The organism is Devosia ureilytica (assembly GCF_024273195.1).
Taxonomy (GTDB): Bacteria; Pseudomonadota; Alphaproteobacteria; order Rhizobiales; family Devosiaceae; genus Devosia; species Devosia ureilytica.
Genome location: NZ_JAMZCU010000006.1, coordinates 56372 through 113711 on the forward strand (window position 1 = coordinate 56372; position 57340 = coordinate 113711).

General features: G+C 63.8%; 52 protein-coding genes and 1 riboswitch (2 of these 53 cut by a window edge). Of the genes, 36 read left to right on the forward strand and 16 right to left on the reverse strand.

Features of this window, described 5'->3' with window-relative positions:
• From hisS to NIM87_RS15335, 6 genes are all read left to right on the forward strand, one after another.
• Positions 1 to 377: the end of a histidine--tRNA ligase gene (gene hisS, locus NIM87_RS15310; protein WP_254675570.1), read on the forward strand. The gene continues 1045 nt to the left of window position 1, outside the view; only the last 377 of its 1422 coding nucleotides appear in the window; the start codon falls outside the window, past its left edge; its stop codon occupies positions 375 to 377.
• A 154-nt stretch (positions 378 to 531) separates the two neighbouring features.
• On the forward strand, positions 532 to 1596 hold the full coding sequence (locus tag NIM87_RS15315; RefSeq protein ID WP_254675571.1) for an ATP phosphoribosyltransferase regulatory subunit: 1065 nt from the start codon (positions 532 to 534) through the stop codon (positions 1594 to 1596).
• Positions 1597 to 1768: 172 nt separating this feature from the next.
• The gene (gene hisG / locus NIM87_RS15320; RefSeq protein ID WP_254675572.1) at positions 1769 to 2461 is read left to right on the forward strand and encodes an ATP phosphoribosyltransferase; all 693 of its coding nucleotides are present in this window, start codon (positions 1769 to 1771) and stop codon (positions 2459 to 2461) included.
• A gap of 4 nt (positions 2462 to 2465) precedes the next feature.
• A complete protein-coding gene (locus NIM87_RS15325; protein WP_254675573.1) occupies positions 2466 to 2669 on the forward strand; it encodes a hypothetical protein in 204 nt (67 codons plus the stop codon).
• Positions 2670 to 2731: 62 nt separating this feature from the next.
• Positions 2732 to 3949: a glycosyltransferase family 2 protein gene (locus NIM87_RS15330; protein ID WP_254675574.1), complete on the forward strand. Its 1218-nt coding sequence runs from the start codon at positions 2732 to 2734 to the stop codon at positions 3947 to 3949.
• A gap of 10 nt (positions 3950 to 3959) precedes the next feature.
• Positions 3960 to 4709, forward strand: coding sequence for a TSUP family transporter (locus NIM87_RS15335; protein ID WP_254675575.1), 750 nt, complete (start codon positions 3960 to 3962; stop codon positions 4707 to 4709).
• On the opposite strand, the gene NIM87_RS15340 is transcribed toward NIM87_RS15335, so the two are convergent.
• The 3 genes from NIM87_RS15340 to NIM87_RS15350 form a co-directional block, all read right to left on the reverse strand.
• Positions 4710 to 4946: a BrnA antitoxin family protein gene (locus tag NIM87_RS15340; RefSeq protein ID WP_254675576.1), complete on the reverse strand. Its 237-nt coding sequence runs from the start codon at positions 4944 to 4946 to the stop codon at positions 4710 to 4712. It abuts the gene before it with no gap.
• A 250-nt stretch (positions 4947 to 5196) separates the two neighbouring features.
• Positions 5197 to 6837, reverse strand: coding sequence for a chaperonin GroEL (groL, locus tag NIM87_RS15345; RefSeq protein ID WP_254675577.1), 1641 nt, complete (start codon positions 6835 to 6837; stop codon positions 5197 to 5199).
• Positions 6838 to 6895: 58 nt separating this feature from the next.
• Positions 6896 to 7186 (reverse strand): co-chaperone GroES, encoded by a 291-nt coding sequence (locus NIM87_RS15350; protein ID WP_254675578.1) that lies wholly within the window; start codon positions 7184 to 7186, stop codon positions 6896 to 6898.
• 183 nt (positions 7187 to 7369) lie between these two features.
• Between NIM87_RS15350 and NIM87_RS15355 the strand changes: the two genes are divergently transcribed.
• The 3 genes from NIM87_RS15355 (at position 7370) to NIM87_RS18745 (ending at position 8992) form a co-directional block, all read left to right on the forward strand.
• Entirely contained in the window at positions 7370 to 7729 is a 360-nt protein-coding gene (locus tag NIM87_RS15355) for a DUF427 domain-containing protein (RefSeq protein WP_254675579.1), read from the forward strand.
• Positions 7730 to 7797: 68 nt separating this feature from the next.
• Positions 7798 to 7986 (forward strand): hypothetical protein, encoded by a 189-nt coding sequence (locus tag NIM87_RS15360; protein WP_254675580.1) that lies wholly within the window; start codon positions 7798 to 7800, stop codon positions 7984 to 7986.
• A gap of 49 nt (positions 7987 to 8035) precedes the next feature.
• Complete coding sequence (locus NIM87_RS18745) at positions 8036 to 8992, forward strand: DMT family transporter (RefSeq protein WP_254675581.1); 957 nt, start codon at positions 8036 to 8038, stop codon at positions 8990 to 8992.
• A 746-nt stretch (positions 8993 to 9738) separates the two neighbouring features.
• Here the strand turns inward: NIM87_RS18745 and NIM87_RS15370 are convergent.
• Positions 9739 to 11166: a sigma-54-dependent transcriptional regulator gene (locus NIM87_RS15370; protein WP_254675582.1), complete on the reverse strand. Its 1428-nt coding sequence runs from the start codon at positions 11164 to 11166 to the stop codon at positions 9739 to 9741.
• Positions 11167 to 11288: 122 nt separating this feature from the next.
• On the opposite strand from NIM87_RS15370, the gene NIM87_RS15375 reads away from it, so the two are divergent.
• Together NIM87_RS15375 and NIM87_RS15380 are read left to right on the forward strand one after the other, a co-directional pair.
• Positions 11289 to 12509: an ROK family transcriptional regulator gene (locus tag NIM87_RS15375; protein WP_254675583.1), complete on the forward strand. Its 1221-nt coding sequence runs from the start codon at positions 11289 to 11291 to the stop codon at positions 12507 to 12509.
• Between the two features lie 164 nt (positions 12510 to 12673).
• Positions 12674 to 13930 carry an EAL domain-containing protein gene (locus NIM87_RS15380; RefSeq protein ID WP_254675584.1) on the forward strand — a complete coding sequence of 419 codons (1257 nt, stop codon included), beginning with the start codon at positions 12674 to 12676 and terminating at the stop codon, positions 13928 to 13930.
• A 25-nt stretch (positions 13931 to 13955) separates the two neighbouring features.
• Here the strand turns inward: NIM87_RS15380 and NIM87_RS15385 are convergent, their stop codons facing one another.
• Positions 13956 to 16394, reverse strand: coding sequence for a methyl-accepting chemotaxis protein (locus tag NIM87_RS15385; RefSeq protein WP_254675585.1), 2439 nt, complete (start codon positions 16392 to 16394; stop codon positions 13956 to 13958).
• 225 nt (positions 16395 to 16619) lie between these two features.
• Between NIM87_RS15385 and NIM87_RS15390 the strand changes: the two genes are divergently transcribed.
• The 7 genes from NIM87_RS15390 (at position 16620) to rsmD (ending at position 25515) form a co-directional block, all read left to right on the forward strand.
• Entirely contained in the window at positions 16620 to 17486 is an 867-nt protein-coding gene (locus tag NIM87_RS15390; RefSeq protein WP_254675586.1) for a TIGR01459 family HAD-type hydrolase, read from the forward strand.
• Positions 17487 to 17492: 6 nt separating this feature from the next.
• Complete coding sequence (locus tag NIM87_RS15395) at positions 17493 to 18467, forward strand: bifunctional riboflavin kinase/FAD synthetase (protein ID WP_254675587.1); 975 nt, start codon at positions 17493 to 17495, stop codon at positions 18465 to 18467.
• Positions 18468 to 18692: 225 nt separating this feature from the next.
• Positions 18693 to 21665, forward strand: a complete 2973-nt coding sequence (gene ileS / locus NIM87_RS15400) for an isoleucine--tRNA ligase (protein WP_254675588.1) — start codon at positions 18693 to 18695, stop codon at positions 21663 to 21665.
• Between the two features lie 48 nt (positions 21666 to 21713).
• Positions 21714 to 22235 (forward strand): signal peptidase II, encoded by a 522-nt coding sequence (lspA, locus tag NIM87_RS15405; RefSeq protein ID WP_254675589.1) that lies wholly within the window; start codon positions 21714 to 21716, stop codon positions 22233 to 22235.
• An 84-nt stretch (positions 22236 to 22319) separates the two neighbouring features.
• Entirely contained in the window at positions 22320 to 23015 is a 696-nt protein-coding gene (locus tag NIM87_RS15410; RefSeq protein WP_254675590.1) for a hypothetical protein, read from the forward strand.
• 127 nt (positions 23016 to 23142) lie between these two features.
• Positions 23143 to 24957: a pseudouridine synthase gene (locus NIM87_RS15415; RefSeq protein ID WP_254675591.1), complete on the forward strand. Its 1815-nt coding sequence runs from the start codon at positions 23143 to 23145 to the stop codon at positions 24955 to 24957.
• A 3-nt stretch (positions 24958 to 24960) separates the two neighbouring features.
• A complete protein-coding gene (rsmD, locus tag NIM87_RS15420; protein WP_254675592.1) occupies positions 24961 to 25515 on the forward strand; it encodes a 16S rRNA (guanine(966)-N(2))-methyltransferase RsmD in 555 nt (184 codons plus the stop codon).
• 2 nt (positions 25516 to 25517) lie between these two features.
• Here the strand turns inward: rsmD and NIM87_RS15425 are convergent, their stop codons facing one another.
• The 3 genes from NIM87_RS15425 to NIM87_RS15435 are packed head-to-tail and all read right to left on the reverse strand — an operon-like array spanning position 25518 to position 27544.
• Positions 25518 to 25931 carry a Fur family transcriptional regulator gene (locus tag NIM87_RS15425; RefSeq protein ID WP_254675593.1) on the reverse strand — a complete coding sequence of 138 codons (414 nt, stop codon included), beginning with the start codon at positions 25929 to 25931 and terminating at the stop codon, positions 25518 to 25520.
• A complete protein-coding gene (locus NIM87_RS15430; protein ID WP_254675756.1) occupies positions 25921 to 26739 on the reverse strand; it encodes a metal ABC transporter permease in 819 nt (272 codons plus the stop codon). The genes NIM87_RS15425 and NIM87_RS15430 overlap by 11 nt, the downstream gene beginning before the upstream one ends.
• Positions 26729 to 27544: an ATP-binding cassette domain-containing protein gene (locus tag NIM87_RS15435; protein WP_254675594.1), complete on the reverse strand. Its 816-nt coding sequence runs from the start codon at positions 27542 to 27544 to the stop codon at positions 26729 to 26731. The genes NIM87_RS15430 and NIM87_RS15435 overlap by 11 nt, the downstream gene beginning before the upstream one ends.
• A 131-nt stretch (positions 27545 to 27675) precedes the next feature.
• Between NIM87_RS15435 and NIM87_RS15440 the strand changes: the two genes are divergently transcribed.
• On the forward strand, positions 27676 to 28626 hold the full coding sequence (locus NIM87_RS15440) for a zinc ABC transporter substrate-binding protein (protein WP_408640089.1): 951 nt from the start codon (positions 27676 to 27678) through the stop codon (positions 28624 to 28626).
• A 3-nt stretch (positions 28627 to 28629) separates the two neighbouring features.
• Here NIM87_RS15440 and NIM87_RS15445 read toward each other — a convergent pair whose 3' ends face one another.
• Together NIM87_RS15445 and NIM87_RS15450 are read right to left on the reverse strand one after the other, a co-directional pair.
• Entirely contained in the window at positions 28630 to 28986 is a 357-nt protein-coding gene (locus tag NIM87_RS15445) for a DMT family protein (protein ID WP_269468092.1), read from the reverse strand.
• 86 nt (positions 28987 to 29072) lie between these two features.
• A complete protein-coding gene (locus tag NIM87_RS15450) occupies positions 29073 to 29327 on the reverse strand; it encodes a DUF2164 domain-containing protein (RefSeq protein WP_254675596.1) in 255 nt (84 codons plus the stop codon).
• Positions 29328 to 29423: 96 nt separating this feature from the next.
• Between NIM87_RS15450 and NIM87_RS15455 the strand changes: the two genes are divergently transcribed.
• From NIM87_RS15455 to cobO, 6 genes are all read left to right on the forward strand, one after another.
• Positions 29424 to 30023 (forward strand): hypothetical protein, encoded by a 600-nt coding sequence (locus tag NIM87_RS15455; RefSeq protein ID WP_254675597.1) that lies wholly within the window; start codon positions 29424 to 29426, stop codon positions 30021 to 30023.
• 21 nt (positions 30024 to 30044) lie between these two features.
• A riboswitch (cobalamin riboswitch) is annotated at positions 30045 to 30310 on the forward strand.
• Positions 30311 to 30363: 53 nt separating this feature from the next.
• Positions 30364 to 30546 carry a CbtB domain-containing protein gene (locus NIM87_RS15460; protein ID WP_254675598.1) on the forward strand — a complete coding sequence of 61 codons (183 nt, stop codon included), beginning with the start codon at positions 30364 to 30366 and terminating at the stop codon, positions 30544 to 30546.
• Between the two features lie 69 nt (positions 30547 to 30615).
• Positions 30616 to 31359, forward strand: coding sequence for a CbtA family protein (locus NIM87_RS15465; RefSeq protein ID WP_254675599.1), 744 nt, complete (start codon positions 30616 to 30618; stop codon positions 31357 to 31359).
• Complete coding sequence (cobW, locus tag NIM87_RS15470; protein ID WP_254675600.1) at positions 31356 to 32414, forward strand: cobalamin biosynthesis protein CobW; 1059 nt, start codon at positions 31356 to 31358, stop codon at positions 32412 to 32414. The genes NIM87_RS15465 and cobW overlap by 4 nt, the downstream gene beginning before the upstream one ends.
• Positions 32415 to 32578: 164 nt before the next feature.
• A complete protein-coding gene (gene cobN / locus NIM87_RS15475) occupies positions 32579 to 37012 on the forward strand; it encodes a cobaltochelatase subunit CobN (protein WP_254675601.1) in 4434 nt (1477 codons plus the stop codon).
• A 34-nt stretch (positions 37013 to 37046) separates the two neighbouring features.
• Complete coding sequence (gene cobO, locus NIM87_RS15480; protein WP_254675758.1) at positions 37047 to 37655, forward strand: cob(I)yrinic acid a,c-diamide adenosyltransferase; 609 nt, start codon at positions 37047 to 37049, stop codon at positions 37653 to 37655.
• Here the strand turns inward: cobO and NIM87_RS15485 are convergent.
• On the reverse strand, positions 37652 to 38131 hold the full coding sequence (locus NIM87_RS15485; RefSeq protein WP_254675602.1) for a hypothetical protein: 480 nt from the start codon (positions 38129 to 38131) through the stop codon (positions 37652 to 37654). The two genes, cobO and NIM87_RS15485, sit on opposite strands and share 4 nt — an antisense overlap.
• 41 nt (positions 38132 to 38172) lie before the next feature.
• Positions 38173 to 39066, reverse strand: a complete 894-nt coding sequence (locus NIM87_RS15490; RefSeq protein WP_254675603.1) for a cation diffusion facilitator family transporter — start codon at positions 39064 to 39066, stop codon at positions 38173 to 38175.
• A 287-nt stretch (positions 39067 to 39353) separates the two neighbouring features.
• Between NIM87_RS15490 and NIM87_RS15495 the strand changes: the two genes are divergently transcribed.
• Positions 39354 to 39824 (forward strand): cobalamin biosynthesis protein, encoded by a 471-nt coding sequence (locus NIM87_RS15495; protein ID WP_254675604.1) that lies wholly within the window; start codon positions 39354 to 39356, stop codon positions 39822 to 39824.
• On the opposite strand, the gene NIM87_RS15500 is transcribed toward NIM87_RS15495, so the two are convergent.
• Positions 39755 to 40486, reverse strand: coding sequence for a cobalt-precorrin-6A reductase (locus NIM87_RS15500; RefSeq protein WP_254675605.1), 732 nt, complete (start codon positions 40484 to 40486; stop codon positions 39755 to 39757). The genes NIM87_RS15495 and NIM87_RS15500 overlap by 70 nt on opposite strands.
• A gap of 196 nt (positions 40487 to 40682) precedes the next feature.
• Between NIM87_RS15500 and cobA the strand changes: the two genes are divergently transcribed.
• From cobA to cbiB, 4 genes are read left to right on the forward strand one after another with little or no spacing between them, the layout of a single operon-like run.
• The gene (cobA, locus tag NIM87_RS15505; RefSeq protein ID WP_254675606.1) at positions 40683 to 41492 is read left to right on the forward strand and encodes a uroporphyrinogen-III C-methyltransferase; all 810 of its coding nucleotides are present in this window, start codon (positions 40683 to 40685) and stop codon (positions 41490 to 41492) included.
• Positions 41479 to 42774: a cobyrinate a,c-diamide synthase gene (locus tag NIM87_RS15510; protein ID WP_254675607.1), complete on the forward strand. Its 1296-nt coding sequence runs from the start codon at positions 41479 to 41481 to the stop codon at positions 42772 to 42774. Before cobA ends, NIM87_RS15510 begins: the two co-directional genes overlap by 14 nt.
• A 22-nt stretch (positions 42775 to 42796) precedes the next feature.
• Positions 42797 to 44239: a cobyric acid synthase gene (locus NIM87_RS15515; protein ID WP_408640088.1), complete on the forward strand. Its 1443-nt coding sequence runs from the start codon at positions 42797 to 42799 to the stop codon at positions 44237 to 44239.
• Between the two features lie 3 nt (positions 44240 to 44242).
• Entirely contained in the window at positions 44243 to 45205 is a 963-nt protein-coding gene (cbiB, locus tag NIM87_RS15520; protein WP_254675609.1) for an adenosylcobinamide-phosphate synthase CbiB, read from the forward strand.
• Here cbiB and cobU read toward each other — a convergent pair.
• Positions 45198 to 45734, reverse strand: coding sequence for a bifunctional adenosylcobinamide kinase/adenosylcobinamide-phosphate guanylyltransferase (cobU, locus tag NIM87_RS15525; protein ID WP_254675610.1), 537 nt, complete (start codon positions 45732 to 45734; stop codon positions 45198 to 45200). The two genes, cbiB and cobU, sit on opposite strands and share 8 nt — an antisense overlap.
• Before the next feature lie 280 nt (positions 45735 to 46014).
• Between cobU and NIM87_RS15530 the strand changes: the two genes are divergently transcribed.
• The 4 genes from NIM87_RS15530 (at position 46015) to edd (ending at position 51082) form a co-directional block, all read left to right on the forward strand.
• Positions 46015 to 46956: a glucosamine kinase nucleotide-binding domain-containing protein gene (locus tag NIM87_RS15530; protein WP_254675611.1), complete on the forward strand. Its 942-nt coding sequence runs from the start codon at positions 46015 to 46017 to the stop codon at positions 46954 to 46956.
• Positions 46957 to 46967: 11 nt separating this feature from the next.
• On the forward strand, positions 46968 to 48452 hold the full coding sequence (gene zwf / locus NIM87_RS15535) for a glucose-6-phosphate dehydrogenase (protein ID WP_254675612.1): 1485 nt from the start codon (positions 46968 to 46970) through the stop codon (positions 48450 to 48452).
• Positions 48449 to 49144, forward strand: a complete 696-nt coding sequence (gene pgl / locus NIM87_RS15540; RefSeq protein ID WP_254675613.1) for a 6-phosphogluconolactonase — start codon at positions 48449 to 48451, stop codon at positions 49142 to 49144. The genes zwf and pgl overlap by 4 nt, the downstream gene beginning before the upstream one ends.
• A 123-nt stretch (positions 49145 to 49267) precedes the next feature.
• The gene (edd, locus tag NIM87_RS15545) at positions 49268 to 51082 is read left to right on the forward strand and encodes a phosphogluconate dehydratase (protein ID WP_254675614.1); all 1815 of its coding nucleotides are present in this window, start codon (positions 49268 to 49270) and stop codon (positions 51080 to 51082) included.
• Here the strand turns inward: edd and NIM87_RS15550 are convergent.
• Positions 51075 to 52208: a citrate synthase gene (locus NIM87_RS15550; protein WP_254675615.1), complete on the reverse strand. Its 1134-nt coding sequence runs from the start codon at positions 52206 to 52208 to the stop codon at positions 51075 to 51077. The two genes, edd and NIM87_RS15550, sit on opposite strands and share 8 nt — an antisense overlap.
• A gap of 84 nt (positions 52209 to 52292) precedes the next feature.
• Here NIM87_RS15550 and NIM87_RS15555 point away from each other — a divergent pair, with 84 nt between their 5' ends.
• Positions 52293 to 53366, forward strand: coding sequence for a citrate synthase/methylcitrate synthase (locus tag NIM87_RS15555; RefSeq protein WP_254675616.1), 1074 nt, complete (start codon positions 52293 to 52295; stop codon positions 53364 to 53366).
• A 6-nt stretch (positions 53367 to 53372) separates the two neighbouring features.
• Here the strand turns inward: NIM87_RS15555 and mutL are convergent, their stop codons facing one another.
• Positions 53373 to 55169, reverse strand: a complete 1797-nt coding sequence (gene mutL, locus NIM87_RS15560) for a DNA mismatch repair endonuclease MutL (protein ID WP_254675617.1) — start codon at positions 55167 to 55169, stop codon at positions 53373 to 53375.
• Positions 55170 to 55688: 519 nt separating this feature from the next.
• Between mutL and NIM87_RS15565 the strand changes: the two genes are divergently transcribed.
• On the forward strand, positions 55689 to 57340 hold the 5' portion of the coding sequence (locus NIM87_RS15565; protein WP_254675618.1) for an alpha/beta hydrolase. 58 nt of this gene lie beyond the right edge of the window; the window shows 1652 of its 1710 coding nt (coding positions 1-1652); the start codon lies at positions 55689 to 55691; the stop codon falls past the right edge of the window.

Below are 57340 nucleotides of genomic sequence, written 5' to 3' on the forward strand. Positions count from 1 at the left end.
GCAATCTCGGCGCCGCCGAGCCTGCCGGTCCGGTCGTCGTTCTCGTCATGGACAAGGCCGAAACCGCCCGCTACCAGGCCATGGTGTCCGAGCTGCGCCAGTCCGGCATCCGCGCCGAAATGTTCCTCGGCAACACCAAGAATTTCGGCAAGCAGGTCGCCTATGCCGACAAGCGCAATTCCCCTGCCGTCATCATCGAGGGCAGCCAGGAACGCGAGCAGGGCATTTTGCAGATCAAGGACCTCGTCGCCGGCAAGCAGGCTGCCGCCGCGATCTCCGACCACGCCGAATGGCAGGCCGCGCGCCCCGGCCAGTTCGAAATCCAGCGCGAGGATCTGGTTTCAGCGATCCAGAAGCTGCTGAGCGAGCAGGGCTGATGACGTTGGGGGCCTCTGATTTTGTGGGAAGTACCCCCACCCTCGGCCCCTCCCCACAAGGGGGAGGGAGACGCAGGCGGCGGACTCTCGGTTCCCTCTCCCTCCCCCTTGTGGGGAGCGTGGGCACGAGTTCGGAATTCGGTGAGGCATTTACATGACCAACGCCGCCTATCGCCGCTCCCAGCTTGAATCGCTCGTTGAAGCCCAGGGCGGCTGCCGGGCTACCCCGCCGCTGCTGCTCAGGGCTGACCCCTATTTCGATCTTGCCGGTGAAGAGTTCGGCCGCCGCCTGCTGCTGACCACCGATCTCACCGGCGCCGAATATTGCCTTCGTCCCGATTTCACCCTGCCCATCGTCGCCGACTATATCGAGCAGGGGGCAGGGGCCCCGGCGGCGTTCTCCTATCTCGGACCGATCTTTCGCCAGCGCGACAATGGCCCCGCCGAGTTCGACCAGGCAGGCATCGAACTCCTGGCCCAGCCCGATGGCGATATCGCGCTCGATCAGGTTCTGACCTTCGCTCGAGCGGCGCTTTCGCTTTATGGGATCACACCGCAGGTGCAACTGGGCGGCGTTGGCCTGTTCGAGGCACTGTTGGCACAGGCCGATATGCCCGACGCCTGGCGCCCGCGCATCCGCCATCGTTTCGGCCACACCGAGGCCATGGACCGGCTTCTGACCCGCCTCGAACAGGCCCCCGGTCTTGAGCGCAGCGAACAACCCGCGCGCGAAACGCTGGTCGAAGATGTGACGGCCCGCATGGTTTCGGCTGGCCTGAGCCTGTCCGATGGCCGCTCGCCCGACGAGATTGCCGACCGCTTTCTCGAACAACAGGCGCTCGACGCCGCCCAGGTTCCCGCCGCAACGCTCAAGCTGTTGCGCGACTATCTCGCTATCAAGGGCGACGCCCTCTCGGCGCTCAAGCAGGTCGAGGCCCTGGGCGAAAAGCACAAGCTATTTCTCGGCGTGCCGTTGCGCGCCATTCGCCGCCACCTCGACGGGCTGGGCGAAGCCCGCGTCACCTTCGACGCCAGCTTCTCGCCGCGCCTCGATTATTACACCGGCATTGTCTTCGAGATGCGCGGGCAGGGCGGCACGGTTCTCGCCTCGGGCGGGCAGTATGATCGCCTGCTCGAACGCCTCGGCGCCACCGCCCCCATCGCCGCCTCCGGCTGCGCCCTCTGGGTAGACCGGCTCGAAGCGGAGGGCGTGAAGTGAGGGTTCACATCACACGGTCCACAAGGATCACCCCACCCTCGGTCCCTCCCCATCAAGGGGAGGGAGGCGCAGAGCTGATGAGCTGGTGTTCATCGTCTCCCTCCCCCTTGTGGGAAGGGATCATGGGTGGGGGTTCGGCGACCTCGATGACGTCTTTTGACAGGCCATCCCCATGACCATCACCCTTGCCGTTCCCTCAAAAGGCCGCCTGGAAGAACTGACCCGTGAGTGGTTCGCCCGTCATGGCCTGACCATCACCCGACCCGGCGGCGCGCGGTCCTATCTGGGCGCCATCGAGGGCATGCCGGACGTGACCGTGCGCTTCTTTCCGGCTTCCGAGATCGCTCGCGAACTCATTCGCGGCACCATTGATCTCGGTGTCACGGGCCGCGACCTGATCCACGAAACCAGCGAAGCCGGGCCAGCCTCGGTCAGCTTCGCCCGCGATCTCGAATTTGGCCACGCCGATGTGGTGATCGCCGTGCCCGAGGCCTGGATCGACGTCACTCATATGCACGACCTGGCCGATGTGGCGTCCGATTTCCGCTCGCGTCATGGCCGCTGGCTGCGCATCGCCACCAAATATATCACCATCACGCGCCAGCACTTTGCCAAGGCTGGGATTGCCGAATATCGCATCGTCGAAAGCCTCGGGGCCACCGAAGCCGCGCCGGCCTCGGGCGTCGCCGACATCGTGGTCGATATTACCTCCACCGGCTCGACCCTTGCCGCCAATGGCCTGCGCGTGCTCGAAGATGGGGTGATGCTCAAAAGCGAGGCGAACCTGATCGTTTCGCGGACAGCTGACTGGTCGCCCGCCCGCAAGGCGCTGCTCGACGACCTGATCGGCAGGCTGGAGGACTAGGGCGATGGAACTGGCCTTCGTTTTGCTCTTTGTGCTGCTCGGCACGGGCGCCATTCTTTACGCAGGCCTGCATACCGAAACGCCCCGGCCCCAGGAGGCCGCCATGAACGCCGAGGAAAGCAGACCACAGGGCGCCGAGGTCCCCGCCCAGGACACTGCGTCCGATGCCGTCAGTGACGGTCGGGAACACGTGGACCGCACCGATTAGTCCCCATTGCCTCGACCGGCCAAATCACGGCACATGGTTCAAACTATGCGGCTGGGGGCGTCGTGGCCGAAACGCTTGAACTGACCATTCTCATGCCTTGCCTCAACGAGGCAGAAACGCTTGCCGCCTGTGTCGAGAAAGCACAGGGCTTTCTGGCCCGCAGCGGCATTGCCGGCGAAGTGCTGATATCCGACAATGGCTCGACGGATGGCTCCCAGGCGATTGCCGAAGCGCTGGGCGCCCGGGTCGTCACCGCCGCGCAGCGCGGTTATGGAGCCGCCCTGGGCACCGGCATTGCAGAGGCGCGCGGCCGTTTCGTCATCATGGGCGATGCGGACGACAGCTATGATTTCGCCAATCTCGATGCCTTTGTGCGCGAGCTACGCGACGGGGCCGATCTGGTCATGGGCAACCGTTTCGCCGGTGGCGTCGCGCCGGGCGCCATGCCCTGGCATCACCGCTACATCGGCAATCCGGTGCTGAGCTTTCTCGGGCGCTTGTTTTTTGGCACCCCCATCCGCGATTTCCATTGCGGCCTGCGCGGTTTTTCACGCGCCGCCATCAGCGGTCTCAACCTGCGCACCACCGGCATGGAATTCGCGTCCGAAATGGTGGTCAAGGCGACGTTGGGCCAGCTCGATGTGCGCGAAGTGCCCACCACGCTAAAGCCCGATGGACGCTCCCGCCGCCCGCATCTGCGCTCGTTCCGGGATGGGTGGCGTCACTTGCGCTTCCTGTTGCTGTTTTCGCCGCGCTGGCTGTTCCTCTATCCGGGCCTGGCCCTTTTGGGCATCGGACTCGTCGTCGGTTCGCAATTGTTGCTCGGCCCGGTGCAGGTGGGTGGCATCAGCTTTGGCGTGCACACGCTGCTGGTCGCCTCGCTCTGCGTCATCATGGGTACCCAGTCTATCGCCTTCGCCATCATCGGACGCCGCTTCGCCTCGCGCTATGGCTTTATTCCGCCCTCCAGCTCCTATGATCGACTGCTCGAGAGCCTGACGCTTGAACGCATTCTGCTTTTTGCCGTGCTGCTGATGTTGGGTGGCCTCATCGCCATGGGCTGGGGCTTTGCCGAGTGGGCGCGGCGCGATTTCGGCCCGCTCACCTCGACCGCCACCTTGCGCGCCGTCATCCTCGCCATGACCGCATTGGTCACCGGCTTTCAGCTGATGATGAGCGCCTTCATGTCCTCGATGATCAATATCCCCATCTATGAACGGCGCCTCGCCGATCAGCCTGCGCCCGACGACCATTTCCATCGCCGGCGCAACCGCGACTGAGATTTACCAAATGCTTGATCCTCTGATTCTTCTCGCCCTCATGGGCGCCGGTATGCTGGCCGGCTTCGTCGATGCCATCGCCGGCGGCGGCGGCATGATCACCGTGCCGGCTTTGCTCTCGGCCGGTCTGCCGCCCGTGGGGGCACTCGCCACCAACAAGATGCAAGGCATAGTCGGCACCGGCATGGCAGTGCTGACCTATTGGCGGCGCGGCTATGTCAACTTGCCCAGTCTCGTTCCCGCCATTGCGCTCACCTTTGCCGGCAGCATGCTTGGCGCCCTGGCCGTCAGCCAGCTCGATACGAGCCTGCTCGACATTGCTGTGCCTGTGGCATTGATCGCCATCGCACTCTATTTTCTGTTCGCGCCAAAACTCTCTGACAGCGACAAGGTCGCGCGACTGCCGTTTGGCCGCTTCGTGCCGCTCTTGGGTTTTGCCATCGGTTTTTATGATGGCATTTTTGGCCCCGGCACCGGGTCTTTCTTCACCATCGGCTTCGTGCTGCTGTTCGGCCTTGGGCTGACCCGCGCCACCGGCAACACCAAGGCGCTCAACTTCATTTCCAACCTGGCTGCGCTGGTGATCTTCATCCCGCAGGGCCATGTCGTCTGGCCGGTGGCCGTGGTGATGGCCCTGGGCCAGATCATCGGTGGCTATGTCGGCGCGCGCACCGGCATCCGCTACGGGGCCAAAGTGATCCGACCCCTCGTGGTAGTCGTCTCCATCGCCCTGGCGATAAAGCTGCTGGTCTTTCCCTGACTATTGCGGATCGAGCCCCGCCGCCGCGCGCAAGGCGGCATTGATCCGGTCCTGCCAGCCCGGCCCATCATCCTGGAAATGCTCCAGCACCGCCCGATCAAGCCGTAGCGACACCATTTCCTTGCCTTCCGGCGGGGCGGTAGGCTTGGCTGCTGGCGCAGCACTGGGCTTGCTCGTCGCCGCCTTGAAAGCCGCCTCCGCCTTGTCGATGGCGCTGCCGTGTCGGGGTGTCCGCATGAAATCCTCACTGATTGATGGCGCATTGTGACGCCGGCCAACAAAAAAGCCCCGGTGTTTCCACCGGGGCTTTCCACCAAGATCGTGACTGGGAAGAAACGATCCTGGAAGCCTTTGTCCTCAGGCGGCAAGGCCGCCCGCCAGTCGTCTGCCGAACCCGCGCAGGGCCAGTTTTTGGTCCAGCGCGGATCCAGCGCGTCGGGCCCAAAACGGTGCGGCCCGTGAGCGAGGAAATGCTAAGGCGTCAGCCTTAGAAGTCCATGCCGCCCATGCCGCCCATGCCGCCGCCGCCCGGCATTGCCGGCGCGTCGGGCTTGGGGGCTTCGACGATGATGGCCTCGGTGGTCACCAGGAGCGAGGCAACCGAAGCCGCGTCTTCCAGAGCAGTGCGCACGACCTTGACCGGATCGATGACGCCCAGGGCAACCAGATCGCCATATTCGCCGGTCGCGGCGTTATAGCCGAACGAGGCTGCTGCGTTTTCGAGGATCTTGTCGACAACGACCGAACCTTCGGCACCGGCGTTGTTGGCAATGGTGCGGACCGGAGCCTGCAGGGCACGGCGCACGATGGCGATACCGGCTTCCTGGTCGGCATTGGCGCCCTTGACCTTGATGGCGTTCGAAGCGCGGAGCAGGGCAACGCCACCACCGGGCACGATGCCTTCTTCAACGGCAGCGCGGGTTGCGTTGAGCGCGTCGTCGACGCGGTCCTTGCGTTCCTTGACTTCCACTTCGGTCGAACCACCAACGCGGATCACGGCAACACCACCGGCCAGCTTGGCCAGACGTTCCTGCAGCTTTTCGCGGTCGTAGTCCGAAGAGGTCTCTTCGATCTGGGCCTTGATCTGGCCAACGCGGGCCTGGATCTCGTCCTGGGTGCCAGCACCATCAACGATGGTGGTGTTTTCCTTGGTGATCTCGACGCGCTTGGCAGTGCCGAGCATGTCCAGGGTCACGTTCTCGAGCTTGATGCCGAGGTCTTCGGAAATCACCTGGCCGCCGGTGAGGACAGCGATGTCTTCCAGCATGGCCTTGCGGCGGTCACCAAAACCCGGAGCCTTGACGGCAGCGACCTTGAGGCCGGCGCGCAGGCGATTGACGACCAGGGTCGGCAGGGCTTCGCCATCGACGTCTTCGGCGATGATCAGCAGCGGACGCTGGGACTGAACGACAGCTTCCAGGATCGGCAGGATGGCCTGCAGGTTCGAGAGCTTCTTTTCGTGCAGCAGGATGTACGGGTCCTCAAGGGTCGCCGTCATCTTTTCAGCATTGGTCACGAAGTAGGGCGACAGGTAGCCGCGGTCGAACTGCATGCCTTCAACGACATCGAGCTCGGTCTCGGCAGTCTTGGCTTCCTCGACGGTGATGACACCTTCGTTGCCAACCTTCTGCATCGCTTCGGCGATCATGTCGCCGATCGAGGTCTCGCCATTGGCCGAAATGGTGCCGACCTGGGCAACTTCGGACGACGAAGTGATCTTCTTGGACGAAGCCTTGAGGCTTTCGATCACATCGGCAACGGCCAGATCGATACCGCGCTTGAGGTCCATCGGGTTGAAGCCGGCGGCGACGGCCTTGACGCCTTCGACCACGATGGCCTGACCCAGAACGGTCGCGGTGGTGGTGCCGTCACCGGCAACATCATTGGTCTTGGAAGCGACCGAGCGCAGCAGCTGCGCACCCAGGTTCTCGAACTTGTCTTCCAGTTCGATTTCCTTGGCGACGGTCACGCCGTCCTTGGTGATGCGCGGGGCACCGAACGACTTTTCGATGACGACGTTACGACCCTTTGGGCCGAGCGTTACCTTCACCGCATTGGCGAGGATATTGACGCCGCGCAGCATCTTTTCGCGGGCATCGGTAGAGAATTTGACTTCCTTGGCGGCCATTTATGGCTCCTTGAGAATATCTGGTGATTGGGTACGAAAAATGGGCGGGAGAAGCGGCTTACGCTTCGATCACGCCCATGATGTCGCTTTCCTTCATGATGATCAGGTCTTCGCCATTGAGCTTGACCTCGGTGCCGCTCCACTTGCCGAACAGCACGCGGTCACCAGCCTTGACGTCGAGCGCGACGACCTTGCCGGCCTCGTCGCGGGCGCCAGGGCCCACCGACACGATCACGCCTTCGGACGGCTTTTCCTTGGCGTTATCGGGAATGATGATCCCGCCTTTGGTCTTTTCTTCACTGTCGACGCGACGGACGACGACACGGTCATGCAGGGGACGGAAGCCCATGAATTGCTCCTTTGGCATCATTACTAATGCAATTTCGGACCTGTTAGCACTCAGCGCATGCGAGTGCTAACAAGCTGTCGGGGATATAGGGAGCGCCTATGATCAGAGTCAAGGCGCGTGAACCTAAGTTTTTCCTCATGCGTTACCACCGGCATGAGACAACGCGATAACGAGGTGCGCGACATGAACGAGCAAACCCCACAAGCAAGCACGGTCAGCCCGGTGGCGGGGCGGGTTCACTTCACCTTCGACGACGCTGAGATCGCCAGCTCAACCAAAGCTTTGCGCCTTGAGCGCGAGGGCGAACAGCCCATCTACTTCGTGCCGATCGAGGATGTGCATCCCGGCATTCTCGAAGCGTCGGAGACCCGGCGCGAACATGACGGGCCGGGCACTGCCCATTTCTACACGATCAAGACCCTGACAGCCGACGGAGCCGATGAGGCCTGGTACTATCCCTTTGCCGATGGTCCCTATGCCCCCATTCGCGACATGATCACCTTTGGCGGCGACCGTGTGGCGCTGCGGGTGTCGGACGTTTAACCGACGCCGCGCCGGCAAGCTCACATTCCCCCTTCCTTCCTCCGGCACTCTGGGCCATAAGGCACGTCATGAGCGAAAAATCCTCCCTGCAGATCAAGTTGCGCCGCAAAGGCGGCGTTGGCCCCAATTCCAACTGGCATTGGGAAGTTCAGGATGCCGATGGCAAGGTCCTCAAGACCGGCAGTGCCGTAGGTGAAGAACACAAGGCTTTCGCCACCGCGCGGATCGCCAAGGAAAAGCTGGAAGCCGGCAAGTAGGCCTTCCCAAGCGGCCCGGCGCCAACATGGGCCCGAGACAGGAAAAGACGTGACCGCGTCCGAACCAGAGCCCGCCGCCAGACAATCTGGCAGCCCGTTTCGTGGCATTGCGCTCAAGGTCGCATCCGTCTGTTGTTTCGTCGTCATGGCCACCATGCTCAAGGCGACGCTCACCATCCCCTCGGGGGAAATGGTGTTCTTCCGCTCCTTCTTTGCGACCCTGCCGGTTCTGGCATACCTCGCCTGGAAAGGGCGGCTGCGTCACGCCTTTGCCACCAAGCGGCCACTCGGTCATGTGGTCCGCGGCCTCGTCGGCGTAACTTCTATGAGCTTGGGCTTTTTCGCCCTGACCCGCCTGCCGCTCCCCGAAGCAACGGCCATCGGCTATGCCGCGCCGCTGATCATCGTCATCCTCTCGGCGGTCTTGCTGCAAGAACGGGTGCATGTGTTCCGCTGGACCACGGTGCTGGTTGGGCTGGTCGGCGTCGCGATCATCCTTTGGCCGCGCCTGACGGTATTTTCCAGCGAGAGCGGGTTGGGCGATGCCGAGGCCATCGGCGCCATCGCGGCGCTTTTCGGCGCAATCCTGTCTGCCTTTGCCATGCTGCAAGTGCGCAACCTGGTTCAGACCGAGCAGTCCGAAACCATCGTCATCTATTTTTTCATCACGGCCAGTGTGCTGAGCCTGTTGACGCTGCCGCTCGGCTGGGTCTGGCCCACGCAGGAGCAGGCGCTGCTGCTGGTCGGCGCCGGTTTTTTTGGCGGAATCGGACAGCTCCTGCTGACCAATTGCTACCGGCATGCCGATATGTCGGTCATTGCGCCGTTTGAATATGTTTCGCTGATCCTGACCATCATCATCGGCTTCGTCATCTTTTCCGACGTGCCGACGCTGGCCATGGTGCTGGGCGCCGCGATCATCGTCGCCTCCGGCATCGCCGTCATTCTGCGCGAACGCTGGCTGGGCCTGGAACGCACCCGCGCCAAGCAGGCAAGCACGCCCTAGAGGCAAGTGGCCGGAACGGGGTGGGGAGGGGACCGGCGGCTCTGGCGCGATGGCGAGTGATTTCGGCCACATGGGACAGCTTCAGTCCTGCCTTGAGATCACCTGAGGGTTGAGGCGATGGCGCGAACCACTGGCTCGAACCAGGGGGGTGGGAATAAGAGCATGGTCGCGATAGCGACACCTGCGGCCAATGGCAGGCCAATCTTAAATCGACCCCGCGAAAGAGCAGCCACCGCAATGGGGCCACCGAGCAGAATCGTCAAGAATAGTGGAGCCAATACAAGCAGGGTCATGCCTGACCCTTAGGTGAAACGCGTAGGCTCAGTCCAGAGAGCCCGAGGCTTAACGACTGCTTCCAAGGTTCTAGCGATAAGCGGGGAACGGCCGACTAGCGGTCGGATTCCGCCATGCTCAACGCTCGGAAGGGCATTGTCTATCAACACCCACCGGTCGTCACCCTCGGCCTTGAGCCGAGGGCTCTGTACTTCTGGTTGCCGGAAGCTTGGCCGGGTCTAGGCTACGACCAACGCTCGACACTTTCACCTCTCAAGCTCTGGAATGAAATCGTCAAGTAAAGAGCCCTCGGCTCAAGGCCGAGGGTGACGGCCGGTGGGCAAATGGGCGATCCGAGATTATGGCGGGTTGGAGCTATGCGCTGCAATGGCCTGAACGACCGCAACGGGTCGAAACCCGTCCAGTATTACGGATGAAGGCACGTCCGGCGGATGGCTTGCGATGGCTCTTGCCTAGCTCGCCGCCGCCATTTCGGACCAGCCCTGGCGCTTGCGGTAGATGGTGGAAGGGCTGATTTCGAGCGCTGCGGCCGCCATCGAGATATTGCCGCCAAAACTGGCGATGGCGTCTTCGATGATCCGCTGTTCCTGTTGCCACATCGGCAGGATGGAGCGGCGTTCGGCGCGCGGGGCCTCGACCGGGTTGGCAGTGGCGACGCGCGATTCAATGTCGGCCGCGCTGATCATGCTGGCGGTGATCTCGCCACCATCGAACATCACCACCAGACGCCGAACCAGGTTCTGCAATTGTCGCACATTGCCCGGCCAGTCGGCGGCAGTCAGGTGCTGGGCGGCCTCCTGGGCGATCCCCGAAAAGCTCTTGTGCTCTTCCTGCGCATAGCGCGCCAGGAAATGGCGCGTCAGCACCATGACATCGCTGGGGCGCTGGCGCAGCGGCGGCAGATGGATTGGCAGCACATGCAGGCGATAGAACAGGTCTTCGCGGAACTGCCGGTCGGCGATCATCTGCATCGGGTTGCGATTGGTGGCGCAGATGACACGGACGTCGATCTTGCGCGTGGCCGATTCGCCAACCCGGCTGATGGTGCCGGTTTGCAGAAAGCGCAGCAGTTTGGACTGGAGCGAGAGGTCCATCTCGCCCACTTCATCAAGAAACAGCGTGCCGCCATTGGCCAGTTCGGCGGCGCCCTTGCGATCTTCATGCGCGCCGGTAAAGGCACCACGCACCACGCCGAACAGCTCGCTTTCCATCAGGTCGCGCGGAATGGCCGCACAATTGATGGCAACGAATCGGTTCGACGCCCGCGGACCCTTGGCATGCAGCGCCTCCGCGCACACATCCTTGCCCGTGCCACTTTCCCCGGTGATGAACACCGGCGCCGACGAGGCGGCGACGCGCCAGATCTGCTCGTAGAGAAACTGCATGGCGCTTGAGGCACCGACAAAGCCCGCAAAGTCGGCGACAACCGGCTCGGGGCCGGCCTCGACAACCAGGGACCGTGGCCGACCGTGGCGCTGGGCCAGTTCGGCAAGGCGCCCGGCCAGGGTCGCGCCGCTGACAGGCTTGGCAATATAGTCATGGGCGCCGGCCCGCATGGCGCCTAGCGCTGCGCTGACTGAGCCGCTGCCGGCCACCGCAAGGATTAGCGCCCCCTCGGCCAGCCGGACGAGCCGGTTCATGGAATCCTCGATGCTCGCAGCAAGGTCATGAAGGCTTTCAAGGTCGGCGATGATGACATCGAAATGGGTATTGCGCAGCAGGTCCGCGGCCGCGCGTCCGCCAGAAGTCTGGGTAATCTGGGGGGCGACCAGCAGGGTCTCGGAGAGCGCCTCGCCGATCTGGCGGGCACAAGCGACATCGGCGTCGATCAGCAAGAGCCGGCCGCATAACGCGTTGTCGCTTCCGCTCGTCATCGTCATCGCACAGTCTACCCTGGTTTCGTCCGTAGCCGGATCATTTTTGTCCTTGTTCGAATTGTTACGGACTAGGGTAAATATTCCGTTCTTGCGCCTGTCATCCAAACCACGTTTATCTCTCGCCCATGCGAATTGAGTCAGACGAGGACGTTTTCGAACCTATTGTGCGCGGCATTACCCAGACGGGTGTGCGGCTGGCCAATGAACGCGCGGTTCTCACCCTGATTGCCGGCATCCCCGGCGTGTCCAACGCCGACATCGCCCGGCGCTCGGGCCTGGGGCCGCAAACCACGGCGCGGATACTGACCGATCTTGAAGCGCGCGACCTGATCATCAGGGGCGACGTGCTGCGCGGACGGCGTGGTCAGCCAGCGACGCCTTATCGACTCAATCCTGATGGTGGCTATTCACTCGGGGTCCAGATCGGCTGGCAGCATTTTGAGGTGCTGCTGCAAAATATCGCTGGCGAGCCGGTCGCCGCCACGCGTCGCTGCTACCCCTATCCAGACCCGCATACGGTTTTTGCCGAGATCGCGTCCGATGTCGAAACCCTGCTTTCCGGGCTCAGCCAGGACCAGCGGGGCAGGCTTGCCGGCATCGGCGTGACCTCGCCGGGCAATTTCGGGCCGCTGCTGGAGCGCCTGGGTGCGCCCGGGGATATCCGCGCCAAATGGGCCAAGATCGACATCGGCGCGCGCATGGCCGCCGAGACCAACCTGCCCACGCTCTGGGTCAATGACGGGAACGCGGCCGCCTGGCGCGAAATCACCGCCCACCCCACGCCACGACCCAAGGGCGTTGCGGGCTTTTTTGTCGGTACCTTTGTCGGCGGCGGGATTGTCTCGGAAGGAAGCCTGCTTGAAGGTCCCTATGGCAATGCTGCCGACCTTGGTGCCATCATTGTCCATGATCGCGCCGGTCGCCCGGCCTATCTGCACCTGCTGGCGTCACTGCATGCCCTGGTGCAGCGGATTCTGGATGCCGAAGGTGCGGCGCCCAGCGGTCCGGTGCACAAGTGGAACTGGGCGGCGCTCGAGCCCCATGTCGCCCTCTGGCTCGACGATGCGGGCCATGCCCTGGCGCAGGCCGTGCTGACCACCACGGCCATGGTCGAAATCGATCTGGCGACGATCAATGGCGATCTGCCCGAATCAATCCTGACGCGCCTGCTCAACAGTACTCGCGCCCACCTTGCCGACCTGCCCGAGTTGTTGTCGCATCGACCTCGGCTGGCGCCTGGCCTTGGCGGGCCATCGGCGGCAGTGGTGGGCGCAGCGCAATTACTGTTGTTCCGCCGCCACTTCTCGCGCGCCTGGGACCTTTTCGAGGCAGAGGCCGGCAAATAGGGCGGGACAGTGTCCCGGTGGTGCTTTTTCCGCTTGAGACGGGATGCTAAGTAAAAAAACGTCGAATCCCGGCATCGACGCATGATCCGGCCATCTGGGCACCAGATATTCGGGCGGATTAAGCGCCAAACAACAGGGGTTTCAGGTCCGCCGTGCAGGCTCTTGTGTATTCGTTGATCGCGTTTTCCGCAGCTGGCCTGGGGGCACTGGCTTATTTTGGCCTGACCTTCACGCCGGCCAATGCGATTCTTGTGGCCGTGGTCTTTGCCTGCGCCTGCGTTGTGTTGATGGAGCGGGTGCTGCGCCAGCGGGCCGAGAACAGGCTTGAGCGCGCCATCGAGGATCTTTCGCGCCTTCTCGCCACCGATGCCCAGGCCGGCGCCGTGCTCGGCCAGCGCATCAATGCCATCGCCGACCTCAATCCCGGCCAGCGCCTCGAAACCGTCGAGGCCGATATTTCTGTGCTGGGAACAGTCATTCGCCAGGTGGCCGAAGCTGTTGCCGATGTCGAGGACAAGGTCGCCAAGGCCAATTCATCCCGCTCGTCTGCGCCATCGCACGATGCGCGCATGATTCCCGCCCCGCCGCCGCCTCCGCCTGCCGTGTCGGTCATCCTGCCCGAGACCGAGCCCGTCATCCCGCTCGAAATGGTCCGCCAGGCGCTGGACGAAAACCGGCTGATCCATCACGTGCAGCCCGTCGTGCGGCTGCCGCAGCGTCGGGCCGTGGGCTATGATCTGGTGCCGCGCCTGATGCTGGGCGATGGCGAACTGGCCGACGCCCCCGATTTCATGCCGCGTCGCGGTGGCAAGGACGTGGTGCGCCTCGTCGAAGGCACGGGCCTGGTTGAAGCGGTCGCGATCGCCCGGCGCTCCCGCACAGGCGGCCAGCCGGCCATGCTGCACATTCCGCTCTCGCGTGCCTCGCTGGGCGATGAGGCTTCCGCCGAGCAATTGCTGGTGACGCTGGACGCCAACCGCGCCATTGCCGGCGCGTTGACCTTCCTGGTTGCCGAAGGCGAATGGATGTCGCTGACGACCCATGAGCGCGCCGTCGTCGAACAACTGGTCCGCAAGGGCGCCGGGTTCTCGATTGCCAATATGAGTTCGCTGCGCGTCGATGTGGCCGATATGGCAGCGCTCGGCGTGCGCTCGCTGCGGGTCGATGCCGGCCGGTTCATTGCATCGCCCGAGGCCTTCACCGATTTCCACGTCACCGACATCGCCAATTATCTGGCGCGGTTCGAAGTGTCGCTGCTCGCCACCGGCATTTCCAGCGAACGTCAGATCGTGGAATTGCTCGACAGCGAAATCACTTTGGTTCAGGGCGAGTATATCTCGGCACCCGGGCCGGTGCGATCCGACCTGGCGCTCGATTCAACGCGCACCGTGACCCCGCAACTGCGTCGCGCCGAGCTCTAGAACCGCCCCGCGCCGGGGGAGGCGGCTAGCGCCTCCCAAACCCGCCCACTGCCTTCCTGAGCCCACCCAAAAGGCCACGCGCGCCGGTTTCTGCTGGCGCTTGCACGACCACATCACTGGATGCTTCGAGCGTAAAGGTGCCGATGACGCGATCGAGTTCTGCGGCCTGGGCCTCGGTCTGTTCGATGGCCGCGTTGGTTTGCTCCACCAGGGCCGCATTGTGCTGGGTCATCTCGTCGAGCTGACGCACCGCAACATTGACCTCCTCGATGGATGCAGCCTGTTCTCGGCTGGCCTTGGCCATGCCGGCCAGCATGGCGGCATTGGCGCTGATGCCGGACTGCACAGCCAGCAGCCGCTCGGCCGCTTCGGCCACCAGCTTTGAGCCGCCATTGACCTCATTGGCGCTCTGTTCCACCAGGGCCTTGACCTCGGCCGAGGCCTGCGCGGCGCTCTGGGCGAGGCGCCGCACTTCGACCGCCACCACGGCAAAGCCTTTGCCCGCCTCGCCCGCACGCGCCGCTTCCACCGAAGCATTGAGCGCGAGCAGATTGGTCTGGAAGGCGATATCGTCAATCAACCCGATGATATTGGAAATCTTGGCCGAGGATTGGGTGATGCGTTCCATGGCTTCATTCGCCCGGTTCATCACCGCGCCGCTGGCTTCGGCTTCCGAGGACACGGAGCGGGCCTTGCCGCTGGCATCCTCGGCATGGCCGGCGTTCTCGCTCACGATATTGCGCAACTGCTCCATGGCCGCCGAGGTTTCCTCGATGGTCGCGGCCTGTCGCGTGGTCCGCTCGCTCAGGTCATTGGCGCCGGCCAGGATTTCGCCGGTCGCGGTCTTGAGCGAGCCGGATGTGTGGCGCAACTGGACAATGACCTGCCCAAGCTGTTCGGCCACGCCATTGGTGTCAGCCTTGAGGCGCGCGAACGCCCCCTTGTAGTCGCCACTGACGCGCTGCGAGAGATCGGACCTGGCAAGGGCCGAAAGCACTTCGCCGGTTTCACCAACGCCGCGTTCGACCGTCGCCAGCAGCTCGTTGACGTTCTCGGCCAGGCGCTTGAGTTCAGGGTCGGGCAGGGCGGTGCCGGCCCGCAACGAGAAATCACCATCAATGGCAGCGCCCACGACACGGTCAATGTCCTGCTGCAGCGCTTCGACCATGCGAACCTGCTCGGCGCGCTCGGCGTTCATCGTGTCTTCTGCGGCGCGCAATTCGGCAATCCGCAATCCGTTCTGGCGGAACACTTCCACCGCATCGGCCATGGCGCCCAGCTCGTCCCTGCGCCCCAGGCCGGGCACTTCGGCGTCGAGCTGATTGCCGGCAATGCCGGTCATCGCCGTCGTCAGGCGACCCACCGGACGTGTAATGGTCCGCGCAATCAAAATGCTGCCCACCGCCGACAGCGCCAGCAGCACGGCGCCGATGATCAGCATGGTGTTGCGCAGCATTGTCGAGGGCGCGAGGATTTCTGCAGTGCTCTCCAGCGCCACCACGGCCCAGTCCGAGCCGCCAAAGGACAAGGGCAGGGCGCTGGCAATCACCGCCTGCCCTGCATGTTCCACCGTGCCCATGCTGGCCGCGCCGGCCAGCGCATTTGCGATGGCGTCGCCCGTCAGCGAAACGGCGAGCACATCGTCACCCTCGGTCTTGGGGGAATCGTTGCGCACCAGGCCATCCTGGCCCACCAGGAACACGTCGCCGCTTTCGCCCAGGCCCTTGGTTCGGCTCAGCACCTCACTGATGCGGCCCAGCGGCATCTGGTAGGCGAGCACGCCCGCCTGCAATCCCTGATCGTAAACAGGGGCGGCAATAAAACTTGTCGGCGCATTGTCACTGGGGCCATAGGGCGCAAAATCGGTGAGGAAGACATCGCCCGGATTGCCCACCATGGCGGCGCGCACCACCTTGCCCAGGTCGCTGTCTGCCCAGGGTCCGCCATCCTCGGCGAAATTGGTGCCGAAATCGGTTGCCTTCTGCACCGAATAGACATTGTTGCCCTGGAAATCGAACAGGAAGACGTCGTTATAGCCGCGCGTCTGCAAGAGACTGCGGAACTCGTCATGCTGGGCCCGGTGGATCTGGTCATAAACCGAGAGCTTTTCGGACGTGTCGAGCAACAGGCGCTCGCCTGCTGGATTGGGGTTGGAGGCGACAAAAGCGTCCTGCAGCAGGGCGGCCGGATCACCCTGGCCTTTGAGCGAGTGAAACGCGCCCGAGAATGAATAGAGCGCCGCCGCCACATCGCTGCGATTGGCAAACAGCGTCAGGTCCTGGCGCACCTCGGAAAGATAGGCGTCCAGTGCAGCAGTGGCGTTTTCCGCCGCCGCGCCCAGGCGCAATTCTGCCTGCTGGGTGACAATGGAATCGCCGCTCAAATAAGCGGCGACGCCCAGGCTAGCGCCCGTTGCCATGGCAATCCCGACCACCATGATCGGCAGGCGAAGCGAAAGTTTCATTTGGCTGAACATTGGAGGTCTGCACCCATCTTTGGCGTCGCGCCCGAACACATTTGCAAGGAAGCGGCTCCTCCTTCCGCGTCCATGCTCGGCGAACCATAGGAATTGAGTGGTTAACGAACCGCCTCCGCGCATGTCATCACGACGTCACATCAGCTTTTTGCTTGATCCCTGGCCGCAAACTGCCACATAGGTCCGCAACACCCTTTCTCGCCAAGGCCAGCCATGACGTCGCCCTTGCCCTCCATTTCCGGCCTCTCAGACCTCTCCGGTCGCTACGATGCGGTGCTGAGCGATGTCTGGGGCGTCATCCACAATGGCGTCTCCGCCTTCCCCGAGGCCGTGGAGGCGCTGCGGTCTTTCCGTCGGGCCGGCGGCAGGGCCGTGCTGATCACCAATGCGCCGCGGCCATCAGGGCCAATCGTGGACATGCTCGACCGGCTCGGAGTGCCGCGTGACGCCTATGACGCCATCGTCTCCTCGGGCGACGCTACCCGCGCCATGATCGAAAAATATCGGGGCAGGGCCATCCACCATGTCGGTCCAGCCACCGAGGACGATGCGCTCTACGACGGTCTCGACCTCAGCCGCACCGGCGCCGACGAAGCCGAAGTGGTGGTGGTGACCGATCTCGACACCGATGACGACACTCCCGAAATGTATCGCGAGCGCGCCCGGCACTGGCTCGCCCGCAAGCTGCCGATGATCTGCGCCAATCCTGACCGCGTGGTCGAGCATGGCGATAAGATCATCTATTGCGGTGGTGCCCTGGGCGACCTTTATTCGGCTATGGGCGGCATGGTGCACATGGCCGGCAAGCCCTATCCGCCGATTTACGAACAGGCGTTCGCGCTGGCGGAAAATGCGGCCGGTCGTAGCCTCGACAAGTCCCGCGTGCTCGCCATCGGTGACAGCGTACGGACCGACGCGGCGGGTGCTGCCCAGTTTGGCATCGATCTGCTGTTCATCACCGGCTCCATCCATGCCGCCGAGCTGGATGCTTTCGGCAAGCCCGATCCGCAGGCCATTGCCGACCTCATCGCCCCCAGCCGCGCCCGCGTCGCAGGCTACCTGCCCCGTCTGTCCTGGTAGATTGCAGTGAGCGCATTCGTCCGCCTGTCGAGCCTGGAACAGCTGCCACCACACCTGCGCGGCGCTTTTGTCGCCATCGGCAATTTTGATGGCCTGCATCGCGGTCATCAGTCGATTGTCGCCGCCCTGCTCGATCGGGCCAAGGCGGCTGGGGTCCCGGCGGTGATGCTCACCTTCGAGCCGCATCCGCGCGATGTATTTGCGCCCGCGCCCTTCATGTTTCGCCTGACCCAGGGCGACGCCAAGGCCCGTCTGGCCCAGGCCATGGGCCTCGATGGCATTATCATCCTGCCCTTTGATCGCGATTTTTCGCAGAACGAGGCCGAGGTGTTCGTCGAGACCATGCTGGTCGAGCAGTTGGGCGTGCGCGGTGTCATCGTCGGCTCCGACTTCCACTTCGGTCGCCAGCGTCGCGGCACCCCGGCCTTCCTGCGCGCCGCCGGTGAACGACTCGGCTTTGCCGTTGAAACGCTCGATCTCATGGACGAGGGCGACGAGGTCATTTCCTCATCGCGCATCCGTGCTGCCCTTTCCGAAGGGGCTGTCTCCGCCGCCAATCGGCTCCTCGGCTATCACTGGTTTTTCGATGGTTGCGTGGTCAAGGGTGACCAACGGGGCCGGGAGCTTGGCTTCCCCACGGCCAACACCATGACGCCAACGGGCTTTCAGCTCGCCCAGGGCGTTTACGCGGTGCGCGCCCGCCTCGGGGACCGGCTGTTCGACGGCGTGGCGGCCTATGGCAAGCCCATGTTCGACAATCAACTGCCGCCCTTTGAAACCCACCTCTTCGATTTCGACGAGGACATCTACGGCCAGACCCTGGGCGTGGCTCTGGTGGGCCATATTCGCGGTCAGGAAGTGTTTTCGGGCCTCGATGAACTCATCGCCGCCATGGATCGGGATTCCCAAAAAGCCCGCGGCTTGATTGCTGCTGCAAAGCCAATCAGTGAACTGGACAAGGGGCTGGGCTTTTTCGGCTGAGACGCGGCGCTTTTCAACTCTCCCTTTGGGGGAGAGGTCGGCCTGCGTCGCAGGCCGGGTGAGAGGGCCTTTTTAAAACCGGGAGTGGCCAAAGGCCCCTTACCCGCCGCTGCGCATCGGCCGCTCCCTTTGGGTGAGAGGTGGCTTCGCCCAAATCAGCCTTTGCCCCAGCCGCCTTGCCTTGCTAAAAGGCGCGCAAATCTTCCCAAAACCGATTGCCGATCCATGACCGATACCGCTGCTGGCGCGACCGAAACCGATTATTCGGCCACGCTTTTCCTGCCGGAAACCGAATTCCCCATGCGCGCGGGCCTGCCCCAGCGCGAGCCCGACTGGCTGAAGCGTTGGGAAGACATGGATATTTACGCCATGCAGCGCGAGCAGGCCAAGGACCGCCCGCTCTTCACCCTGCATGACGGCCCGCCCTATGCGAACGGCAATATCCACATCGGCCATGCGCTCAACAAGACGCTGAAGGATCTCGTCTCGCGCTCCATGCAGATGCTGGGCTACAATTCGGCCTATATCCCCGGCTGGGATTGTCACGGCCTGCCCATCGAATGGAAGATCGAAGAGCAGTACCGGGCCAAGGGCAAAGACAAGAACGAAGTCCCGGTGGTCGAATTCCGCCAGGAATGCCGCACCTTTGCCGAGCAATGGGTCGATGTGCAGCGCGAGGAATTCAAGCGCCTCGGCATCCTGGGCGAGTGGGACAATCCCTATCTCACCATGAGCTTCGACGCCGAAGCCCAGATTGCCCGCGAGCTGATGAAGGTCTCCATGACCGGCCAGCTCTATCGCGGCTCCAAGCCCGTCATGTGGTCGGTGGTCGAGCGCACGGCGCTGGCCGAAGCCGAGATCGAATATGCCGACTACGAGAGCGACACCATCTGGGTGAAGTTCCCGGTTTCGCGCATTCAGGCCGTCGATGGGAAGGACACCGATGAGGTCATCGCCCATCGCGAGCACCTTACGGGCGCAAGCGTCGTCATCTGGACGACAACGCCCTGGACCATTCCGGCCAACCGCGCCATCTCCTTTTCGAGCCGTATTGAATACGGTCTCTATGAGGTCACAGGCGCCGCAGCCGAGAATTGGGCCAAGGTGGGCGACAAGTTGATCCTCGCCGACAAGCTCGCGGCTGAAGTCTTCGCCAAGGCGAAGGTCGAGGCCTCCGTTCGCCTGCAGGACGTGCCCAGCACCGTCCTGTCGGGCATTGCCGCCCATCATCCGCTCCGCGGCCTTGCCGACGGCTACACCTTCGACGTGCCCCTGCTCGACGGCGAACACGTCACCGACGATGCCGGTACGGGTTTCGTCCACACTGCGCCCGGCCACGGCCTCGACGACTTTGGCATCTGGATGGAATCCACCCGCCTGCTGCAGGATCGCGGCATCGACCCGAAGATCCCCTATGCGGTCGACGATGGCGGCTTCTACACCAAGGACGCGCCCGGTTTCGATGGCGCCCGCGTCATCGACGACAACGGCAAGAAGGGCGACGCCAACAATCGCGTCATCGCCGCGCTGGCCGAAAAGGGCAATATCATCGCCCGCGGCCGCGTGAAGCATCAGTATCCCCATTCCTGGCGCTCCAAGAAGCCGGTGATCTTCCGCAACACGCCGCAATGGTTTGTCTATATGGACAAGGACATCGACGGCGCGGCGAACGACACCTTGCGCGCCCGCGCCCTTGCGGCCATCGACAAGACCAAGTTCTACCCCGCCGGGGGCCAGAACCGCCTGCGCGCCATGATCGCCGACCGCCCCGACTGGGTGCTGTCGCGCCAGCGCGCCTGGGGCGTGCCGATCACCGTCTTCGTCAACAAGGCGAGCGGCGAAATCCTCCGCGACGAGACGGTCAATCACCGCATCGCCCAGTCCTTCGAGGAAGAGGGCGCCGACGCCTGGTTCAAGCCCGGCGCGGCCCAGCGCTATCTCGGCGCTGAATACAAGGTGGATGACTACGAGATGGTCACCGACGTGCTCGACGTGTGGTTTGACTCGGGCTCGACCCATAGCTTCGTGCTGCGCAACAAGCAGAAGTGGCCGCATCTGAAATTCCCGGCCTCGATGTATCTCGAAGGCTCGGACCAGCATCGCGGCTGGTTCCACTCCTCGCTGCTCGAAAGCTGCGCCACCAACGGCTATGCGCCCTATGACAGCGTCCTCACCCATGGTTTCACCATGGACGGCGAAGGCCGCAAGATGAGCAAGTCGCTGGGCAATGTCGTTGCCCCGCAGGAGATCATCAAGCAGTTCGGCGCCGATATCCTTCGGCTCTGGGTGGCGTCCTCGGATTATTCGGAAGACCTGCGCCTGGGCAAGGAGATCATCCAGACCACGGTCGACAGCTATCGCAAGCTGCGCAACACCCTGCGCTGGCTGCTGGGCAACCTCGCCCATTTCAAGGCCGATGACGTCGTCGACCCCAAGGACATGCCCGAGCTTGAACGGCTGATGCTGCATCGGCTGGCCCAGCTCGATGCCGGCGTGCGCACCGCATACAAGGACTATGACTACCGCAAGGTCGTCACCCTCCTGACCAATTTCATGAACATCGAGCTCTCGGCGTTCTACTTCGATATCCGCAAGGACGCGCTCTATTGCGATCCGATCAGCTCGATCAAGCGCCGCTCGGCGCTGACTGTGCTCGATCACCTGTTCAACGCGCTGACGGCCTGGCTGGCCCCGATCCTGGTGTTCACCATGGAAGAATGCTGGCTTGAGCGGCACCCCGAGGATGGCTCGTCGGTGCATCTGCGTCTCTTCCCGGAAATCCCGGAAAGCTGGCTCGACAATGACCTGGCCAGCAAGTGGCAGTTGATCCGCGCTGTCCGCCGCACGGTCACCGGTGCGCTGGAAATCGAGCGGCGCGAAAAGCGGATTGGTTCCTCGCTGGAGGCCGCGCCCAAGGTGTTCGTGGCTGATGCGCGCTACATTGTGGCGCTTGAAGGCCAGGATCTGGCCGAAATCGCCATCACCTCGGCAATTCAGGTCAGGCAGGACGAAGGTCCCGCCGAAGCCTTCCGGCTCGATGACGTGCCCGGCGTTTCGGTGATGCCGGCCCTGGCCGAAGGCAAGCGTTGCGCCCGCTCGTGGAAAGTGCTCCCCGAGGTTGGCTCGGACCCGGACTTCCCCGATGTCTCCCCGCGCGACGCCCAGGCTCTGCGCGAACGCGCTGCATTGGGTCTTTGACCTTTGGCCTCGCCCCAGCGCCTCAACCCGAGTGTGATCGCCTCCCTCATGGCGGCGATCATTGCCTTTGGCATCGACCGGGCACAGAAGGCCTTTCACATTGCGGGTGAATGCTACGCGCTGGCCGAAGCGGCCTGCGTGGGCGTCCCCTATATGTACCAGCCGCTTTCGCTGACGGGCTGGCGCGGGGGCGAGGTGCTGACCGTCACGCCGTTTTTCGACTATGTGCTCGTCTGGAATACCGGCATTTCCTATGGCCTGCTCGATGGCCAGCCGGTATGGGCCCTGGGCCTGGTCATGCTGGTCGCCATTGCCGCCCTTTCGGTCTGGTGGTGGCGGGCAAGCGACATGCTGGTGCGGCTGGGGCTGGCGCTGTGTGTCGGCGGGGCCCTTTCAAATGCCCTTGATCGCCTGATCTATGGCGCCGTGGCCGATTTCTTTCATTTTCACTGGGCCGGCTGGTCGTTCTACATCTTCAATCTTGCCGATATGGCCATCACCCTGGGCGTCATCCTGCTGTTCATTGATCTTCTTGGCATGACACGCCGGCCGACAAATAAGCCGGTTTAGGACTGTTCAATCACCATGCTGCCAGAATCTGGTCTTAGCGGTGGGAATGCGCTATAAGCGCGCCGTTATCGTAAGGGAATTTGCATGCAGATTGCATTGACCGGGCAGAAAGCTGCCATTCAGGCCGCCGCCAGGGCTGGTCTTTTCGCCTTGGGGCTGATGGCCACATTGGCGCTTGCTGCCTGCACCACGGTCGAAGGCACCAATGCCATGACGGACTTTGGCACGTTCGAGCGCGAGGTCATGAACTCCACCGCGCGTGGCGTTGGCCTCATTCCCGGCGATGCTCCCAAAGAAGATCTGACCATGGCCCGCGCCCCGCTGGTGCTGCCCAAGTCCAATGCCGACCTGCCGACCCCGACCACCCAGGTCGCTGCGGCGCAACTGCCGGCCAATAGTGACACGGTGCGCATCGATACGTCCAATCTGAGCGAAGCCGACATAACCATGCTGCGCAATGCCCGCGTCGTGGACATGCGCACCCTGGGTGGCCGCCCGCTGACCGAGGCCGAGGCCCGCCAGCTCACCGCCCGCATGCAGGCTGCCAATATGGCCGTCACCGCCAATAGTGACCGGCCGCTCTATCTGCCCCCGGCCGAATACTTCACCCGCGTGGGAGATGCCCAGCTGGTCTGCCGCGCCCCCTCGGGCGAGCTGGTGTCCCTGCGCGACGAACGTTGCCCCGCAGATGTGCGCAAGGCGCTACAGGCCCGTGGCCCGAATTCGACAGTGCTCGGCACCCAGAACGCCGAGTTCACGGAAATGGAAACCAAGCTCTAGGCCTGACGAGCTTGACCGACGACGACAGCGGCCGGATTGATCCGGCCGCTTTGCCTTTTATCCGCGCCGCCCGCCCCTGCGATCCCGCAGTCGGCACCATGGGTCCCGCATGCCAGAAAGTGCTCAAATGAGCGATGCTCCAAAACAGCCCGAATCCGCCGATCGTCTCGCAAAGGTTATTGCCCGCGCGGGGCTTTGCTCCCGCCGTGATGCCGAAGGCTGGATCGCTGATGGCCGCGTCTCGGTCAACGGCAAGACCGTTCTGACCCCGGCCTTCAACGTTACCAGCCGCGACAAGATCTCGGTCGATGGCCTGCCGCTGGCGGCCCGCCAGGGCACCCGCGTCTGGCTGTATAACAAGCCTGCAGGTCTGGTCGTCACCGAGAAGGACCCTGAGGGTCGCCCCACCATTTTTGAAGCGCTCGACCGCATGGGCCTGCCGCGCGTCCTCACGGTTGGCCGCCTCGATATCAATACCGAAGGCCTGCTGCTGCTCACCAATGATGGTGGTTTGAAACGCGTGCTGGAACTGCCCTCCACCGGCTGGCTGCGCCGCTACCGCGTGCGCGCCTTCGGCCAGGTTACCCAGGCCCAGCTCGACACCCTCAAGCACGGCATTACCGTGGATGGCGTTCAGTATGGCCCCATCCAGGCGACGCTTGAGCGTGACCAGGGCTCCAATGTGTGGATCGTGCTCGGCCTGCGTGAAGGCAAGAACCGCGAGGTCAAAAACGTCCTCGGTTCGCTCGGTCTGGAGGTCAATCGCCTGATCCGCATTTCCTATGGTCCGTTCCAGCTCGGTGATCTGGCTGAGGGCGGCGTCGAAATGGTCAAGTCGCGGCTGCTGCGCGACCAGCTCGGCAAGAAGCTCGCCGAATCGGCTGGAGCTGATTTCGACAGCGAGGCGCCCGACAATGCGCCGGTCCGCGACGAACGCCCGGTGCGCTCGCCGCGCGACCGCGACACTGGTCGCCCCTATGGCGCTGGCCGCGATGCCGCTCGTGGCGCTCGCGATGATGAGGCGGGACGCGCCATGCGTCCACGCCGCATTCACTTCGAGGACGATGGCCGCGCGCCCGAGGCCTTCGTGCCCAAGGGGCCGGGCCGTCCGCGCCGCGATAGTGATGATCAGTCGGCTCGCAGCTTCGGCAAGCCCGCCGGTCGCCCCGAACGCGGTGGTGACCGCCCCGAGCGCAGCGAAGCCCGCAAGCCCTATGGTGACCGTCCGCCGCGTCGTGACGGTGACAAGCCTGCACGGCCTTACGGCGACAAGCCGGCCCGTGGTGGCTTTACGGATCGCCCCAAGCGCGATTTTGCCGACCGTCCAAAGCGTGACTTTGGGGATCGGCCGCAGCGTTCTTTTGGAGATAAGCCCGCGCGTCCCTTTGGCGACCGTCCGGCCCGTGGCCCGCGTCCTGAGCGCAGCTTTGAGGATCGGCCAAAGCGTGATTTCGCTGATCGTCCAAAGCGCGATTTCGGCGACAAGCCGGCGCGCGGTGGCTTCTCTGACCGCCCCAAGCGCGACTTCGGTGATCGACCCGCTCGCCCCTATGGCGACAAGCCGGCCCGCGGTCCACGCACCGAGCGCCCGCAGGGGGATCGTCCCGCCCGCGCCGAGCGTCCTTTTGGCGACCGTCCGCCGCGTGGTGATCGTCCCTATGGGGATCGTCCGGCGCGCGGTGATAGCCGCCCCGGCGGCAAGCCGTTTGGTGATCGCAAGCCCTTCGCCGGCAAGCCGGGCGGTGCCCGCCCCGAGGGCGGTCGCCCTGGCGCGGCCCGTCCCTATGGCGACAAGCCGCGCGGCGCAGGTCCGGCTGGTGGCCGTCCCGGTGGCAAGCCTTATGCCGGCAAGCCGGGTGGCGGTAAGCCCTTTGCAGGCAAGCCGGGCGGTCGGCCAAGCGGCGGCCGTCCCTCTGCTGGTCCGCGCAAGCCCAAGGGCTAAGGCATGCGCATCGTCGCCGGAAAATTTCGCGGCAAGACCCTCACGTCGCCGTCGGACGATAGCATTCGCCCGACGTCGGATCGGGCCCGCGAGTCGATGTTCAACATCCTTGGCTCGCGGCTAGGCCCGGTGCTTGTCGGCAAGCGGGTGCTCGATCTGTTTGCGGGGACGGGTGCACTGGGACTCGAAGCGCTATCGCGCGGCGCCGCCCATGTCACCTTTGTCGAAACCGGCGCCGAGGCCCGTGGCCTCATTCGCGATCATATCGAAGCCTTCGGCGCCGCCGGCATCACCAAGCTCCTGCGGCGCGATGCGACGGCTTTGGGGGCGCCAGGCAGCTTTGGCCAGTTCGATCTGATCTTCCTCGACCCACCCTATAATCAGGGCCTGGGCGAGAAAGCGCTGACGGAACTGGCCGGAAATGGTTGGATCGCCCCTGGCGCCACCATCGTCTGGGAAGAGGCCGTGGACGCCGAAGTCACTGTCCCCGCAGGCTTTGAACTCGATGACACCAGGGAATATGGCGCTGCCGCAGTGCGCTTCCTGACCTTCGGCTGACGCTAGGCCGCCTTCAGACACTCAGCGCAGCGGCCGCGGATTTCCATTGTCGTGCGCTCGGTCTTGAACCCGGTCTCCCTGGCCCAATTGCCAAGGCGCTCCTCGATCACCGGGTCAGCGAATTCGTCCACCTTGCCGCAACCCTCGCATATGGCGAAGGCAATCAAGCCCTTGCGGTGGCAATGCTCGTCAGCGCAGGCGACGAAGGCATTGAGCGATTCCAGCCGGTGCGCCAGCCCGCGTTCCACCAGCTTGTCGAGCGCGCGGTAGATCTGTAGGGGCGCGCGCAACCCTTCGCTGCGCAGCAGATCGAGAATGTCATAGGCCGACAGCGGGGCAGGGGCATGGTTGAGGGCACCCAGCACCAATCCCTGGTTGCGCGTCAGGTCGGTCGGCATTGCATGGTCATGCGCCATTATGTTCTCTCCTGCCAAACAGCCGCGCGGTCGGTACGGCGAGCGACACAAGGAAAATCGCCAGCGCCATCACCACGATGGATGGTCCCGAAGCGGTATCCCAGGTCCGCGACCCGAACAAGCCGCCGACCACGGCCACGCCGCCCAGTATCGCCGCGACCACCGCCATCATTTCCGGCGTGGCACTCAGGCGCCGTGCCGTCGCCGCCGGGATGATCAGCAGCGAGGTGATCAGCAATACACCCACCAGCTTCATGGCAATCGCAATGACGCTGGCCATCAACAGCATCAGGATGATGCGGCTGACTTCAGGCCTCAATCCCTCGGCCTCGGCCAATTCAGGGCTGACGGTAGCCGCCAGCAGGGGCCGCCAGTTCAGCACCAGAATGGCAATGATCGCGACGCCACCACCATAGATGACCGCAATATCCTCAACCGAAACGGCCAGGATGTCTCCGAACAGGAACCCCATCAGGTCAATCCGCACCTGGGTCAGGAAGCCGACGATGACGAGGCCGACGGCGAGGCTCGAATGGCTGAGAATTCCGAGCAGCGCATCGGTGGACAGCGTGTTCTGCTTCTGCAGCAGCAACAGCGCCCCCGCCACCAGCGCCGCCACGGCAAATACGCCCAGCGTCATATTGACCGAAAGCAGGATTGAAAGTGCCACGCCAAGCAGTGCGGAATGGGCCATCGTGTCGCCGAAATAGGCCATGCGCCGCCACACCACGAAACAGCCCAGCGGCCCGGTGACAGCGGCCAGCCCGATGCCGGCAACAAGGGCGCGCGAGAAGAAGTCACCGAGCATCATGGTGCTCCCCATGTTCGTGATGGTGGTGCGCGTGCTCATGCCCATGCTCAGCCCCCACGACGCAGCCATCGTCATGATGCTCATGGTCATGGTGATGCTGGTAAAGCGCCAGGCCCGTCCCAGATCTGTCCCCGAACAGCCTTAGATATTCGGGGCTGGTCTTGACCGCATTGGGCGTGCCGCGACAGCACACATGGCCATTGAGGCAAATAACGGTATCGGTCTCAGCCATCACCACATGCAGGTCATGGCTGATCATCAAAATCCCCGCCTGCGTGGTGTCGCGGATGCGCCGGATCAGCTCGTAAAGCGCCGCTTCGCCGGAAAAATCGACACCCTGTACTGGCTCGTCCAGCACCAGCAGGTCGGGCTTGCGGATCATCGCCCGGGCAAACAGCACGCGCTGGAATTCGCCGCCCGACAGCTCCTGCACGGCTGCATGGCGCAGCCGCGACGCGCCCACGGCGTCCAACGCAGCAGCGATTTCGTTGGTCCCATGCCGCCCGGTCAGCGTCATCAGCCGGTCCACGGTCAGCGGTAGCGTCCAGTCGATGGTGAGTTTTTGCGGCACATAGCCCACGGTCAGGCCCGGCTTGCGGGCGACCGTACCCATGCTGGGCTTGAGCACGCCGGTGACCATCTTGGCCGTGGTCGACTTGCCCGAACCATTGGGCCCGATCAGCGTCACGATCTCGCCGCGCGCAATCGTCAGGTCCACGCCCTCAACCAGGGTCCGCCCACCATTGCGCACACCGGCCTGGGCCAGCGTGATCAGTGTTTCTCTGGGAGTTATTGCGTTCATCTGCGCCTCATGCAGGGCTGGTCGCTTAGGCACTGTCGCCCGTTCACGACCCCTCTTGACGGCAATCAATACGTTATAGCATAACATCGCCGCAAGCGTAATAACATAACATATCACAAGGCCGCGCCATGATCCGATCTGCTCTCCCACTCGCTGTCCTGAGCTCAATCCTGCTCACCAGCGCCGCGCTGGCTGCGCCCAGCGTCGTGGCCTCGACCAAGCCGATCCAATCGCTGGTTGCCGCCGTCATGGGTGACACCGGCACGCCGACGCTGATCGTAAAGGGTGCAGCCTCCCCGCACACCTATTCGCTCCGCCCCTCCGACGCCGCTGCGCTCGAAAGCGCCGACATCGTCTTCTGGACCGGCCATGGCCTCGAACTGTTCCTGGCCGAAGCGCTCGAGACCTTGAGCACAAGGGCGCAGGTGGTCGAACTGGCCGAGACCCCCGGCATTACCCTCTTGCCGTTGCGCGAAGGCGGCGCCTTTGAGGCGCATGAGCATGAAGACGAAGACCATGCTCACGAGGATGAGCACGAACATGAGGATGAGCACGATCACGCAGAGGCCGATGGCGACATGCACTTCTGGCTCGATCCCCAAAACGCCAGCCTGATGGTCACCCATATCGCGGCAACACTGGCCGCCGCCGATCCCGAAAACGCCGCCATTTATGCGTCCAATGCCGAGGCAGAACTGGCCCGCCTCACCGCGCTCGAGGCCGAACTGACGGCAACCCTGGCGCCTGTCGCGGCAAGCCCCTTCATCGTCTTCCACGATGCCTACCAGTATTTTGAAGCCCGCTTTGGCCTCACCGTCGCGGGCACTGTCACCGTCTCGCCCGAAACCATGCCCGGCGCGGCCCGCATCGACGCGCTGCGTGCCAAGGTCAGCGAATTGGGCGCCACCTGCGTCTTCGCTGAGCCCAATTTTGAGCCTGCCATTGTCCGCACCATCGTCGAAGGGACCGACGCAGAGGCCGGTACGCTCGACCCCGAAGGTGCCTCCCTCACCGAAGGCCCCGATCTTTACGGGGAACTCCTGCGCAGTCTGGCGAGTGGTCTGGTCGAGTGTCTCGGCTGACCGCTATTTCAGCGGTCCCTTGAAGATGAAGAAGGCACCAAGCCCGATCAGGGCGAAGCCAACACCATGGTTCCAGGTGAACTTCTCGCCCAGGTAGAGCACGGCAAAGAGCGCAAAGACCGAGAGGGAGATCACCTCCTGAATGGTCTTGAGCTCGGCGCCTGAATAGACGCCATAGCCGATGCGGTTGGCGGGCACCGCCAGCCAATACTCGAAAAAGGCGATACCCCAGCTCACCAGCACCACCACCCACAGCGCTGCGCCGGGGAATTTGAGGTGCCCGTACCAGGCAAATGTCATGAAAAGATTGGAGGCAATCAGCAGCCCGATGGGGGCCAGGGTGGCAAGGTTGAAACCCAATTATTCACCTGAAGGGATAGCGAATCGGCCCGCAACGGGGCCGCTTCCGTCTATCTCCTCCCGCGCCTGGGCGCTGGCAAGCGCGATCAGCGCAGATGCTTGGTGGGCTGCTCGAGCGAGAAGATGTCGTCGCTGAGCGTGTCGATCTGTTTGCGCACCAGCGCCTGCGCGTCATAAAGCCCGCGATTGTAAAAATAGGCGCCCATCTTCTCGGCAAAAAAGGCCATCAGCATTTCCGCCGGTATGGCGCCGATGGACTGATCCAGCTCCTCGCGGAAATAATCCTGAATTTCCCCGACGATGGCCTTGGTTTCCTCACGGTCGAATTTGATCGGCTTCATGGGCAGTGCTCCTTCATCGCGGGTTCATAAGCTGAGTCGCTTCTTGTGCTGCAAGTCCTGCTACGCCACTCTGGCGTCGCTCGAGGAGAAAGCGCCATGCGAACCCGTCTGCTTCTGCTGCCCTTGTGTGCTCTTGCGGGGCCGGCCCTCGCCGAAGACATTGCCTGTGAGGGCGCCTTTGCCATCGACAGTTCCGAGGCGCGGCTGATCGAAATGTATGGCGCCGACAATGTCCGCACAGAAATCGTTCCGGGGCCTGAAGGCACCGAGATGTTGGCCACTCTGGTCTTTCCCGATAGCCCCAAGCGCAAGCTGATGTTCGTCTGGTGGGATGAGGACAAGCGCCGGGACCCAAGCTTCATCGAACTCACCGCCAAGATGGTCGCGCCGGGCGGCCTTCGGATCGGCTTGACGGTGGCCGAGGTGGAAGCCCTCAACGGCGAACCGTTCACGCTTCTGGGCTTTGGCTGGGACTATGGCGGCGCTGCCGGCTTTCAGTCGGGCAATCTCGCCGACCTGCCGGGCGGTTGCGTCGTCTCGCTCACCTTCTCGCCGCCCGACTATCCAGTCGGCGATGACGTCGATTCCATCATGGGCGATGTTGAAGTGTCCTCCTCCAATCCGCTGCTGGCGCAGGTGGGAGCCCGGGTCGAGTCAGTGGCCATTGGCTATCCCCATCCCGATTTCCGCGATTGACCCGACTGCCCCCAAGGGCGTAATCCTGATCGGGCAAATGGTTCCCCGCGCGCGAATGCGCAAAGGGATCAAAAGGGAACACGGTGCGGCGTACCCATCAGGGACCAAAACCGTGGCTGCCCCCGCAACTGTAAGCGGTGGGCGCTCTCATATGCCACTGGTCGACAGGCATCGACCCGAAAAGCGCGACGCGGTTTTCGGATAAGTCGATGCTCAAGAGAGGCCGGGAAGGCGAGGGCGCTGTATTCACCGCGAGCCAGGAGACCTGCCAATTGCCCTGAGCAATCAGGATAGCCGGACCGAAAAGGTCCATGTCTGTTCCGTGCACGGAGGGTGCCACATGAATACCACTGCCGTTACCTCTGGTCTTTCTTCTCTTTCCCTGTCCCAGCGTTTCATCGCTGGTGTGCTGGCGCTCATGCTGGGCATGACCCTTCTGGTTGGCACTGGCTTTGCCGGTGATTACCGCCTGCACAATGGTGCGCATGACACGCGCCACGCCATGGGGTTCCCCTGCCACTAAGGCAGACATTTCACCGCGCCATGGCCCAAAGCAGCGGCGCGTGAATTCGCGGAAAAGAAGAGAACAAACGTGTTTCGCAATCTGTTTTTTGCTGCGCTGGTCGCAGCTCTTTGTGCTGGCTTGGCCACATCCATATTCCAGGCCTGGCGGGTCACCCCGCTGATTTTTGCCGCCGAGGCCTTCGAGGGCGACGGAAACGCGCATAGCCATGCCCAGGACACACCCGAACATAGCCATGATGAGGCGGCAACCACCGCCGATTCCCATGACGAGGACGAATGGATGCCGCAGGACGGCCTTGAGCGCACGGCCTATACGGTCCTTGCCAATCTGCTGATGGCCGCCGGCTACGCGCTGATCATTGGCGCCGTCTCTGTGCTGTTCAACCTGCCGATCACCTTTGCCAATGGCCTGCTCTGGGGCCTGGGCGGGTTTGCCGCTTTCTCGCTGGCGCCAGCTCTCGGTCTGCCGCCGGGCCTGCCCGGCATGCCGGTAGCAGAAACACTGGCGCGGCAAATCTGGTGGGCCGGTGCGGCGTTGTCGACCGGCGCAGCCTTTGTGCTGGTCGCCAAGCAACGGGCTGCCTGGGCACTGGCTGCTGCAATTGCACTGGTCATCATCCCGCAGCTCGTCGCCACTCCGGTTGTGCCGGACGAGGCCTCGGGGGTTCCGGCAGGTCTGGCTGCCGCATTCACCGCCGCCGTCCTCTATAATGGCGCCCTGTTCTGGGTCATTCTCGGCCTCGCCTTCGGCCGCATGGCCGACTACCTCGCCTCACGACCTGTCACTCTTGCCAATGGAGCCAAGGCATGACCGCCAAGATCCCGACCACCGTCATCACCGGCTTTCTGGGCGCGGGCAAGACCACGCTTGTCCGCCACATGCTGGCCCATGCGCCCAAGGGCAAGCGCATCGCCCTGATCATCAACGAATTTGGCGATCTGGGCGTCGACAAGGACATCCTTGCAGGTTGCGGCGACGAGACCTGCCGCGAAGAGGATATGGTCGAACTCTCCAATGGCTGCATCTGCTGCACGGTGGCCGATGAATTCATCCCCACCATGCAGGCGCTGCTGGCCCGCGATGAAAAGTTCGACCACATCGTCATCGAAACCTCCGGCCTGGCTCTGCCGCAGCCGCTTATCCGTGCCTTCAACTGGCCCGAAATCAAGGCTCAGGTCACCATCGATGGTGTCGTCACCGTGGCCGATGCCGCGGCCTTGGCTGAAGGCCGGTTCGCCAGCGATGAAGCCGCCGTCGACGCGCAGCGGCGTCAGGATGAAATGCTCGACCACGAAACGCCGCTGGGCGAACTCTTCGAGGATCAGCTTTCGGCCGCCGACATGGTGATCATCAACAAGACTGACCTTGTCGACCCTGCAATGCTCGACATTGTCGAGAAGAACATCCGTGCCGAGCTGCGTCCCGGCGTCGGCATCGTCCGCGCCGCCAACGGCCATGTCGATATCACCGCGCTCCTGGGCATGGGCATGTCCTCCGAGGACGATATTACCAATCGTCCCAGCCACCACGAGCTGGAGCATGGCGGCGAAACCCACGAACACGACGACTTCGACAGCTTTTCGCTGACGCTGCCGTCCATCCAGGGCAAGGATCATCTGCTGGCCATCATCGAGGCGACCATCAAATCTCACGACATCCTGCGTTTGAAAGGCTTTGCCGCCGTCCCCGGCACCGCCGCACGTCTGGCCATCCAGGCCGTCGGCCCGCGCGTCACCGCCTATTTTGACCGCCCCTGGAAGGACGGCGAAGTCCGCCAGACCGCGCTGGTCGTCATTGGCGAACAGCCGCTCGATCGGGCCGCGATCACTGCAAGCCTGCGCCGCGCTGAAGCGCTCGCGGCATAGCTATGCATTGGGATCGTGGCCCCACCCCACCCTCATTCCCTCCCCATCAAGGGGAGGGAGGCGCAGAGCCGAGGCACCACTGTTCATCGTCTCCCTCCCCCTTGTGGGGAGGGATCAAGGGTGGGGGAGCCGGCGGTGTCACAAACACCAAGGCTAGTGGCTGAATGCACCTTCTCTCCGCCCAGGCCGGCGCCATCCAACAGGAAGGCGAGGCCATCGACCTCGCCCAGACACCGGGAGACTATGTCTTCGCCTCTTCGGCGGATAGCGAACTGGCTATGCTGGCCGGCGCCACCGACAGGGCAGGGGAGAATAGCCTTCGCCTCGCCAATACGCTGAGGCTGTCCAACAATCTTTCCGTCGACATGTGGCTCGAACGGACCGTCGCCCATGCGCGCCTCGTCGTCCTCCGCCTCATCGGCGGCGCCGCCTATTTCCAATATGGCGTTGATGAGCTGACTGCCCTTTGTGCCAGTCGCAGGATCCCGCTGGTGCTCCTGCCCGGCGACGCCAATCCCGACCCCATTCTCCAGTCCCGCTCGACAATCCACTCCGACGACTGGTCCACCCTGCACGCCCTCTTCATCGCCGGCGGCCCCGACAATGCCGACGCGATCCTGCAAGCTTTTCGGGCGTTGACCTCTCTTTCACCTCTCCCTCTGGGGGAGAGGTCGGCTGCGAAGCTGCCGGGTGAGGGGGCCTTGCTGGTGGACTCAGAGGTAAGGCCCTTCCCCCGTTTCGGCCTCTGGCACCCATCCATCGGCATGACTGACGAACCCGGCTTGCGCACCCTTCATTCCTCTCCCCATCGGGGAGAGGTGGCTCGGCGCAGCCGAGTCGGTGAGGGGGGTGCTCGCCCGACCACGACCGCCAACGGGCGCGCCCATATTCCCATCCTCTTCTACCGCGCCGCCCTCGAAGGCGCCGGCACGGCAACGCTCGAAGCCCTCATTGCCGAACTGGAAGCCCGTGGCCTCGCCCCCGTGCCCCTGCTCGTCTCCTCACTGAAGGAGCCCGCCTGCGTCCGCTTCGTCCAGAACGCCTTGGCGGCCTTCCCGCCCTCCGCCATTTTTAATCTGACGGCCTTCGCCCTCGGAATTGCCGACCTCGACGACAAGGCCAACCCTTTCTCCGGCACCGACGCACCTGTCATTCAGCTCATTCAGTCCGGTCGCTCCGAGGCGCAGTGGGCCGCCGACCCTCAGGGACTGTCCTCCAAAGACATGGCGATGTACCTGGTCATGCCCGAGGTCGATGGCCGTATCGGCGGCCTCCTCGTCGGGCACAAGGCCGATGCTGTCTGGCATGAACGCACCCAGTGCCCGCTTTCGGCCTATGCCCCCGACCTTGGCGGCATCAGCCGCGCCGTCGATCTCGCGTTCAACTGGGCGCGCCTGCGCGCCACGCCTCGCGCCGAACGCCACATCGCCATGGTGCTCGCCAATTACCCCATCCGCGACGGCCGCCTCGCCAACGGCGTCGGCTATGATGCCGCCGAATCCACAGTGCGCATGCTCATGGAGATGGAAAAGGCGGGATACGATCTCGGTACAGCGGCTCCACCGCCTCCCTCCCCCCCGACAGGAGGGACCGAGGGCGGGGGTGCCGAACACACCGAGTTCTCCAAGTGGGGCGCCGGACACGACAATTCACGACTGTCTCGCCAGGCCAAGAACGTTGAGCGCTCTCGCACCTTGCGCTCCGGCTCGACGCCGCCGGAGCGGGTTCTGTGGTCTTTGCTCCGTCAGTCATTCAAAGAGCATCATTTCCGCCGACAGGTGCCGATAGGCTCATACTTCGCAGACTTTGCGTCACATCGATCCAGGCTGGTGATCGAGCTCGATGGTGACACGCATGGATCGGATCAGGCGCAAGCGCATGACGCTCGCCGCGATGCCTTTCTACAATCGGCTGGGTATCGGGTCCTCCGAATCGGCCACCGTGAACTTGCCAATCTCGAAGGACTATGGTCGGCAATCTCTGAGGCTTTGATTTCTGGCGACACCCCCACCCCTGACCCCTCCCCTCAAGGGGGAGGGGAACAATCCCCGACACGGGCAAAACTTGTCGGCGCCACCGGCCCAAAGCCCCTCCCCCTTGAGGGGAGGGGTTGGGGTGGGGGTGTCGAACACTCAGGTTACCCAACGAACTCCGCTGACCTCATCGCCTTCCTCCAGTCCGGCCCCACCAACGCCAACCCGCAGCGAGGAACGTCCGGTGCAGTCCTGCCACTCACTCGCTACTCCGAGCTCTTCATCGCGCTCCCCGAGGAAATTCGCGGTGCCGTCACTGCACGCTGGGGCGATCCATCGACCGATCCCTTCATTCGGGACAATGCCTTCCACCTGCCGGCCCACCGCTTCGGCAACATAGCCATCCTGCTCCAGCCCGCTCGCGGCTGGCAGCTTGACGAGACCGCGAGCTATCACGACCCCAATCTCGTGCCCCCCCACGCCTATGTCGCCGCCTATCTCTGGCTGCGTCACGAGTTCGGCGCCCAAGCGCTGATCCATAATGGCAAGCATGGCACCCTCGAATGGTTGCCCGGCAAGTCGGCGGCGCTCGATGCTGATTGCTATCCCGACGCGCTCTGGGGTCAACTGCCGCATCTTTATCCCTTCATCGTCAACGATCCCGGCGAGGGCACCCAGGCCAAGCGCCGCACCGGCGCCGTCATCATCGACCATCTTGTGCCCCCGCTCACCCGCGCCGAAACCTATGGTCCCCTCAAGGACCTCGAAGCCCTGCTCGATGAATATTACGCCGCCTCAGGCATGGACCGCCGGCGCCTCAATGACCTCAAGCGGCGCATCCTCGACTTTACCCGCGATAGCCGCCTCGACCAGGATATCGGCCTTCCCCAAGATGAGACGGCGGCCCTGATCAAGATCGACAACTTCCTTTGCGACCTCAAAGAAGCCCAGATTCGCGACGGCCTGCACATCTTTGGTCAGTCTCCGACGGGGGCCCTCCAACGCGACTTGACGGTCGCTTTAGCCAGAATACCGCGCGGCGAAAGCCCCGGGGATAACTCGCTCATTCGGGCCTTGGCCGACGATCTCAAGCTCGGTTTCGATCCTCTCACCGCAAGACTTGGTGATCGCTGGACCGGGCCTCGGATTGACCACCCAAATCTCGTTCATCTTGAGAAGCCTGGCCTACCGCCTGGCAGTATGGGCGATGTGGTCGAACACCTCGAAATGGTCGCCGCCGACCTCGTCTCCGGCGCACTGACCTGTCCTCAGGACTGGATTGCCACCCGGGCCGTGCTCGAAACGGTCCAAACGCTCATCCAGCCGCGCCTCGCCGCCTCTGGACCGGCGGAAATGCAGGCATTTCTCGACGCGCTCGACGGCAAATTCATCGCGCCGGGTCCCTCCGGCGCGCCATCGCGTGGCCGCCTCGATGTGCTTCCCACGGGGCGCAATTTCTATTCTGTCGATGCCCGCGCCATCCCCACCCCAAGTGCCTGGGAACTCGGGCGAAAGTCCGCCGAAAGCCTGGTTTTGCGGCACCTGCAGGACCATGGTCATCACCTCGCCGCCGTCGCTCTTTCGGTCTGGGGCACGGCCAATATGCGCACTGGCGGCGATGACATCGCCCAGGCCCTGGCGCTGATCGGCGCCCGCCCGACCTGGGACCCCGGCTCGCTCCGCGTCTCGGGATATGAAATCATCCCGCTGGCAAAACTCGGTCGTCCCCGCGTCGACGTCACCCTCAGAATCTCCGGCTTCTTCCGCGACGCCTTCCCCGCCCAGATTGCCCTATTTGACCGCGCCGCGCGCGCCATCGGGGCATTGGACGAACCGGCCGAAGACAACCCCATCGCCGCCCGCATGCGCGCCGAGGCGCTCGGGCTGATGGCTGAGGGCAAGTCCGAAAGTGACGCTTCGCTCGAAGCCGGTGCCAGAATTTTCGGTTCAAAGCCAGGGACTTACGGCGCCGGTCTGGGTCAGCTCATCGACAATGGCAGTTGGAGCAACAAGGCCGACCTCGCCAATCAGGCGCTCGCCTGGGGCCAATATGCCTATGGCGCCAAGGCCACTGGACTGCCCATGCAGACCCGTTTCGCCACCCGCCTCGGCCAGATCGACGCGGTCATCCACAACCAGGACAATCGCGAGCACGACCTGCTCGATAGCGACAATTACTATCAGTACGAGGGCGGTCTTTCCGTTGCCGCCGAGACTCTCACCGGTCACAAGCCCGCCGCCTATCACAACGACCATTCGCGCCCCGAACAGCCAAAAATCCGCACGCTGGACGAGGAAATCAGCCACGTCATGCGCTCTCGCGTGGTCAATCCAAAGTGGCTCGCCGGCATGATGCGTCATGGCTATCGGGGCGCCTTTGAAATCATCGCCACCGTCGATTTCATGTTCGCCTTCGCCGCCACCACCGGCGCCGTTAAAACACACCATTTCGACCTCGCCTTCGAGGCCTTTGTCGAGGACGACACGGTGCGCGACTTCCTCATCCAAGCCAACCGTTTCGGCTATGATGAGTTGATCGCGAAATTCCTTGAGGCGCGGCAAAGAGGCCTTTGGTCGCCGCGTTCAAATTCCGTCTTTGCCTATCTGGAGCCGTCCGATGATTGACACGCCCGACAAGCCGCTGAAGAAGACCGAACTGATGACCGAGGCGGAACGCGACGCCTATCATGCCGAGAAGATGAAGAAGAAGAAGGTCGCGCGCGACAAGATCCTTGCCACCAAGACCGAGGAGAAGGGCCTGCTGATTGTCCATACGGGCAAGGGCAAGGGCAAGTCGACGGCAGCCTTTGGCATGGTGTTTCGCGCCATTGGCAATGGCATGCGCGTCGGTGTCGTGCAGTTCGTCAAAGGCGTCTGGAACACCGGCGAGCGCGACGTGCTCGACAAATTCCCTGATCAGGTGACCATCAATGCCATGGGCGAGGGTTTCACCTGGGACGTGGCTGACCGCCAGCGCGACCTGGCCGCTGCGCGCAAGGCCTGGGACCAGGCCAAGGCGCTGATTGCCGATCCGGCTTACAATATGGTGCTGCTCGACGAGCTCAACATTTGCCTGCGCTATGACTACCTGCCCATTGAGGAAGTGGTCGATTTCCTGCGCAACAAGCCTGCCGACAAGCATGTCATCGTGACCGGCCGCAATGCCAAGGACGAGCTCATCGAGATCGCCGATCTGGTCACCGAAATGACCGAGATCAAGCACCACTTCCGCGCTGGCGTGAAGGCGCAGAAGGGGATCGAGTTTTAGCAGTCCACCGGAGCAAAGGAGCGGGCAAGCCCTTCAAGAACGCTGCTCATGGCGGCCAGGTCTTTTGCTGGGTGGGTGATCCGAAAGGCCGCATAGCTTTCGCCGTCGCAGAGCAGGATCATGCGTTGGTACAGTGCCTGGTTTGTGCGTGTGCCCGACAAGGTGGCCCAACTCGGCGTGGCTGACGCAGAACTGATGACCCAGCCTGCCGCCATAATTGCATCGGCACGCGACTCGGCTTCGCCCTCGAATGTTTCGGCGGTGACGCCGAGCAAGCCGCCCCAGACGGTCAGCTCCTGCAGGCTCTGCGGCAGGTAGAAAATCTGCCCGTCGCCACTATCGGATTCGCCCTGGCCTTCGAACCCCGGCGGAATGTCGAGTTCGTAGCCAAAGCGCGCATTGGCGTAGTGTGTCCAGTATTGCGCCAGCGCAGGCGTAACGAACAGGAAAAGGGCGATGGTGAAGATGCGGCGCATTTTGCCGATTCTGCCCACTGATCCGCGCCGCGACAAGACCCCTAGAGAACAACAATTCCGGCGTGCTTGGCCTTGTCTTCGGGTTCGACGTGAATGGTGATCTGAACGTCGCTTACCGCCTCGCGCAGTTTCGCCTCGATCCGATCGCAGATCGTGTGGGAGGCATCCACGCTCATGACCCCCGGCACCACGAGGTGAAAATCGATGAAGGTCATCTTGCCGGCCTGACGGGTGCGGATGTCATGGGCTTCCAATGCGCCATCGGCACTGCTGGAAATCACCTCGCGGATGGTTACTTGCGTATCGGGCGGGACGGCGACATCCATCAGCCCACCCACACTGTCGCGGATCACGCCCCAGCCGGACCAGAGGATGTTGAGGGCCACCAGCGCCGCTAGCACCGCGTCGAGCTGCGCCCAGCCGATCGCATAAACCAGGCCCAAGCCCACGAGCACGCCGGCGGTTGAGACCACGTCGGTCATCAGGTGCCGGCCATCGGCTGCTATGGCGGGGGACTTGGCCAAGCGCCCTTGGCGCAAGAGCACGCCCGCCCAGACCAGATTGACAATAGTCGCCACGCCGCTGACGGCCAGACCCTGCACTGGTGCATCGGGCAGCGTGGGCGCGAGGAAGCCGAAAATCGCTTCGCGCAGGATGAGGATGGCCGCGACAATGATCATTACCCCAACCAGCACGGCCGAGAAATACTCGGCCTTGTGATAGCCATAGGGCAGGGTAGCGTCCGCAGGGCGCTGTGCCAGCCGTACGGCAATGAGCGCCGCAATGGCCGTCACCACATTGACGATGGATTCGAGTGCGTCCGAATAAAGCGCAATGGAGCCCGTCAGCCACCAGGCCAGGAACTTCAGCCCCAATACGATCAGTCCGACCAGGATGCTCGACGCGGCAATGGCAAGGGTTCTGTTGGCGGCCACGACGCGGCTCCTGTGCGAGAGTGTCAGGCCATAGCGGACCAATGGCGATACGACAAGTGCTTGTATTTGCAAACGATTTTCAGAAGCATTCCGAGGTGTGGCGGCGCGGGGCACTACAGGCGACAAGCCTTTGATTGACCACATGGTTTGGCACGACTAGAACCGGACCAGCGCAGCGTTCCCATGATGGAACTGAAACAGAGCTCGGTGCGGTCGACCCAATTGCGGGACCAAAGCCGGGGCTGCTCCGGTTTTTGAGCGAACCTGCCTCGTGTCACGAGGCGATAATGAACAGTGATTCCGTCGATCCAGCATCGACAGTTCCAGCGTTGAATCGGGCGGGCATTATCGCCGGCCTTGGCCTGCGCAAACTGGCCCGCCTGAACGAAGTGCTGGAGCTTCTCGATGCCAGCCTGAGCGCCGCAGGGTTCTGCCGCTCCGATCTCGCGGCCCTCACCACGCTTGATGCCAAGAGTGACCATCCGGCTTTGATTGGGGTTGCTGGCCTGCTCAATGTGCCGATTCTGCCGATGCGGGCGGATCGACTGGACCAGCAGGTGCCCAACCCTTCGGAACGCGTTTTCGCTTTAGCCCGTGTTCCTTCGGTCGCGGAGGCAACAGCTCTCGCCTTTGGTCCGCTGCTGCTGGAAAAGCAAATCAGCGCCAATGTCACCTGCGCCTTGTCGCGCTACGGCGCGGGAAGCTCGAGCGCGGCGAGGGCGTCATCGACGCTGGCTACTTCCAGCGCCGGGCCATAGACGGGCCGCGCAATCATGATCACCTGTACGCCCATCCGTTGTGCCGCCTCGAGTTTGGCCGCCGTTTGTCCACCACCCGAATTCTTGCTGACCAGATGAGTGATGTCGTGACGCCGCAACAGCGCCAATTCCTGTTCGAGCCCATAAGGTGGGCGACTGACGATCAGCTCGGCGTGCCTGGGCAGAGCAAAATCGGGGGGCTCGATCACCCGGACATAGATGCTGCAATCGCTGCGCTCGAGAAAGGCTTCAAGCCCGGCATGGCCCGTTGTCAGCAAGACATTGGCCATCTTGGGCAGGGCGTCGGCGGCCTCCCGCGCCGTGCCGACCGTTATCCACGATTGACCCGGCACCGGCACCCATGCAGGACGCATATAGCGCACCAGCCTGATGCCGGTCGTTTCCGATGCCGCCACGGCGTTGATCGAGATCAGCCCGGCATAGGGGTGCGTGGCGTCCACCAGCCGCTCAATTCGGGCAGCACGCAGGTAGGCGCAGAGGCCCGGAATGCCGCCAAATGGCCCCATGCGCAACCCGCCTTCTGGCAGGATCGGGTCCTGGGTGCGCCCGGCCAGCGAGGTCGTGACATCGTGCCCCATCGCCACAAGCCGGTTCGCCACCTGTCGCGCTTCGGCCGTCCCTCCAAGGATGAGGATTTTCATCGTTTGCCCTGCACTGATTTGCCCCAATGTGCCTTTGTCACCTGGGTCCCACAAGCCGTTGTGACCAAAAACACCCCACCCTCACTCCCTCCCCATCAAGGGGAGGGAGGCGCAGGACTGGGATGCCGGTGTTCTTCGTCTCCCTCGCCCTTGGGGGAAGGATCAAGGGAGGGGGTGTGGACTAGTGAGTACCTCCGTGACTGACCACCTCGCCCAATTGGCCCAAGCGGACTTCCCGCCGTTTGCGCCGGGCAGCGTCTGGCTTGTTGGCGCCGGACCGGGCGGGCCGGGCCTGCTGACGCTATTGGCCTTCCACGCCCTGGGTCAGGCTGACGTGATCGTCCACGACGCGCTCGTATCGCCCGAAATCCTCGCCCTGGCGCCGGCCCACATCGAACGCATTCATGCCGGCAAGCGCGGTGGCAAGCCGTCCCCCAAACAGGCCGACATCACGATCCGCCTGATCGAACTGGCGCGTCAGGGCAAGCGCGTCCTGCGGTTGAAGGGCGGCGACCCCTTTATGTTTGGGCGTGGCGGCGAGGAGGCGGGCGAACTGGTCCGCGCCGGCATCGCCTTTCGCATCGTCCCGGGCATTTCTTCTGGCCTCGGTGGCCTCGCCTATGCCGGCCTGCCGGTCACCCATCGCGACACCAATCAGGCCGTCATTTTCCTCACAGGCCACGATGAAACCGGCGCAGTACCGGGTGCGGTCAATTGGGCCGCGGTCGCTCAGGCGGCGCCGGTTATCGTCATGTTCATGGCCGTCAAGCATCTGCCCACCATTGCCGCGCAATTGCTGGCGGCGGGGCGCCAGCCTGACGAAGCGCTGACCATTGTTTCCCATGTCGCGGGCCCCGCCCAGACCGTCCTCGAAACCACCCTGGGCGCAGCCGGATCGCTGGTGGATGTTCCCACGCCGGCAATCGTCGTTCTGGGTCCGGTGGCGCGCTTTCGCGGCCAGCTCGATTGGTATGTCGGCGAGGTGCGGAGGCATGTCTTTGGCTAAGGGATTTGTTGTCGCGGCCCCCCGTTCGGGATCTGGCAAGACGCTGGTGACCCTTGGCCTGCTGGCGGCCCTGCGCCGGCGTGGTCTTATCGTGGCTCCGGCCAAGACCGGGCCGGACTATATCGACCCCGCGTTTCTGGGGTTGGCCGCCGGGCGAGAAGCGATCAATCTTGATCCCTGGGCCATGTCGTCCACACAGGTCCAGAGCCTCGCCGCGCAGCACGCGACCGGAGCGGACCTGCTTGTGGTGGAGGGGGTGATGGGTCTTTTTGATGCCGCGGCTGACGGGCATGGATCGACCGGCGATCTTGCCGAAACGCTCGGCCTACCGGTGATCTTCGTGGTCGATGCCGACCGCCACAGCCAATCGGTGGCGCCGCTGGTGGCGGGCTTTGCCCATTGGCGGCCCGGTGTGCGCGTGGCCGGGGTCATTCTCAATCGGGTCGCCAGCTCCCGGCATGAACGCATGCTGGTCACAGCCCTCAAGGCGACTGGTCTACCGCTGCTGGGCGCAGTGCCGCGCCGCAACGAATTGGTGGTGCCTGAACGTCACCTCGGCCTGACCCTGCCGGGCGAACTGCCCGCGTTCAGCACTTTCCTCGATGCCGCTGCGGAGGCAATCGGCGACTTTATCGATCTCGATGCGCTATTGGGTATGGCCACCCCCGTCGCCGACCACGACACCCTGCCATCGGCGCTGCCGCCCTTGGGCCAGCGCATGGCGATTGCCCGCGATGCCGCCTTTGCGTTTCTCTATCCGCATCTGCTCGATGGCTGGCGGGCCGCCGGGGCCGAGCTGAGCTTCTTCTCGCCGCTGGCCGATGAAGCGCCATCCTCTGACGCCGATGCGGTCTTGCTGCCCGGCGGCTATCCCGAATTGCATGGTCGGACGCTCTCAGTAGCCAGCGCCTTCCATGCCGGCCTTTTCGCCGCCCGTGACCGGGGCGCGCTGATCTATGGTGAATGCGGGGGCTTCATGGCACTGGGCGAAGCGCTGGTCGACAAGGACGGGGTCAGCCACGCCATGTCAGGACTATTGCCGGTGGTGACCCGCATTGATCGGCCCAAACGGGTGCTGGGCTATCGCCGCCTGCTGCACGAGAGCGCTCTGCCTTGGCCAAGCGGGCTCAATGGCCACGAATTCCACTATTCTTCGGCCAAACAGACCGGTCTGCCGCCGCTGTTCGAAGCGCTCGACGCCGAGGGCATACGGCAATTGCCCATGGGTGGCCAACTCGGTCGTGTCATGGGGTCTTACGCCCACGTCATCGCTGCGGCATAAGACACGAATGACCAAAGTCATCATGTTTATGGGCACCGGCTCCGACGTCGGCAAATCGCTGATCGTGGCGGGGCTTTGCCGCGCGCTGAGTAATCGCGGCATCCGCGTCGCACCGTTCAAGCCACAGAACATGAGCAATAATGCCGCCGTCACCATGGATGGCGGCGAAATCGGTCGCGCCCAAGCCCTGCAGGCGCGCGCCGCCCGCCGCAATCCCATCACCGCGATGAACCCGGTTCTTTTGAAACCCGAGGGCGAGACCGGGTCGCAGGTCGTGGTGCGTGGCCAACGTCGCGCCAGTCTCTCTGCACGCCAATATTGGGCAGATCGCGGCCAGCTTCTGCCCGAAGTGCTCCACGCCTTCCGCGACCTTGCCGCCACGACAGATTATGTGCTGGTCGAAGGCGCCGGCAGCGCCTCCGAGGTGAATCTGCGCGCTGGCGATATTGCCAATTTCGGCTTTGCTCGCGCCGCCAATGTGCCGGTGGTGCTGATTGGCGATATCCATCGCGGCGGCGTCATCGCCTCCATCGTCGGAACGCTTGCGGTCATCGATCCCGAAGATGCGGCGCTGGTCCGCGCCAGTCTCATCAACAAATTCTTTGGCGATCCGGCCCTGTTCGAGGCGGGCAAAGCTTTCCTCGCGGAACGGACGGGACTGCCCTGCTTCGGACCGGTGCCGCATTTTGCCGACGCGGCCAAATTGCCCGCCGAGGATGCCTTGGCGCTGGAGAGCTATTCCGGTGGTTCGGGCGCTTTCCATGTCGTGGTGCCGCGCCTGCCGCGCATCGCCAATTTTGACGACCTCGATCCGTTGCGCGCCGAACCGGGCGTCACCCTCACGCTGGTGCAAGCCGGCCACGCACTACCGCGCAACGCGGACCTGGTCCTCTTGCCCGGCTCCAAGGCCACGCGCGCCGACCTCGCCGCATTGCGAGCGAATGGCTGGGACATCGATATTATCGCCCACCACCGCGCCGGGGGCAGCGTCATCGGCATTTGCGGCGGCTACCAGATGCTGGGTCGATTGATCGCCGATCCCGAAGGCATCGAGGGTGCGCCGGGGGTGAGCGAGGGCCTTAGCCTGCTCGATGTGGAGACCGTCCTGGCACCAACAAAGCAGTTGCGCAGCGAAGCTGCGGTCCACCTTGGCTCGGGCGAAGCCCTTTCCGGTTATCACATGCATATGGGTGTCACCGCCGGACCCGACCGCAACCGTGCCTTTGCCCGGGTCGGCACCGAGCCCGAAGGCTCCGTGAGTGTCGACGGCCGGGTGATGGGCACCTATCTCCATGGCCTCTTCGCGGCCGACGGCTTCCGCCGCGCCTTTCTTGGCCAGGCCGCCAGTCCCGACCTCGCCTTCGAGGCCGGCGTGGACCTTGCGCTGGACGGTTTTGCCAACCACCTCGAAACCCATATCGATATCGACCGCCTCCTGGCCCTCGCCGCAATTGTGGAGACCTGATTCTTGGAGCCTCTGATTTCACCCCTGGCGCTCGCCATCGAACGGCAGCTCGGTTACCCGCAAGCGCTGGTGCAGCGCATTGGCCATCCGGTCATGTGGTTCGGCAAGCTGATCAGTTTTTGCGAGACCCGCCTCAATACACAGAAGCGCACGCCGGCGCAGCGCAAGCTTGCGGGCATTGTCGCGCTCGGCCTGTTGTTGCTTTCGGTGCTGATCGTCACGGTTGGTATCCGCACCATCCTCTCATGGCTGCCGCTCGGCTGGGTGGTGGAGATGTTGCTGGCCACGGCCTTCCTGGCGCAAAAGGAACTCGGTCGGGCCGTAACCGCCGTCTCCGACGCCCTGCGCAGCTCGCTCGAGGCGGGCCGCGAAGCCGTCAGCCATGTGGTTGGCCGCGACCCTCAGGCGCTTGACGAGGCGGGCGTTGCCCGCGCCGCCATCGAAACGCTGGCTGAAAGCACCTCGGACGGGGTGGTTGCGCCATGGTTCTTCCTGGTGCTGTTCGGCCTGCCCGGGATTGCGCTCTACAAGGCCGTCAACACCGCCGATAGCATGATCGGCCATCTCGACGATCGTTATCGCGACTATGGCTGGGCAGCGGCCAAGTTCGACGATGTGCTGAATTGGATCCCCGCCCGCTTCACCGCCGTTCTCGTCACCACTGCCTGTTTCTTCGTCTCTGGCGCCAGTCCAGGCCGGGCCTGGGCCATTGCCCGGCGCGATGCGCCCAAGCATGATTCGCCCAATGCCGGCTGGCCCGAAGCTGCCTTTGCCGGGGCACTGAACTTCAAGCTCGGCGGGCCTCGCAGCTATGATGGCGAACTGGTCGACCTGCCTGCCTTTGGCGATGGCAAGCCGGCGCTCGGGCCCAGCGATATCCTCCTGGCGGTGCTGCTCTACCGGCGAACGCTTGATGTTCTGCTCGGCGTCAGTGCCGTTTTGGCAGTGATGCTGCTGCTCAGTTAAGGGCTGGGGGCGCGTCGCCCTTCATGGTCAGCGGCAGTCCGGCGGCGATGAAATAAACATCGTCGCAAATCTCCGCCAGCCGTTGATGCGCCGAGCCCGCCAGATCGCGGAATGTTCGCGCCATCGCGTTATCGGGCACAATGCCTAAGCCCACTTCGTTGCTGACCAGAATCACCTTGGCCTGATGGAATTCCACCAAGGTGGCGCACAATTCGCTGACGGCGGTGGCGACATCGGCATTGGCAATCAGCAGATTGGTGATCCAGAGGGTGAGGCAATCGACCAGAATGACATCGTGCTTACCGCCGGCTTTCAATATGGCGTGCGAAAGCTCGGTGGGCTCCTCGATAGTGGTGAAACGCTCGCCCCGGCTGGCCTGATGGCTCGAGACCCGGTCGCGCATTTCGTGGTCGAGAATGTCTGCTGTGGCCAGGTATGCCGGGCGCGAACCGGCATGTAGCGCCAGCCGCTCTGCAAAGGCCGTCTTGCCCGAGCGAGCGCCGCCCAGAACCAGGCAATGTCGTGTCATGGTGCCTTCCTCTACGGGCGCCGCCGCGGCCCGGATATGTTAGTGATACCTTCGCCCCAAACGAGGGTAGGGGGCAAGCCGTTCCGCTCCTGGGCCGGTCGCGCACGCAAGCCATGCAAAAGCACGCCTTGGCAGGTGCATTTTCTTGGGCCTACTACTTTCGTCTTAGCGTCTTTCGCACTATGGTCCGCGCGAAAATGACCACCTAGTTTGGGAGCATGGGTAAGGGCATTCGCCCCTGGCCTTTCAGTTCCCCTCCTTTCCGACGGAGTTGCCTTTCGTGTCCCGATATTACCTTGGCGTTGACGGTGGGGGCACAAATTGCCGCGTGCGCCTGGCCAACGAGCATCTCGAGACACTGGCCGAGGTCAAGAACGGCCGCTCAAACCTGCAAATCGACGGTGGCGAACCCGCTTTCAAGGCAATCAGCGACGGCGCGCGCGATGTGTTTAAGGCCGCCGGCGTCGACTTTGCCGAGGCCGCGAACACCTATGCCTGCTTCGGCATGGCTGGCGGGCGCATGGATTCGGCGCGCGATGCCTTTGCCGCGCGCCCCTGGCCCTTCGCCGGGGTGAAGGTGTACGACGATATCGACATTGCCCATGCTGGGGCGCTGGGTGGCGAAGAGGGTGGCGTTGTCATCATCGGCACCGGTTCGGCGGCCATGTCCATCGTCAATGGGACCCGCCATCAGGCCGGCGGCTGGGGCTTTCACATCGGCGACCAGATGTCGGGTGCCATCCTCGGTCGCGAACTCGCCCGCTATGCTGTCGAGGCTGAGGACGGGCTGGTTGAAGCCTCGCCGCTGACCAAGGCGGTCATTGCAGCATTGGGCGGCGACAATCAGGGCGTCATGACCTGGTCGTTTGCCACCGAAATGGATCTCCAGTTATTGAGCCGCGACGGTTCGGAAGGCTGCGACGATGCGCTGGTGGGCCGGGCGCCCGGCGAATTCGGCAAGCTTATGCCGCTGCTGTTCGACTATCTCGAAAAGAACGACCCGGTCGCCAACAAGATGCTCGCCATCCAACTGGGCTATGTCGATACCTATGTGAACTGGTTCAAGGGTCATGGCGCCTCAGTCATGGCCATTGTCGGGGGACTGGGGCACCGCCTCTTCCCCATTCTGTCGCAGCATTATGGTGACTTTGTCGCCCTGCCCAAATACGAACCCCTGCATGGCGCGGTGATCCTCGCCAGACAGAACTTCGCGTCAAATTAAGGGACCCCGATTTGTCCAGCCGCATCATTCCCGTCCAGCCCTTCGACTATGTGGTGTTTGGCGCCACCGGAGACCTGACCAAGCGCAAGCTGATCCCGGCGCTCTACCATCGATTCAAGGATGGGCAGTTCGACGAACAGAGCCGCATCATCGGCGTGTCTCGCTCCAAGCTGAGCGACGCCGAGTTCCAGACGCTGGCCAGCGACGCCGTCAGCCAGTTCGTTGAGAAAGACTATCAGGACCCCGCCGTCACCAAGCGGTTCCTCTCCATCTTCTCCTATGTGGTCAACGACGTGTCCAATGAGGCCGGCTGGGGCGATCTCAAGAAGGCCCTGCGGGACGATGCCAACGTGGTGCGCGCCTTCTATCTGGCCGTGGCGCCCGATCTTTTCGAGCCTATCGCCGAGCAGCTTGCCAAGACCAAGGTTTATCGCCGCGACGCACGCGTCGTCATCGAAAAGCCCCTGGGCCACGACCTGGCATCATCCATCGAGATCAACGATGGCGTCGCCAAGATTTTCAAGGAAGATCAGGTCTATCGCATCGACCATTACCTGGGCAAAGAGACGGTGCAGAACCTGCTCGCTCTGCGTTTTGCCAATACGTTGTTCGAGCCGATCTGGAATTCCGCCCACATCGACCACGTGCAGCTGACCGTTGCGGAATCGGTCGGCGCCGGTACGCGCGGCTATTACGACGAGAGTGGCGCCCTGCGCGACATGATCCAGAACCACATGCTGCAGCTGCTCTGCCTTGTGGCCATGGAGCCGCCGGCCAGCGACGACGCCAATGCCCTGCGCGACGAAAAGCTCAAGGTGCTGCGTGCCCTGCGGCCCATCACCAATGGCGAAGTAGCAGCCAAGACGGTGCGCGGCCAGTACCGCGGCGTCAAATCCGAGACCGCCTCGGTTGCCAGCTACCAGGATGAACTGCCCGACGACAAGAAGGGGAGCCACACCGAGACCTTCGTGGCGCTCAAGGCGGAAATCGACAACTGGCGCTGGGCCGGGGTGCCGTTCTACCTGCGCACCGGCAAGCGCATGGCCGAGCGTGTTTCGGAAATCTGCATCCAGTTCAAGCCGATCCCGCATTCGATCTTTGATCATGCCGAGGGTGCGCCCAAGGCCAACAAGCTGATCATCCGCCTGCAGCCCGATGAGGGCGTCAAGATGATGATGATGATCAAGGACCCGGGTCCGGGCGGCATGCGCCTGCGTCAGGTGCCGCTCAATCTTTCGTTCGCCGAGACGTTCACCGAGCGCACGCCCGAAGCCTACGAACGCCTGCTGCTCGATGTGGTGCGCGGCAACCAGACGCTGTTCATGCGCCGCGATGAGTTGGAAGCGGCTTGGCGCTGGGTCGATCCGATCCGTGAAGCCTGGGACCGCGCCTCCGAGCCGCCCCAGACTTACACCGCCGGAACCTGGGGCCCGAGCGGCGCCGTGGCGCTGATCGAACGGGACGGTCGCACCTGGTATGAGGGCCCGCACTCGTGAGCATTGACCGCCGCAGCTTTGCCGACAAGCCGACCCTTGCCAAGGAACTGGCCGAGGCGGTAGCCGAGCGCATCAACGCCGCCATTGCCGAGCGTGGTTCGGCCGCCATTGCGGTCAGCGGCGGCTCGACCCCGGCAAAGTTCTTCCAGGCTCTGGGCAAGACCAAGACCATTGATTGGGACAAGGTCGTGGTGACGCTGGTCGACGAGCGCTGGGTCGACGAAACCAGCGACCGCTCCAATGCCATGCTGGTCAACGAGAAAATGCTGCAAGGCCCCGCCGCGACAGCGCGTTTCTTCCCGCTCTATTCGGGTGGCGACGAGCCGACAGACGAAGCGATTGCCAGGACAAATGCCTTGATGGCAGACCTGCCGCAGCCCTTTGCCGCCGTGATCCTGGGCATGGGCAATGACGGGCATACAGCGAGCTTTTTCCCCGGCGGCGACACGCTGGACGCCGCCTTGACCGGCGCTGGCCCGACCCTGGCCATCCGCGCGCCCGGCGCCGGCGAACCGCGCGTGACCTTTACCTTGCCCCGCCTCTTGGAGGCCGATGGCCTCTACCTTCACATCGAAGGTGAGGAGAAGGCCAATGTGCTCGACGCGGCGCTGGGCGATGGTCCGGTCGCGGACATGCCGATCCGCGCCGTGCTGCGCTCGGGCGCGCCGGTAACAGTTTACTGGTGCCCCTGAGGCTCCTGGGGCGGTCCCCAATCGACCGCTCCGGCCGCCAATAGGTGCCAGTATTTTGATGCAAGGACTTCCGCGCCAGCGGCCCCCTTCTGGCGCGACCTTGCGAGATATTGGAGTGAATGCATGACTGTTCGCCAAGCCATCCAGGACGTGACCGACCGTATTGCGGCCCGCAGCGGCGACAGCCGTCGCGACTATCTCAACCGCCTCGACGCCGCCAAGGAGCAGGGCGTCTATCGCTCGGCCCTGTCCTGCGGCAATCTCGCCCATGGTTTTGCCGCCTGCAGCCCCTCCGAGAAGGCGGCGCTGGCTGGCAACAAGACGCTCAATCTGGGCATCATCAATTCCTACAATGATATGCTGAGCGCCCATCAGCCCTATCAATTCTATCCCGAGATCATCAAGCAGGCGGCCCGCGAGATCGGCGCCACCGCGCAGGTGGCGGGCGGTGTTCCGGCCATGTGCGACGGTGTTACCCAGGGCCAGCCTGGGATGGACCTGTCGCTGTTCAGCCGCGATGTGATCGCCATGGCCACCGCTATTTCGCTCTCTCACAACATGTTCGACGCGGCGGTTTATCTCGGCATCTGCGACAAGATCGTGCCCGGCCTCGTCATCGGGGCGCTGAGCTTTGGGCATCTGCCGGCCGTTTTCATTCCCGCCGGTCCCATGCCCTCGGGCCTGCCGAACGACGAGAAGAGCAAGGTCCGCCAGCTCTATATGGAGGGCAAGGTCGGCCGGGCCGAACTGCTCGAGGCCGAGTCCAAGTCCTACCATTCGGCCGGCACCTGCACCTTCTATGGAACGGCCAATTCCAACCAGATGCTCATGGAAATCATGGGCCTGCACCTGCCCGGCGCCAGCTTCGTCAATCCAGGCACACCGCTGCGCGATGCACTGACCCGCGAAGCCACCAAGCGAGCGTTGTCGCTGACCGCGCTTGGCAATAACTATACGCCCATTGGCCACATCATGGATGAAAAGGCGATCGTGAACGGCCTTGTGGGTCTGCACGCCACGGGTGGCTCGACCAACCATACCATGCACCTGATCGCCATGGCCGCTGCCGCCGGGTTGCAGGTGACCTGGGACGACATGAGCGACCTTTCGGACGCAACGCCGCTCCTCGCCCGCGTCTATCCCAACGGCGTGGCCGATGTGAACCATTTCCATGCGGCCGGCGGCATGGGTTTCCTCATCAAGGAACTGCTCAACGACGGTTATCTGCATGAGGACGTCAAGACCGTCTGGGGGGCTGGGCTGTCCAATTACACGGTGGAAGCCAAGCTGATAGAGGATGCGCTGAGCTTCGAGCAGGCGCCCGAGGAAAGCGCGCTGCCCAAGGTGCTGACCAGCACCAAGACGCCGTTCCAGCCGACCGGCGGCCTCAAGCTCCTCAAGGGTAATCTCGGGCGCTCGGTGATCAAGGTCTCTGCCGTCAAGCCCGAGCATCGCGTGGTCGAAGCGCCCGCCCGGGTGTTCCACGGCCAGGAAGGCCTGCAGGCAGCCTTCAAGGCGGGCGAGCTGACCGGCGACATGATCGCCGTGGTGCGCTTCTCCGGCCCCGGCGCCATCGGCATGCCCGAATTGCACAAGCTGACGCCGGCGCTTGGCGTCCTGCAGGATCGCGGCTTCAAGGTGGCTCTATTGACCGATGGCCGCATGTCCGGCGCCTCGGGCAAGGTGCCCGCTGCCATCCACATGACCCCAGAGGCCATGAACGGCGGTCCGATCAGCAAGATCCGCGACGGCGACATGATCCGGCTCGATGCCAATGAGGGCACGCTGACCTTCCTCGGCGACGAGAAGGAATTCTTCTCCCGCACCCCCGCCACCGAGGACCTGCGCAGCCAGCATTTCGGCATGGGCCGCGAACTCTTCGCCGGCTTCCGCAGCCTCGTTGGCGTCGCCGACAAGGGCGCCAGCGTCTTCAACTGATCCTGGCTTCCGGGCCGGTGTAACGGGCGCGCGGCCGAATCAGCGCGCCCGTTTCGATCTGTTCCAGCGCATGGGCGATCCAGCCCACGCTGCGCGCCAGCGCGAAGATATGCAACGGCGCCTCAGCCGGCAGGGCGAAGGCTTCGGTGAGGGCACAGAGCGCAAAGTCCACATTCGGCTTTTCGCCGCTCAACCGTTCCCCTGCCTCGACCATGTTCCCGAAAAGCTCTGGCACCTCGAAAGCCGCCAGCAACGCCTTGGCCCGCACATCGCCCTCGGGATAAAGCCGATGCCCGAAGCAGGGCAGGGCGTTTCCCTGGCGAAGCTGTTCGCGAATAGCTGCCTCGGCGCCTTGCGCGCGGGCGCGATCAACCAGCCCCGCCATGCTCTGGCTGGCCGTGCCATGCAGCGGCCCTGAAAGCGCCGCAAGTCCTGCGAGGACGGCGGCCGAAAGTGGCGCACCGGTCGATGCCGTCACCCGCGCCGCAAAGGTCGAGGCGTTGAGCTCGTGCTCGGCCAGCAGCACCAATGCGCGCCGGATCGCATCGGCCGCCTCAGGGTGTCCCCATTGCCGCGCCAGCCGCTCATGCACCGGATCTGTTCCCGGTGCCGCCAGCGCCCCGGTGAGGAAGGACACGGCCCGGGCGGCATCGGTCAACAGGACGGTGCGATTGCGCCCAGCCGATGGCATGTCCGTCACCGCCAGCTCCGCAACAGCCCGATAGGCCGCCGCCATGCCCGGGGCCAGGGCCCGCGCCCGTCCGGCAAAGTCTACTTCCGCCCCGGCATTCCAGAGGAGCCGCGCTATTGCCCCCAATGTTGCGGTTTCTGCCAGACTTGAAGCATCCTGGCCGCGATAGAGCAGGCGCCCATCCGCTACCGTGGCAATGCTGGTTTCCAGTACCGGCTCGCCCCAGGCAATGGTCTCGGCGGCAACCGTGCGGGCCGGTCGCCGGCCTTGCTGCCGGCTAGCCATGCGCTCGACATCGTCCTGTCGATAGAGGCTTTTGCGCGGATCCCCCGGGTCGGGCCGGGCGGTGATCCGGCCCCGGCTGACATTGGCATAAAGCGTTTGCGGCTTGGTGCCCAAACGGACCAGCGCCTCTTCTGCGGTCAACCAGTTCATTGGGCCTCACATTGATTTATGCAATCAAGATTGACGTCAATCTTGATTAGCGTGATTTGAAGTGAAACCGCAAGGAGAAGCAAGATGTCTGCCCTCGATGATGTGATTGCCGCCGAAACCCGTCTCAGTGAAGTCGACGGCGTCAACGGACGCCTGGTGATCTGCGGTCATAGCCTCGATGCCCTGGCGGGCCGCAAGACCTATGAAGCAGTCCTCGCCCTCCTGCTGGGCGATTTGTTTCCCGGCAGCGAAGACACTTTGCGGAGCGAGCTGGCAGAAGCGCGCCTGCTGGCCTTCCAGAGAGTGGCGCGGCTCGACACTGATCTCCTGTCCTTGCCCATCACCGAAGGCCTCCGCGCCATTATGGCCCGGCTGCCCGATGGGGAGGATAAGTCCGCCGCCCTTTTGCAGATTGCAGCACCAGCAGTGTTCGTGCCCGCGCTGATCCGCGGCAAGTCGGGCAAATCACCCGTGCCGCCAGATGCCGGGCGCGGCCATGCCGAGGACATGCTGGTGATGCTGACTGGCGCGCAGCCCAGCGCCGAGCAGGTCCGGGCGCTCGACACTTATCTCGTCACCGTGTCTGATCACGGCCTCAATGCCTCGACTTTTACGGCCCGCGTCGTCGCCTCGACCCGAGCCGGCTATGCCTCCGCGGTGCTGGCGGCGCTCGGGGCGCTCAAGGGGCCGCTACACGGCGGCGCGCCGGGGCCGGTGCTCGACATGCTGGATGCGGTCCGGGCGCCAGAAAACGCGCGGTCATGGCTGACGTCGGAACTGGCTCGCGGTGAGCGGTTGATGGGCTTTGGTCATCGCATCTATCGTGTCCGTGATCCGCGGGCCGATGCCCTCAAATCCGCGCTCAGCCGTCTCGGTGCCGCGGGCGGAATGGACGCCGCGCGCCTCGCTTTGGCCGAAGCCGTGGAGCGTGAGGCACTGGCGCTGCTGCGGGCAGCCAAGCCCGGCCGCGTGCTGGAAACCAATGTCGAGTTCTTCACCGCCCTGTTGCTGGAAGCCCTCGGTTTCCCTCGCGATGCTTTCACCGGCGTCTTCGCTGCCGGTCGTGCCGGCGGCTGGATTGCTCACGCTCATGAGCAGATCGAAACCGGACGGCTCATCCGGCCGCAAAGCCGGTACATCGGTCCCAAGGCCGCCTGACCGTTCTCATCGGCTCCGCCCGAACAGGCGCTCGATATCGCCCTTCTTCAGCTCCACATAGGTGGGGCGGCCATGGATGCACTGGCCCGAATGGGGCGTTGCTTCCATGTCGCGGAGGAGGGCATTCATTTCATCGACGCGCAGCCGCCGGCCCGAGCGCACCGAGCCATGACAGGCCATGCGGCCAATGATGGCTTCCATCTTATCGGTGAGCGCGGCGGCGCTGTCCCATTCGGCAAGGCCGTCGGCGAGGTCGCGTATCAGCCCCGAAATATCTGTATTGCCAAGCAGCGCCGGCGTTTCGCGCACGGCAATGGCCCGGGGGCCGAAGCGGTCGAGGTAGAGCCCGAACCGTTCGAGCTCCGGCGCCGCCTCTTCGAGCCGTGCGCAATCTTCCTCGGGCAATTCGACAATTACCGGGATGAGCTGCGCCTGGCTCGGCACCGGGCCGGATGCCAATTGCGCCTTGAACCGCTCATAGACCAGCCGTTCATGGGCGGCATGCTGATCGACCAGCAGGAGCCCACCCTCGTTCTGGGCGATAATGTAATTGTCGAACATCTGTGCCCGCGCCGTGCCCAGCGGAAAATCCACGGGTTCGAGGGCGTAGTCTACCGGCTCGACGCGAGCACTGGGCTCGGTAAAGCCGGAGAAGCGCCCCGGCTGGCGGTCGAATTGCAACGGCGCGCGGTCGGCCTGCCAGCTCGGGCGCGGGGGCTGATAGCCGGGGGCAGGCGCGGAGGGCGCGGCCATTTCCGGCGCGGAAAAGGCGCCAAGAATATCCTCGGCCACGCTGGTGGATGCCTTGAAGCCTGCGGCAGCCAGCGCCAAGCCGATGGCCTTGATGACGGCGCCACGCACCGCGCCCTGATCGCGGAAGCGCAATTCGGCCTTGGCCGGATGGACATTGACGTCAACCTCGGCCGGATCAATGGCGAGATAGAGCGCGACCACGGGGAAACGGTCGCGGAAGGTATAATCGGCAAAGGCCGCGCGGACGGCGCCGACCAGCACCTTGTCGCGCACCGAACGGCCATTGACGAAGTAGAACTGCGACAGCGAATTGGCCCGCGTATAGGTGGGCAGGCCCGCCATGCCGGCGACGACAATGCCATGGCGTGCAGTGGCGAGGGTCACGGCATTGTCGACGAAGTCGGCGCCCATCACTTGACCGAGCCGGGCGCCCAACGCGCCCTCGCCGGTAACGGCGGGCCAGTTCGAGGCGGTCCGGTCGCTGCCTTCGAGCACGAAGTGGATTTCGGGATTGGCCATGGCGAGGCGCTTCATGACATCGGTGATGGCGGCAGTTTCCGACCGGGCGCTTTTAAGGAATTTCCGCCGCGCCGGGACCTGCATGAAGAGATCGCGGACTTCGATCACCGTGCCCCGGTTCATCGCCTGCGGCATAGGGCCCGAGCGACGGCCATTGTCCACCACCAGCACCAGCCCGCTTTCGGCGTTTATGGTGCGCGAGGCGACCGAAAGCCGCGCCACCGAGCCGATGGAGGCGAGCGCCTCGCCGCGAAAGCCCAGGGTGCGAATGTCGTCGAGATCATCGGCCGAGAGCTTGGAGGTGGCGTGGCGCTCCACCGAGAGCAGCAGATCATCCCGGTCCATGCCATGCCCATCATCGGCAATGCGAATGAGATCCATGCCGCCATTGGCCGTGGTGACGGTGATGCGGCGAGCGCCCGCGTCGATGGAATTTTCCACCAGTTCCTTGACCACGCTCGATGGCCGCTCGACGACTTCGCCGGCGGCAATGCGATTGATCAGGTCTTCGGGTAGCTGTCGGATGGGCAAGGGCGATTCTCCTGATGCCCAATATAGGGGAGGCGGAGAGGCTTTCCGACCCGAATGCGTGATTGTGCCCATGGCAAAGCGCCGCCCGGCCAGATGGCGTCGCGGTTGCACGGTGAAAAGCGGCTTTCGCCCCGAGGGTATTAGTAAAGAAGAGGCGAAAGCCGCTTCCCACGATCGGGATTTCTGACGCATGCATCGAGCGGCCCCCTTGCAGGTGCTCATCCCCTGGGCTGTCGGCGCTGACCTTTGGCCCGGTTGTTTTTAGACATCCTTCGCCGCCTGTCGCCTGTGGCTTCGGTTGAGCGGCCGGTGGTGTGGTTACACGCCCCGCCCCGGCGACCCGGTGCGGCCCGTCTCCCCACCCGATGCTTCGTCGGCACCGCGTGTTGCCGGTGGGGATGGAGGGAGTATGAGGCAATGTTTACGCCCGAGGATAAGTTTTTGCTCGTACCGATCCGCAAGCCGGCCAACCTATTTTGATCAATTGACCCCGCCCCCCAACCGGGGTCTGCTGGTTCCATGACCACTATGCAGCAGCGCCCCTCGCCAAGTTGGAGCCGAAGAGCCAATGCTCTTTGGGACGACGTGGCCTATCACCTGTCCCCGCCCGGCCTTGTGGTCGGGGCGGTGTTCTTTGCGCTGTCACTGACGCCATCGCTCCTGCCGCGCACCGAAATTGTGCAGGGCGTGCTCTCCGGCTGCTGCTTTGCTCTCGGTTACGCTTTTGGCAATCTGGGCCACTGGCTCTGGGGTTTTCTTGGGCTGAAAGTGCCGCCGGGGCGCGTGACGCGGGCGCTCGGTGCCATTGCCGGGCTGGTGTGCCTCGGACTTGTGCTACTGGCGCTCTATTACTCCAACACCTGGCAGAACTCGGTGCGGGCGGTGATGGGCATGGCGCCGGTGGACGAATACCAGCCGTTGCTGATCGCCTCGATGGCCCTGCCGGTGGCGGCGGGCCTGCTTATACTGGGCAAATTGCTGGTGACACTGATCCGGCTGGTCTGGCACTGGCTGATGCCACACCTGCCGCGCCGAGCGGCCTTCGTTTTGGCCACGGCGCTGGTGATTGCCCTGGTCAGCGTCCTGGTCAACAACCTCTTCCTGCGCGCGGCCCTGCGCGCCGCCGACGGCTTTTACGAGCGGCTCGATGCGCTGGTGTCGACCGAGGCAGAGCCGCCCGCCCATTGGTACCAAACCGGCAGCGCTGTCTCGCTGATCGACTGGGAGAGCATCGGGCGCGACTCGCGTCTTTATGTGCAATCGGGGCCCGACGCAGCGGCCATCACCGCGATCACCGGCAAGCCGGCCATGGAGCCGCTGCGTACCTATGTCGGGCTGCGCTCGGCCCCCAGCATCGAAGAGCGGGCTGCGCTGGCCTTGGCCGAACTCAAGCGCATCGGCGCCTTCGAGCGCTCGGCGCTGGTCCTGGTCATGCCGGTGGGCACCGGCTGGGTGGACCGGGCGGCCATGGATACGCTCGAATATCTCCACGGTGGCGATGTCGCGAGTGTTGCGGTGCAATATTCCTATCTTACCAGCGTGCTCTCGCTGTGGATCGAACCTGAACTGGGGACCGAAACGGCCCAGGCGCTGTTCAACGCGGTCTATGGCTATTGGACGCAATTGCCGGTCGAGGAGCGGCCGCGGCTCTATCTTCACGGCTTGAGCCTTGGGGCGCTGGCCTCGCAGAATTCCACCACGGTCTATGACGTGCTGGCCGATCCGTTCAATGGCGCGCTCTGGGCCGGGCCGCCGTTCTCAAGTCCGATCTGGAGCCGGGTGACACAGAACCGGCAAGCGGGTACGCCCCAGTGGCTACCGCGTTTCGGCAATTCCTCGGCCATCCGCTTCATGAACCAGTCCGGCGCCAGCGGCTGGGAGGGTCTGCCATGGGGACCGATGCGCATTGTGTTCCTGCAATATGCCAGCGACCCGGTGGTGTTCTTCTCCTTCGATGCCGATTGGCGACGCCCCGACTGGTTCGACGAACCCCGCGGCCCCGATGTATCGCCGGCGCTCAACTGGTATCCCGTGGTCACCTTCCTGCAACTGGCACTCGATGCGGCGCTGGCGCAAACCCCGCCCGTGGGCTACGGACATGTCTATGCCCCGGCCGATTATATCGACGCCTGGTATGCCGTGACCCAGCCCGCCGGCTGGACACCGGCCTC

What these genes read in the sequence shown, in the direction of transcription:
- NIM87_RS15340 (WP_254675576.1), bottom strand. Translation starts at nt 4,946, where the DNA reads ATGCGGACACCCCGACACGGCAGCGCCATCGACAAGGCGGAGGCGGCT.
- NIM87_RS15485 (WP_254675602.1), bottom strand. Translation starts at nt 38,131, where the DNA reads ATGCGCCGCATCTTCACCATCGCCCTTTTCCTGTTCGTTACGCCTGCG.
- lspA (WP_254675589.1), top strand. Translation starts at nt 21,714, where the DNA reads ATGGCGGCGATCATTGCCTTTGGCATCGACCGGGCACAGAAGGCCTTT.
- groL (WP_254675577.1), bottom strand. Translation starts at nt 6,837, where the DNA reads ATGGCCGCCAAGGAAGTCAAATTCTCTACCGATGCCCGCGAAAAGATG.
- edd (WP_254675614.1), top strand. Translation starts at nt 49,268, where the DNA reads ATGACTGTTCGCCAAGCCATCCAGGACGTGACCGACCGTATTGCGGCC.
- NIM87_RS15335 (WP_254675575.1), top strand. Translation starts at nt 3,960, where the DNA reads ATGCTTGATCCTCTGATTCTTCTCGCCCTCATGGGCGCCGGTATGCTG.
- ileS (WP_254675588.1), top strand. Translation starts at nt 18,693, where the DNA reads ATGACCGATACCGCTGCTGGCGCGACCGAAACCGATTATTCGGCCACG.
- NIM87_RS15495 (WP_254675604.1), top strand. Translation starts at nt 39,354, where the DNA reads ATGAACAGTGATTCCGTCGATCCAGCATCGACAGTTCCAGCGTTGAAT.
- NIM87_RS15385 (WP_254675585.1), bottom strand. Translation starts at nt 16,394, where the DNA reads ATGAAACTTTCGCTTCGCCTGCCGATCATGGTGGTCGGGATTGCCATG.
- NIM87_RS15370 (WP_254675582.1), bottom strand. Translation starts at nt 11,166, where the DNA reads ATGACGATGACGAGCGGAAGCGACAACGCGTTATGCGGCCGGCTCTTG.
- NIM87_RS15435 (WP_254675594.1), bottom strand. Translation starts at nt 27,544, where the DNA reads ATGAACGCAATAACTCCCAGAGAAACACTGATCACGCTGGCCCAGGCC.
- NIM87_RS15425 (WP_254675593.1), bottom strand. Translation starts at nt 25,931, where the DNA reads ATGGCGCATGACCATGCAATGCCGACCGACCTGACGCGCAACCAGGGA.
- hisG (WP_254675572.1), top strand. Translation starts at nt 1,769, where the DNA reads ATGACCATCACCCTTGCCGTTCCCTCAAAAGGCCGCCTGGAAGAACTG.
- NIM87_RS15555 (WP_254675616.1), top strand. Translation starts at nt 52,293, where the DNA reads ATGTCTGCCCTCGATGATGTGATTGCCGCCGAAACCCGTCTCAGTGAA.
- NIM87_RS15550 (WP_254675615.1), bottom strand. Translation starts at nt 52,208, where the DNA reads ATGAACTGGTTGACCGCAGAAGAGGCGCTGGTCCGTTTGGGCACCAAG.
- NIM87_RS15390 (WP_254675586.1), top strand. Translation starts at nt 16,620, where the DNA reads ATGACGTCGCCCTTGCCCTCCATTTCCGGCCTCTCAGACCTCTCCGGT.
- NIM87_RS15375 (WP_254675583.1), top strand. Translation starts at nt 11,289, where the DNA reads ATGCGAATTGAGTCAGACGAGGACGTTTTCGAACCTATTGTGCGCGGC.
- cobW (WP_254675600.1), top strand. Translation starts at nt 31,356, where the DNA reads ATGACCGCCAAGATCCCGACCACCGTCATCACCGGCTTTCTGGGCGCG.
- NIM87_RS15415 (WP_254675591.1), top strand. Translation starts at nt 23,143, where the DNA reads ATGAGCGATGCTCCAAAACAGCCCGAATCCGCCGATCGTCTCGCAAAG.
- NIM87_RS15430 (WP_254675756.1), bottom strand. Translation starts at nt 26,739, where the DNA reads ATGCTCGGTGACTTCTTCTCGCGCGCCCTTGTTGCCGGCATCGGGCTG.
- cobN (WP_254675601.1), top strand. Translation starts at nt 32,579, where the DNA reads ATGCACCTTCTCTCCGCCCAGGCCGGCGCCATCCAACAGGAAGGCGAG.
- NIM87_RS15410 (WP_254675590.1), top strand. Translation starts at nt 22,320, where the DNA reads ATGCAGATTGCATTGACCGGGCAGAAAGCTGCCATTCAGGCCGCCGCC.
- NIM87_RS15350 (WP_254675578.1), bottom strand. Translation starts at nt 7,186, where the DNA reads ATGGGCTTCCGTCCCCTGCATGACCGTGTCGTCGTCCGTCGCGTCGAC.
- cobU (WP_254675610.1), bottom strand. Translation starts at nt 45,734, where the DNA reads ATGACACGACATTGCCTGGTTCTGGGCGGCGCTCGCTCGGGCAAGACG.
- NIM87_RS15510 (WP_254675607.1), top strand. Translation starts at nt 41,479, where the DNA reads ATGTCTTTGGCTAAGGGATTTGTTGTCGCGGCCCCCCGTTCGGGATCT.
- NIM87_RS15450 (WP_254675596.1), bottom strand. Translation starts at nt 29,327, where the DNA reads ATGAAGCCGATCAAATTCGACCGTGAGGAAACCAAGGCCATCGTCGGG.
- NIM87_RS15515 (WP_408640088.1), top strand. Translation starts at nt 42,797, where the DNA reads ATGTTTATGGGCACCGGCTCCGACGTCGGCAAATCGCTGATCGTGGCG.
- NIM87_RS15455 (WP_254675597.1), top strand. Translation starts at nt 29,424, where the DNA reads ATGCGAACCCGTCTGCTTCTGCTGCCCTTGTGTGCTCTTGCGGGGCCG.
- cobO (WP_254675758.1), top strand. Translation starts at nt 37,047, where the DNA reads ATGACCGAGGCGGAACGCGACGCCTATCATGCCGAGAAGATGAAGAAG.
- NIM87_RS15500 (WP_254675605.1), bottom strand. Translation starts at nt 40,486, where the DNA reads ATGAAAATCCTCATCCTTGGAGGGACGGCCGAAGCGCGACAGGTGGCG.
- NIM87_RS15460 (WP_254675598.1), top strand. Translation starts at nt 30,364, where the DNA reads ATGAATACCACTGCCGTTACCTCTGGTCTTTCTTCTCTTTCCCTGTCC.
- NIM87_RS15325 (WP_254675573.1), top strand. Translation starts at nt 2,466, where the DNA reads ATGGAACTGGCCTTCGTTTTGCTCTTTGTGCTGCTCGGCACGGGCGCC.
- NIM87_RS15355 (WP_254675579.1), top strand. Translation starts at nt 7,370, where the DNA reads ATGAACGAGCAAACCCCACAAGCAAGCACGGTCAGCCCGGTGGCGGGG.
- NIM87_RS15360 (WP_254675580.1), top strand. Translation starts at nt 7,798, where the DNA reads ATGAGCGAAAAATCCTCCCTGCAGATCAAGTTGCGCCGCAAAGGCGGC.
- NIM87_RS15315 (WP_254675571.1), top strand. Translation starts at nt 532, where the DNA reads ATGACCAACGCCGCCTATCGCCGCTCCCAGCTTGAATCGCTCGTTGAA.
- rsmD (WP_254675592.1), top strand. Translation starts at nt 24,961, where the DNA reads ATGCGCATCGTCGCCGGAAAATTTCGCGGCAAGACCCTCACGTCGCCG.